At 71.3% G+C, this 47,590-nt stretch carries 41 protein-coding genes; 18 read left to right on the plus strand and 23 right to left on the minus strand.

Annotation, left to right across the window (positions count from 1 at the left end; genetic code table 11):
* Positions 1-421: 421 nt before the first annotated feature.
* From ABZS66_RS21985 to ABZS66_RS21995, 3 genes are all read right to left on the minus strand, one after another.
* Positions 422-1,387 carry an MHYT domain-containing protein gene (locus ABZS66_RS21985; protein ID WP_354760392.1) on the minus strand — a complete coding sequence of 322 codons (966 nt, stop codon included), beginning with the start codon at positions 1,385-1,387 and terminating at the stop codon, positions 422-424.
* 113 nt (positions 1,388-1,500) lie between these two features.
* Positions 1,501-4,266 carry a DEAD/DEAH box helicase gene (locus ABZS66_RS21990; protein ID WP_354760394.1) on the minus strand — a complete coding sequence of 922 codons (2,766 nt, stop codon included), beginning with the start codon at positions 4,264-4,266 and terminating at the stop codon, positions 1,501-1,503.
* A 21-nt stretch (positions 4,267-4,287) separates the two neighbouring features.
* Positions 4,288-6,309, minus strand: a complete 2,022-nt coding sequence (locus tag ABZS66_RS21995; RefSeq protein WP_354760396.1) for a hypothetical protein — start codon at positions 6,307-6,309, stop codon at positions 4,288-4,290.
* Positions 6,310-6,427: 118 nt separating this feature from the next.
* Between ABZS66_RS21995 and ABZS66_RS22000 the strand changes: the two genes are divergently transcribed.
* Together ABZS66_RS22000 and ABZS66_RS22005 are read left to right on the plus strand one after the other, a co-directional pair.
* A complete protein-coding gene (locus ABZS66_RS22000) occupies positions 6,428-7,135 on the plus strand; it encodes an HAD-IA family hydrolase (RefSeq protein WP_354760398.1) in 708 nt (235 codons plus the stop codon).
* Positions 7,136-7,268: 133 nt separating this feature from the next.
* Positions 7,269-7,643: an Hsp20 family protein gene (locus ABZS66_RS22005; protein WP_354760400.1), complete on the plus strand. Its 375-nt coding sequence runs from the start codon at positions 7,269-7,271 to the stop codon at positions 7,641-7,643.
* A 92-nt stretch (positions 7,644-7,735) separates the two neighbouring features.
* On the opposite strand, the gene ABZS66_RS22010 is transcribed toward ABZS66_RS22005, so the two are convergent.
* From ABZS66_RS22010 to ABZS66_RS22035, 6 genes are all read right to left on the minus strand, one after another.
* Entirely contained in the window at positions 7,736-8,626 is an 891-nt protein-coding gene (locus ABZS66_RS22010; protein ID WP_354760402.1) for a diacylglycerol kinase family protein, read from the minus strand.
* Positions 8,627-8,696: 70 nt separating this feature from the next.
* Complete coding sequence (tatC, locus tag ABZS66_RS22015) at positions 8,697-9,599, minus strand: twin-arginine translocase subunit TatC (protein ID WP_354760464.1); 903 nt, start codon at positions 9,597-9,599, stop codon at positions 8,697-8,699.
* Between the two features lie 83 nt (positions 9,600-9,682).
* Positions 9,683-9,949, minus strand: a complete 267-nt coding sequence (tatA, locus tag ABZS66_RS22020) for a Sec-independent protein translocase subunit TatA (protein WP_354760404.1) — start codon at positions 9,947-9,949, stop codon at positions 9,683-9,685.
* A gap of 191 nt (positions 9,950-10,140) precedes the next feature.
* Entirely contained in the window at positions 10,141-10,455 is a 315-nt protein-coding gene (locus tag ABZS66_RS22025) for a hypothetical protein (protein WP_354760405.1), read from the minus strand.
* A gap of 47 nt (positions 10,456-10,502) precedes the next feature.
* Entirely contained in the window at positions 10,503-11,456 is a 954-nt protein-coding gene (locus ABZS66_RS22030; protein WP_354760406.1) for a WYL domain-containing protein, read from the minus strand.
* Positions 11,453-12,448 carry a WYL domain-containing protein gene (locus tag ABZS66_RS22035; protein WP_354760407.1) on the minus strand — a complete coding sequence of 332 codons (996 nt, stop codon included), beginning with the start codon at positions 12,446-12,448 and terminating at the stop codon, positions 11,453-11,455. The genes ABZS66_RS22030 and ABZS66_RS22035 overlap by 4 nt, the downstream gene beginning before the upstream one ends.
* 115 nt (positions 12,449-12,563) lie before the next feature.
* Here ABZS66_RS22035 and ABZS66_RS22040 point away from each other — a divergent pair, with 115 nt between their 5' ends.
* Positions 12,564-13,643 (plus strand): DUF3866 family protein, encoded by a 1,080-nt coding sequence (locus ABZS66_RS22040; protein ID WP_354760408.1) that lies wholly within the window; start codon positions 12,564-12,566, stop codon positions 13,641-13,643.
* Here ABZS66_RS22040 and ABZS66_RS22045 read toward each other — a convergent pair.
* The 6 genes from ABZS66_RS22045 to rfbA form a co-directional block, all read right to left on the minus strand.
* Positions 13,629-14,231, minus strand: coding sequence for a hypothetical protein (locus tag ABZS66_RS22045; RefSeq protein WP_354760409.1), 603 nt, complete (start codon positions 14,229-14,231; stop codon positions 13,629-13,631). The genes ABZS66_RS22040 and ABZS66_RS22045 overlap by 15 nt on opposite strands.
* Positions 14,228-14,452 carry a hypothetical protein gene (locus ABZS66_RS22050; protein WP_354760410.1) on the minus strand — a complete coding sequence of 75 codons (225 nt, stop codon included), beginning with the start codon at positions 14,450-14,452 and terminating at the stop codon, positions 14,228-14,230. The genes ABZS66_RS22045 and ABZS66_RS22050 overlap by 4 nt, the downstream gene beginning before the upstream one ends.
* A gap of 92 nt (positions 14,453-14,544) precedes the next feature.
* Positions 14,545-15,903 carry a Pup--protein ligase gene (gene pafA / locus ABZS66_RS22055; RefSeq protein ID WP_354760412.1) on the minus strand — a complete coding sequence of 453 codons (1,359 nt, stop codon included), beginning with the start codon at positions 15,901-15,903 and terminating at the stop codon, positions 14,545-14,547.
* Positions 15,904-15,938: 35 nt separating this feature from the next.
* On the minus strand, positions 15,939-16,538 hold the full coding sequence (rfbC, locus tag ABZS66_RS22060; protein ID WP_354760414.1) for a dTDP-4-dehydrorhamnose 3,5-epimerase: 600 nt from the start codon (positions 16,536-16,538) through the stop codon (positions 15,939-15,941).
* A complete protein-coding gene (locus tag ABZS66_RS22065) occupies positions 16,535-17,149 on the minus strand; it encodes a class I SAM-dependent methyltransferase (RefSeq protein ID WP_354760416.1) in 615 nt (204 codons plus the stop codon). Before ABZS66_RS22065 ends, rfbC begins: the two co-directional genes overlap by 4 nt.
* Positions 17,150-17,276: 127 nt before the next feature.
* The gene (gene rfbA, locus ABZS66_RS22070; RefSeq protein ID WP_354760418.1) at positions 17,277-18,146 is read right to left on the minus strand and encodes a glucose-1-phosphate thymidylyltransferase RfbA; all 870 of its coding nucleotides are present in this window, start codon (positions 18,144-18,146) and stop codon (positions 17,277-17,279) included.
* A gap of 79 nt (positions 18,147-18,225) precedes the next feature.
* On the opposite strand from rfbA, the gene rfbB reads away from it, so the two are divergent.
* The 7 genes from rfbB (at position 18,226) to ABZS66_RS22105 (ending at position 27,802) form a co-directional block, all read left to right on the plus strand.
* The gene (gene rfbB, locus ABZS66_RS22075) at positions 18,226-19,218 is read left to right on the plus strand and encodes a dTDP-glucose 4,6-dehydratase (RefSeq protein WP_354760420.1); all 993 of its coding nucleotides are present in this window, start codon (positions 18,226-18,228) and stop codon (positions 19,216-19,218) included.
* An 82-nt stretch (positions 19,219-19,300) separates the two neighbouring features.
* Positions 19,301-20,197, plus strand: a complete 897-nt coding sequence (gene rfbD, locus ABZS66_RS22080; RefSeq protein WP_354760422.1) for a dTDP-4-dehydrorhamnose reductase — start codon at positions 19,301-19,303, stop codon at positions 20,195-20,197.
* Positions 20,194-20,550 (plus strand): DUF2304 domain-containing protein, encoded by a 357-nt coding sequence (locus tag ABZS66_RS22085; RefSeq protein ID WP_354760424.1) that lies wholly within the window; start codon positions 20,194-20,196, stop codon positions 20,548-20,550. The genes rfbD and ABZS66_RS22085 overlap by 4 nt, the downstream gene beginning before the upstream one ends.
* The gene (locus tag ABZS66_RS22090; RefSeq protein ID WP_354760426.1) at positions 20,537-21,238 is read left to right on the plus strand and encodes a glycosyltransferase family 2 protein; all 702 of its coding nucleotides are present in this window, start codon (positions 20,537-20,539) and stop codon (positions 21,236-21,238) included. Before ABZS66_RS22085 ends, ABZS66_RS22090 begins: the two co-directional genes overlap by 14 nt.
* 21 nt (positions 21,239-21,259) lie before the next feature.
* Positions 21,260-23,266 (plus strand): hypothetical protein, encoded by a 2,007-nt coding sequence (locus tag ABZS66_RS22095; protein WP_354760428.1) that lies wholly within the window; start codon positions 21,260-21,262, stop codon positions 23,264-23,266.
* Between the two features lie 510 nt (positions 23,267-23,776).
* Positions 23,777-25,582, plus strand: a complete 1,806-nt coding sequence (locus ABZS66_RS22100; protein WP_354760430.1) for a hypothetical protein — start codon at positions 23,777-23,779, stop codon at positions 25,580-25,582.
* A 324-nt stretch (positions 25,583-25,906) separates the two neighbouring features.
* Complete coding sequence (locus ABZS66_RS22105) at positions 25,907-27,802, plus strand: hypothetical protein (RefSeq protein ID WP_354760432.1); 1,896 nt, start codon at positions 25,907-25,909, stop codon at positions 27,800-27,802.
* A 72-nt stretch (positions 27,803-27,874) separates the two neighbouring features.
* On the opposite strand, the gene prcA is transcribed toward ABZS66_RS22105, so the two are convergent.
* From prcA to arc, 5 genes are all read right to left on the minus strand, one after another.
* Positions 27,875-28,729 carry a proteasome subunit alpha gene (gene prcA, locus ABZS66_RS22110; RefSeq protein ID WP_354760434.1) on the minus strand — a complete coding sequence of 285 codons (855 nt, stop codon included), beginning with the start codon at positions 28,727-28,729 and terminating at the stop codon, positions 27,875-27,877.
* Between the two features lie 37 nt (positions 28,730-28,766).
* Positions 28,767-29,606 carry a proteasome subunit beta gene (gene prcB / locus ABZS66_RS22115; protein WP_354760436.1) on the minus strand — a complete coding sequence of 280 codons (840 nt, stop codon included), beginning with the start codon at positions 29,604-29,606 and terminating at the stop codon, positions 28,767-28,769.
* Between the two features lie 163 nt (positions 29,607-29,769).
* A complete protein-coding gene (locus ABZS66_RS22120) occupies positions 29,770-29,985 on the minus strand; it encodes a ubiquitin-like protein Pup (RefSeq protein ID WP_238013337.1) in 216 nt (71 codons plus the stop codon).
* Between the two features lie 48 nt (positions 29,986-30,033).
* The gene (gene dop, locus ABZS66_RS22125; RefSeq protein ID WP_354760438.1) at positions 30,034-31,551 is read right to left on the minus strand and encodes a depupylase/deamidase Dop; all 1,518 of its coding nucleotides are present in this window, start codon (positions 31,549-31,551) and stop codon (positions 30,034-30,036) included.
* 126 nt (positions 31,552-31,677) lie between these two features.
* On the minus strand, positions 31,678-33,444 hold the full coding sequence (arc, locus tag ABZS66_RS22130; RefSeq protein ID WP_354760440.1) for a proteasome ATPase: 1,767 nt from the start codon (positions 33,442-33,444) through the stop codon (positions 31,678-31,680).
* Between the two features lie 203 nt (positions 33,445-33,647).
* Here arc and ABZS66_RS22135 point away from each other — a divergent pair, with 203 nt between their 5' ends.
* Entirely contained in the window at positions 33,648-33,947 is a 300-nt protein-coding gene (locus ABZS66_RS22135; RefSeq protein ID WP_354760442.1) for a ferredoxin, read from the plus strand.
* Between the two features lie 15 nt (positions 33,948-33,962).
* Here the strand turns inward: ABZS66_RS22135 and ABZS66_RS22140 are convergent, their stop codons facing one another.
* From ABZS66_RS22140 to ABZS66_RS22150, 3 genes are read right to left on the minus strand one after another with little or no spacing between them, the layout of a single operon-like run.
* Positions 33,963-34,532, minus strand: coding sequence for a hypothetical protein (locus tag ABZS66_RS22140; protein ID WP_354760444.1), 570 nt, complete (start codon positions 34,530-34,532; stop codon positions 33,963-33,965).
* A complete protein-coding gene (locus tag ABZS66_RS22145) occupies positions 34,510-35,472 on the minus strand; it encodes a tRNA (adenine-N1)-methyltransferase (RefSeq protein WP_354760446.1) in 963 nt (320 codons plus the stop codon). The genes ABZS66_RS22140 and ABZS66_RS22145 overlap by 23 nt, the downstream gene beginning before the upstream one ends.
* Complete coding sequence (locus ABZS66_RS22150) at positions 35,469-36,668, minus strand: site-2 protease family protein (RefSeq protein ID WP_354760448.1); 1,200 nt, start codon at positions 36,666-36,668, stop codon at positions 35,469-35,471. Before ABZS66_RS22150 ends, ABZS66_RS22145 begins: the two co-directional genes overlap by 4 nt.
* A gap of 80 nt (positions 36,669-36,748) precedes the next feature.
* Between ABZS66_RS22150 and ABZS66_RS22155 the strand changes: the two genes are divergently transcribed.
* From ABZS66_RS22155 to ABZS66_RS22185, 7 genes are all read left to right on the plus strand, one after another.
* On the plus strand, positions 36,749-37,609 hold the full coding sequence (locus ABZS66_RS22155) for a PD-(D/E)XK nuclease family protein (protein WP_354760450.1): 861 nt from the start codon (positions 36,749-36,751) through the stop codon (positions 37,607-37,609).
* 933 nt (positions 37,610-38,542) lie between these two features.
* The gene (locus ABZS66_RS22160) at positions 38,543-39,751 is read left to right on the plus strand and encodes a sensor histidine kinase (RefSeq protein WP_354760452.1); all 1,209 of its coding nucleotides are present in this window, start codon (positions 38,543-38,545) and stop codon (positions 39,749-39,751) included.
* The gene (locus tag ABZS66_RS22165; protein ID WP_354760454.1) at positions 39,748-40,422 is read left to right on the plus strand and encodes a response regulator transcription factor; all 675 of its coding nucleotides are present in this window, start codon (positions 39,748-39,750) and stop codon (positions 40,420-40,422) included. Before ABZS66_RS22160 ends, ABZS66_RS22165 begins: the two co-directional genes overlap by 4 nt.
* Positions 40,423-40,572: 150 nt before the next feature.
* Entirely contained in the window at positions 40,573-41,331 is a 759-nt protein-coding gene (locus ABZS66_RS22170) for an ABC transporter ATP-binding protein (RefSeq protein WP_354760456.1), read from the plus strand.
* A gap of 3 nt (positions 41,332-41,334) precedes the next feature.
* Entirely contained in the window at positions 41,335-43,893 is a 2,559-nt protein-coding gene (locus ABZS66_RS22175; RefSeq protein WP_354760458.1) for an FtsX-like permease family protein, read from the plus strand.
* A gap of 249 nt (positions 43,894-44,142) precedes the next feature.
* Positions 44,143-44,901: an ABC transporter ATP-binding protein gene (locus ABZS66_RS22180; protein ID WP_354760460.1), complete on the plus strand. Its 759-nt coding sequence runs from the start codon at positions 44,143-44,145 to the stop codon at positions 44,899-44,901.
* Between the two features lie 3 nt (positions 44,902-44,904).
* Positions 44,905-47,454 (plus strand): FtsX-like permease family protein, encoded by a 2,550-nt coding sequence (locus tag ABZS66_RS22185; RefSeq protein WP_354760462.1) that lies wholly within the window; start codon positions 44,905-44,907, stop codon positions 47,452-47,454.
* Positions 47,455-47,590 lie beyond the last annotated feature (136 nt).

Consider the following 47,590-nt stretch of genomic DNA (forward strand, 5'->3'; position numbering starts at 1 on the left):
CGCCGCACGAAAGCCACGCCGCACGAAAGCCACGCCGCACGAAAGCCACGCCGCACGAAAGCCACGCCGCATAAGAACCACGCCGCATAAGAACCACGTCCACAGGAGCCACGCCCGCGGGGGGAGTCCGTTGGGCGACCTCAGCCGGACACATCCGAAATATCGCCCGGATTCCCAGTGGCAGGCGGGTGCGGTCCGTGATCGATGGAGAGTTCTGGCTGTCATGGCAACCAGAACTCGCCATCGATCATGGAGTCGGCCGGATGTCGCCCGCCGGGGCCGACCTGAACGCCACAAACCCGCCAGTAGCGGAGAACGGAGCCCAGGCCGCCGCGTCGACGTGGGCGAGCCCGACACGCAAGCGCCGCCGTCGGCCCCAGGTGACGCGGGCCCGCCGGCGGCGGTTGGAGGAGGCTCTGGGTTAGCGGCCGCGTTGGCGGCGGGCGTCGGCGATGCCGTTCGCGGCGCGGGCGGCGAAGGCCTGGGCGGCCTTGCCGCCGCCGTTCGGGTACGTCGGGGCCGAGCCGGAGCCGACGGCCGGGGACGGGGTCGGGGTGCTAGCCGACGTCGTGGAGCCGCCGAAGACCGGGCCGGCCGCGGCGTTGCGCATGGCCTGGCCGGACGCGATCTTGTCGTGGACCGCCTTCGCCTCGGCCTGCTCGCGCTCCGACGGGACGGCCATCACGGCGCTCGCCAGGGCGATGACCACGACCAGGACGAACAGGACGATCGGGGCCAGGAACCAGTTCACGTCCACGCCCGGCACCGGCTCGACCGCCTGGTCCAGGTGGACGTGCATCGCGGCCATGCCCGTGTAGTGCATGCCGCAGACGGCGACGCCCATGACCGCGGCGGCGGCGAGCGTGGCCGGGATGCCGCGGACCACGACCGTGAACCACAGCGCGACCGTCGCGGCGACCACGGCGATGGCGTAGGAGGCCAGGTAGAGGTTGTTCTGGTACTCGAACGTGCCGTTGATCTGCATCGCCGCCATGCCCGTGTAGTGCATGAAGGCGACGGACACGCCGGTGATCGGGCCGCCGAGCAGGACCTTCCACAGCTTCGGCTTGCCCAGGCCCACGATGAACAGGCCGATGCCGACCGTCACGACGGCGATGAAGAAGCTCGCCACCGTGATCGGCACGTCGTAGCGCAGCGGCGAGCCGGTCACGCTGAAGCCGACCATGGCCATGAAGTGCATGACCCAGATGCCGGTGCCGCCGATCGACCACGCGGCCAGCACGAGCAGCCAGGCCCGCCGGCGGGTGTCGGTCGCGGCGCGGGCGCGGGCCGTGCTCACCAGGCCGAGGAGGCAGCCGAGGAAGGACATGGCGTAGGCGAAGATCGGGGTGATCGCGCCATACGTGAAGTGGTGCAGTTGACCCACGGATAACCCTCCCGCGCCGAGCGGCTGTGCACGACCGGCACAAACCGGCGTGTGCATCATTGCGGATTCGAACGGCTTTTCCTAATCACAAGAGGTGAAACTTCGCTCCGTGATCAACCCATGACGCTGTACGCCAGAACGCCACGTGTCACCGCCGTCATCGCCTGCCGCGCGGTGCGGCGGACGCCCTCCGGCGCCCCGGTCGCGTCGGCGAGCTGGCCCAACAGGTCGAGCACCTGCCGGGACCAGCGCACGAAGTCGCCGGCGGGCATGTCGCCGTCGAGACCGTGCACACTGCCGAGCACCTTGGTCAGCGACTCCCCGCGCGCCCAGCGGTACATCGGCCACACGAATCCGAGGTCGAGCTCCCGGGTCAGCTGCAGGCCCCGTGAGTCCTCGTCCTCGCGCAGCTCGGCCCACAGCGAGAGGGTCTCGTCGACGGCTTCGGTGACCCCGCCCCGCGGGACCGACGCGCGGTCCTCGGCCTCCCGCCGAGCCTCGTAGACCAGGACGCTCGCAGCGGCGGCGAGCTCGGCCGGGTCGAGCTTGTCCCACACGCCCCGGCGCAGGCACTCGGCGACGAGCAGGTCGGTCTCGGACCAGATCCGGGCGAGCGTGCGCCCGGCGTCGGTGACGCTACCCTCGGTGGTGAGGTACCCCCGGTCGGTGAGCAGCCCGCACACCCGGTCGAAGGTGCGCGCGAGCGACCCGGTCCGGCTGGCCACCTTGCCCCGCAGCGCCTCGGTGTCGCGCTCGAGGCGGTGCCGCCGCTCCGCCCAGCGGGCGTGCTCCTCCCGGTCCGGGCAGCGGTGGCACGGGTGCCGGCGCATGGAGGCCCGCAGCGAGTCCAGCTCGGCGTCGTCGGCAGCCGGGGTGTTGCGGGACCGGCCGTGCCGCCGGTCGGCGGGGTCGAGGTCGAGGCGGTGCAGGGCCGCGGCCAGGTCCCGGCGGTCCTGGGCGGAGCGGTAGTTGAACTGCTTCGGCACCCGGACCCGGCCGAGCGGCTCGACGGCGCTGGTGAAGTCGGCGCCGGAGATCCGCCCGGCCCAGCGGTCCTCGGTGAGCACGAGCGGGCGCGGCTCGCCGAACCCGCGGCCGCCGACGCCCGGGTCGATGACGATGGCGAGGCCGGAGCGCCGGCCGGTGGGCACCCGGATGACGTCACCGGGGCGCAGCCGCTCCAGGGACTCCAGCGCCGCGGCCCGCCGCTGCTGGGCGCCCTGGCGCGCGATCGCCCGTTCCCGGTCCGCGATGGCCACGCGGATCCCGAAGTACTGCGAGAAATCCCCGAGATGGCAGGCCATCTCCCGCTCGTAGGTCGCCATCGTGTCGGCGTTGCGCTGCACCTGGCGGGCCAGCCCGACGACCGAGCGGTCGGCCTGGAACTGCGCGAACGAGCTTTCGAGCAGCTCGCGGGCGGCTGCCGACCCGACGCTGCCGACGAGGTTGACCGCCATGTTGTACGAGGGCCGGAAGCTCGACTTCAGCGGATAGGTGCGCGTGGAGGCCAGCCCGGCCACGTGCCGCGGGTCGACCTCGGGTGCCCAGACGACCACGGCGTGCCCCTCGACGTCGATGCCGCGGCGGCCGGCCCGGCCGGTGAGCTGCGTGTACTCCCCCGGCGTCAGGTCGACGTGCGCCTCGCCGTTGAACTTGACCAGCCGCTCCAGCACCACGCACCGGGCCGGCATGTTGATGCCCAGCGCGAGGGTCTCCGTGGCGAACACCGCCTTGACCAGGCCACGGACGAACAGCTCCTCGACGACCTCCTTGAACGCCGGCAGCATGCCGGCGTGGTGCGCCGCGAGGCCCCGCTCGAGGCCGTCGAGCCACTCCCAGTACCCCAGCACCTGCAGGTCGTCGGCCGGGATGTGCTTGGTGCGGGTCTCGACGATCGCGCGGATCTCGGCCCGCTCGTCCGGCCCGGTCAGGCGCAGCCCGGCCCCGAGGCACTGCTGGACGGCGGCGTCGCAGCCGGCGCGGCTGAAGATGAACAGGATGGCCGGGAGCAGCCCCTCGTTGTCGAGCCGCTCCACGATCTCCGGGCGGTGCGGCCCGGTCCACCGCCGCCCGCGCCCGCGCCGCATGTCGCCGGCGAGCTCGACGCGTCGCAGCATCTCCCGGTGGTACCGCAGCAGCTCCGGATGCACGTCGTGCTTCTGCGCGGCCTCGGCGTCGTGGAAGAGGTCGAACATCCGCTTCCCCACGAGCATGTGCTGCCACAGCGGGACCGGCCGGTGCTCGCTGACCACGACGGTGGTCTCCCCGCGCACGGTGACCAGCCAGTCGGCGAACTCCTCCGCGTTGGACACGGTGGCCGACAACGACACCAGCGTCACCGACTCGGGCAGGTGGATGATCACCTCTTCCCACACGGCGCCGCGGAACCGGTCGGCGAGGTAGTGCACCTCGTCCATGACGACGTACGACAGCCCCTGCAGCGTCCCCGACCCCGCGTACAGCATGTTGCGCAGCACCTCGGTGGTCATGACCACCACGGGCGCGTCGCCGTTGATCGCGTTGTCGCCGGTGAGCAGCCCGACCCGGTCGGAGCCGTAGCGCTGCACGAGGTCGTTGTACTTCTGGTTCGACAGCGCCTTGATGGGCGTCGTGTAGAAGCACTTACGCCCCTGTCGCAGCGCCAGGTGGACGGCGAACTCCCCGACGACGGTCTTGCCGGCCCCGGTGGGCGCGCAGACCAGCACGCCCGTGCCGCGCTCCAGCGCCTCGCAGGACTCCGCCTGGAACGGGTCGAGCGCGAACTCGAGCTCTTCGGTGAACTCGGCCAGCGCCGGGTGCCGCGCCACGTCCTCGGCCCGCAGGCGGGCCGCCTGGTACCGGTCGGCTGGGCTCAGATCCACGTCCTCGGTACCACTCACAGGACCAAGGCTAAGGCCTGTTCATAATTCCGGCGAAAGTGCCGGGCTATGTCGCAGTCCGGGGTGTGCGCCCCGTCGTTCCGGCGTGGCCGCCGACGTTGCCGCCTGCGCCTCATCCGGGGTGGTCGGGGGCACCGGCCGAAGGTGTCGGCTCGTACCGGTACTTCGCCGAGCACGCCGGCCGTCGCCACCCGATCGGGGTCGCTGGGGCTGCGCTGCGGCCGCCGAGGTCGCGCACCGGGACGGCGCGCTCCGGGACGGTGGGGTTCCGCATGACTCGGACAGGGCTCCTTGTAGCCCTTTGTTGATGGCCTCGACGCCGAAGGCGGCGAGGGAGACGCGGGCGGCAGACCAGTCAACGTGGGCCGAGCCGGGCTCGGTCGGTGCGGCGAGGACGGTGTGCGCGCCGATGAGCGCCGCGACGAGGTCACGATCGCCCTCCAGGCCGCAGGCCGTGCAGCGATGGTGGCGGCGGCGCAGGTCCTTGGCGACACGAGCGCCGCACAGGCAGTGCTGACTCCAAGCGGTTCGCCGCGTACCGGCCCGCAACAGTTGCATGCCGGGCGCTACCGCAGCGATCTCGTTGCGCAGCGCGGCCAGGAGTGTTCCTGGGCTGAACGCGTGCAACGCGCGTCCCCACCGCCGGGCCCACAGGCGCAGATCCGTGTCCTCTACGACGAGGTCGGTGCCGTGGACCGCAACGATGTCGGCGGCGGCCTGCCGTGCGCGGCTCCTGCGAGCCCGGGTCCGGGCCGCGCCGTCGGCCGCCGCCCGCGCGCGCAGGCGCTGATAGCCGGCGCTCAGCACGTCGCGCCGGAACGCCTGCACCGGGACGCCGGCGGTGTTGGCCCGTCGTGCGCCGCCCGGAGTCTCCACCTGTATCGGTGCCAGCCCGGCGGCGCGTCGGCGTTCAGCGCGGGCCTGCTGGCGGCTGGAGAGCTGGTACTGCGCCGGGTTCGCCGCGCGGCGGGAGCGCTGCAGCGCCCGGTCACGGCGCCGCCGCCGCAACCGCTCGGCCGCCAGACGCACGTCGTCGGCGCCGGTCCGCGCCACGCGGTTCGCCCGCAGGCCGCCGTCCGGGACCCGGACGTCCTCCCGGGCAGCCGGAATCGACACGACCGCGATGTTGGAGACGTTGACGTCCACGCCGCCCCGGCGGTGCAGCGCCGCAGCGGCCTGGCGGGCCGCCGCGACCTGAGGGGACACGTGACCAGGGCCGAGGATCATCAAATGGGCCTCGTAGCGCCAGCCGCCGGCCGCGCCCGGGTCCCGGTGCCGGACCAGGTCGACCTTGTGCCAGCGCTCCGGTTCCCCCAGGTAGTGCTCGACGACCGCGGCACGGCCCAGGCCTTGCGGCAGCCGCACCGGGAGCACCAGATCCCGGTCGGCGGTCCCGGTCAGCACCACCGCGAACGCGCCGTCGTGGTCCCACCACGACCGCACTCGCCGTCCGGACGCCGCCGGCAGCACCCGCGGCATGCGCCTCGGCTGCCGCAGCAGGCCACCGCGATCGAACGCCACCCGGTGCCCGGCGAGCGTCCCGACAAGCCGGAACGTCTCCCATTTCTGTGACCGGGTGTGCGACCGGGCCCGCCCAGCCACCCTCGAGAATTCCCACCAGTTTCCGACCCTGGGCCGTCCGTACCGCCGTCTGCTGGCATCCGCGAACAGGTGCCGATTGACGGTCTCCCACACCCCGTCCGCGAGGTGCATGGCCAGCGCCTTCGTCAGGTGGCACCGCAGCTGTGGCGCGCCGTCCACGTGCCGATACGACGCCCGCTCCAGTCCCGCCCGCGTCAGTCCGAGTCGCGTGCGCACCCTCGCGGGACCCACCCGGCGCCGCTCGCGTTCCGCGGCCCAGAACGCGTTCACGCGCGACCGCGCGTCGCGCTGGACGGCCCGGCGCACCGCGAACGCCGCAGCGAACACCCGCTCGACATGCCGGCGGACGCGCGGATCATGCACGTCCAACGGCAGCCGCAAGACCGACACGGGGCCGTCCCAGTGCCACGGCACCGCCGTATTGGGTCCCCGCTGCCCCATAGCAGTGAACCTAGCCGAACCACCCACACTGTCCCAAACTGCCGAATCGCCACCAAGCGCTTCCGGTTTCGGCCTTGGGCGACGAATGCCCGGATCCGCCTCTCGGTATCGTGCTCGCGTGCCGGAAAGCGAAGAACCTCGTCCGTCCCCGCGACCGATCGAGGCGGTGCTGCTGGACTTCCACGGGACACTCGCACAGGTGGAGGACCCCGTCCGGTGGGTCACCAGGGCGGCCGGCAGCGTCGGCGTCACGCTCGACCGGGGGCGGGCCACCGTCCTCGCCGACCGGCTCACCACGGCGGGGCGGGCCGGCGGGCCGAAGCCGCACCGGGTGCCGCCGCACCTGGCCGAGGTCTGGGCCGACCGGGACCTCTCCGAGCACGCGCACCGGGCCAGCTACGAGGGCCTGGCCGCGACCGTCGACGCCGACCTGGCCCAGGCGCTGTACGACCGGCTGCTGGTCGCCGACGGCTGGCAGCTGTACGCCGACACGCTGCCCACCCTGCACGCGCTGCGGGCCGCCGGGGTGCCGGTGGCGGTGGTCAGCAACATCGGGTTCGACCTGCGCAAGCTCGCCGACGAGCTGGGCTTCGCCGGCCTGGTCGACGAGTTCGTGCTGTCCTACGAGGTGGGTCGGATCAAGCCGGATCCGGCGATCTTCTTCAAGGCCTGCGCGGCGCTGCGGGTCGACCCGGAGCGGGCGCTGATGGTCGGCGACTCGCCCGCCGACGCGGGCGCGGCGGCGGCCGGCTGCAGCGTGCTTGTCCTCCCGGAGAGTGAACCGGGGCGGGTTCACGGCCTCGGGGGCATCCTGCGACTGCTGTGACGGCTGCGACGGCAGGTGTGGAAACGCCGCCCGCCGGGAATCACTGTCGCAACACCGCCTGTGCGCTTGTCGGCTCCGTGTCGCGGCGCGACAGTGCAGGGGCCATCACTTTCGCAACTCCGGAGGGTTCGTCATGCCTTTGAGCCGTTGGGATCCCGCCAGCGCCCTGGCCCGCATCGAGAACGACGTCGCCGGTGCCGCCCAGCACGCCCACTCCACCACCGTGCAGACCACGACCGACGGCGACGACCTGGTCATCACCGTCGACGGGATCGACCCGTCGAACGTCGACGTGCAGGTCTCCGGCGGCCGGCTGACCGTGCGCGGCCAGGGCGGCAGCAGCTCGTCGGACAGCCGTGACGAGGGCGGCGCCCATTTCCAGTCGTTCTCGTCGAGCTCCAGCTCCTTCGCCCGCAGCTTCTCCCTGCCGGAGGGCGTGGACGCCGACGACGTGGTCACGGAGCCGTCGGGCAACGGCGTCAAGATCCGCATCAAGAACGCCGCCTGACCCGCCACGAACCCCGCGATCTTGGGGTTGTGGTCCCGGATTTGTCCCCTATGTCGGACAAATGAGGGACCACAACTCCAAGATCGACGTCGTTAGTGGGCGAGTAGCGTCAGGGCGCCCGGGACGCACGTGATCGTCACCGGGAGGGGGCAGATGCGCTCGCCGTCCGCGTAGGCGGTCACGCCCTCGGCGGCCAGCTCGATGACCCGGGCGCGGAAGGTCGAGACGCGGGGGTCGCGGACGTGCGCGCCGATCTTGACCTTGGGGCGCAGCCGCATCAGGGTGAGCCGCCCCAGCGGCTCGGCCACGACCACGTCGAGCAGGCCGTCGGCCGGGTCGGCGTCCGGCACGATCCGGAACCCGCCGCCGTAGCTCTCCGTGTTGCCGACCGCGACGAGGACGGACGCGAACTCCCGCTCGTCGCCGTCGAGGCTCATGCGGTACCGCCGAGCCTGCAACGCCAGCAGTTCCTCCACGATCGCGCGGTTGTACCGCTGCGGCCCGCGGGGCCACCGGATGCGGTTGGCCCGCTCGTTGACGAACGCGTCGAACCCGGCCGCGAGCACCGCCCCGAACCAGGCCGTCGTCCCGTCCGCCCCGGCGACCCGCGCGAGGTCGACGGCCCGGGTGGTGGCGTCGCGCAGCGCGAGGGCGATCCCGCGCGCCGCGTCGAGCGGGTCGGCGGGCAGCCCGAGCCGGGCCGCGAAGTCGTTGCCCGTGCCGGCCGGCACGATCCCGAACGGCACGCCGGTCCCAGCCACGGCCTGGAGCCCGAGGTGCACGGTCCCGTCGCCGCCCATGGCCACGACGGCCGACCCGTCCTCGACAGCGGCCCGCGCGCCGGAGGCCATTTCGGCCACGGTACCGCCGGTGACGACGCGGACGACGGCCCCTTCGGCCGCGAGCCGCTCCACGACCACGGGCAGCAGCGCCGCCCGCCGGCCCTTGCCGGCGGTGGGGTTGGCGAGCAACGCAATGTTCACGGCGCAGATGCTAAACGTTCGAACGCCCCCGGCCGAGAGTCCGGCCGGGGGCGTTCGCGATGCGCTTGCGTTACGTGACGTCGTCGTAGCGGCGGTCCAGGGACCGTGGCCGCTCGACCGGCGCCGGGCCGTCGACCGGAGTCACCGGGTCGATCGGGTCGTACCCGCCGACGGAGCTGGCCGCGCCGACCGGCTCGACCTCGTAGTCGTCGAGCGTGGACGTCTCGTCGTCGCCGATGTCCGCGTAGGCCGGGCGGTTGCGGCCCTTGCGGCGGTCGTTGATCAGGGCGACGGCGACGGCGCCGAAGTAGAGCAGCGACATGGCGAGGGCGAGGCCGGTCATCGTGAACGGGTCCGGCGTCGGGGTGGCGACGGCCGCGAACGCGAAGAAGATGAAGACCACGAACCGCCACCAGCCCAGCAGCTTGCGGCCGCTGAGCACGCCGGCGAAGTTGAGCATCATCGCGACGAGCGGGAACTCGAACGCGACACCGAAGACCAGCATGCCGGTGGTGATGAAGTCGACGTACCGCGTGATGTCGAGCGACGTCGTCACGACGTCCTCGGGCGGCAGCAGGAACTGCAGGCCGTGCCCGAGGGCGAACCAGGCGAGGTACGCGCCGAGCGCGAAGAGCGGCGCCGCGATCGTCACGAAGATGTACGCGTACTTGCGCTCGTTGCGGTGCAGGCCCGGCGCGATGAACGCCCACAGCTGATACATCCACCAGGGCGCGGTGATGAGCAGGCCCAGCCAGAGGCCGACCTTCAGCTGGAGCAGGAAGAAGTCCGCAACGCCGAGCTGGACGAAGTTGCACTCACCGGTCCGCGGCTCGAGGACCTTGCAGACCGGATCCTTGACGAGCGAGATCGCCCGGCCCGACAGCCAGTAGCCGATGCCGAACCCGACCACGACCCCCAGGGACGCCTTGAACAGGCGGTTGCGGAGCTCGCGCAGGTGCTCCATGAGGGACATGGAGCCGTCCGAGGCACGCTGGAACTGCGACGGCGCCTTGGTCCGGCGCCGTCCCGGCAGGATGCTCACGACGCTGTGGCGCCTCAGCGCTCGCGCACGCGGTCGACCGGGTCGACCGTCGGCGCCGGCGAGGGCTTGTTGTCGTCGATCGTGCCGCTGAGCGGCGCACGGCCGGACTGCGCCTCGGCCTTGGCGTCGACGTCGTCGTCAGCGAGGCCCTTCGTCTCCGCCTTGATGATCCGGAGCGAGCGACCCAGCGAACGCGCGGCGTCGGGAAGACGCTTCGCGCCGAACAGCAGGATCAGCACCACCACCAGCACGAGGATGTGCCACGGCTTGAGTGCACCCATGTGAAGCCACCTCACTGTATTTGAGCTGCCCGACCCATGGTACTGACCACTTGGGGGTGAGGGCAGAGGCCGGGGTTAGCGGGTAAGGGTCCGGCCGCTGAAGTCTTGACGAGTGTTGACGCTGGAGCGCCGGATCGTCAACCATCCGTCCGGACAAACAACCAATTTGCCCGGTTGATCCGACAGGTTTCTTAACTGTAAGTGGACCCGGGTGATCCGAGCGCGGCGGCCGGGTGGGACGTCGCCTGAATATCTTCAGCACCGCGGCGAGCCTGCAGCACGAGCGCCTGGTCCTGCATCGACTCCAGGCGGGGCTGGAGCGCCTCGACGGTCGCCTGCAGCCGCACGAGGTGCGGCTCCACGCGCTGCTGACCGTCGAGCAGGCGCCGCTGCAGCGACTGGGCGACGATGCCGAACCGGCGCAGGGTCGCACCGACCTTGGCGGCGACGACCACCAAGACCACGAGCGCCAGGAGTACCACAGCGGCAGCGATCAGCCAGAGCACGAGGTCGACCTTAGTGCACCGCGCCCGGTCCGGCCCGGCAGGACGCCTCAGGCGGGCGTGGCGTAGGCGTCGAGTGCGCTGCGGGCCTCGGCGCCGACCGCCTGGGCGAGCGCCTGCGGGGCGACGACCGTCACCTCGGCGCCGAGCCCGAGCACCATCCGGCGGGCCCAGTCGAGATCGGAGGCGCGCAGCGAGACCGTCCAGTGCTCGCCCGGCCCGCGGACGACCTCCTCGCAGGGATACTGCTCGGTGATCCACCGGGCGCCCCGGCCGACCCGCAGGGTGATCAGCGGCAGGTCCGGCGTCGGCGTGAACAGCGTCCCGGTGCGGGTGTCGGTCGGCTGGGCCTGGCGGGGCACCTGGGCCGGCTCGTCGAGCTCGGTGGAGGCGTCGATGCGGTCGACCCGGAACAGCCGGACCGCCTGCGCGCGGCGGCACCAGGCCTCCAGGTAGGACCAGCGGCCGACGACGAGCACGCGCATCGGGTCGACGACCCGGTCGGTGGTCTCGTCGCGGGCGGCCGTGTAGTAGGTGATCCGCAGGGCGTGCCGGCGCTCCACCGCCCCGCGCAGCTCCTCCAGGCGGTCGGCGTTGCCCGGCAGCCGGACGGCGACCGCGGCGTCGGCCAGGTCGCCGGCCGCCTGCTCGATCTTGGCCAGGGCCCGGTGGACGCCGTCACGCTGAGCCACGCCGGGGGTCTCGGCGAGCATCCGCAGGGCGACGATGAGCGCGAGGGCCTCGTCGGGCGTCAGCCGCAGCGGCCGGTCGATCCCGGCGTCGTAGGTGAGGGTCACGCTGTCGCCGGCGAAGGCCATGTCGATGAGCTCGCCCGGCCCGTACCCGGGCAGGCCGCACATCCACAGCAGCTCCAGGTCGTCACGCAGCTGCCGCTCGGTGATCCCCTGGTCGTGGGCGGCCTCGGCGAGGGTGATCCCGGGCCTGGCCTGCAGATACGGCACGAGGTTGAGCAGCCGCCCGAGCCGCTCCGCTCCCCCGCTCATGCCAGCACCTCGAGCTCGGCGGGGTCGTAGGCGGCGGCGATGGCCTTGAGGCGCTGGATGACCGCGTCGCGGATCTCCGGCGGGTCGAGGACCACGACGTCGGCCCCGTAGCCGACCAGCCAGCCGGCGAAGAAGTCCACGTCGGCATACGCCAGCGTGAGCACGTCGCCGTCGGGCCCGGGCACGCAGGAGTCGGCCCAGCGCCGCACGCCCGCCGCCCGGCCCGGCCGGACCCGGACGGTGGCGCGGCCGGTGCGCTCGACCGGGCCGCTGGAGCGCGCCACGTAGCCGATCAGGTCGACGCCGGGCGGTGGCTCGTAGGCGCCGCGGCGGCCGGCCCGGCGCACGCCGCTGACGATCCGGGACAGCCGGAAGCAGCGCTCGGCGCCGCGGTCGAGGTCGTGCCCCACCACATACCACCGGCCGCGCCAGCACACCACGCCCCACGGCTGGAGCCGGCGGGTGTGGGCGGCGTCGCGCTCGGGCACGTGGTAGTCGAACGTGACCGCCTGCCGGTCGCGGACCGCGGCGGTGAGCGGCTCGAACGCCGAGTCGACGGTGACCACGGCCTCGACGCCGAGGGTGGCGTGCGGGTCGACGTCGATACCACCGGCGCGCAGCTTGGCCAGGCCGCTGGAGGCCGCGGCGGCCAGGCCGCTCTGCTGCCACAGCCGGGCGGCGATGCCGACCGCGGCCGCCTCGTCGGGTGCGAGGGGGATGTCGGGCAGCGCATACTCCCGGCGGGCGATGCGGTAGCCGGGCTCGTTGTCGAAGATGCTCGCCGTGCCGATCTCCAGCGGGACGCCCAGCTCCCGCAGCTCGGCCTTGTCCCGCTCGAACTTGCGCTGGAACGCCTCGTGGTCGCGCTCGTCCGACGGGTCGTGCTCGTAGCCGGGGACGATGGTGGCGATCTGGTCGGCGGTCAGGAAGCGGCGCGTAGCGAGCAGGCAGATCACCAGATTGACCAGGCGCTCGGTTCGGGTACGCGACACTCAGTGAACCTACCAGCCCGAACGCCTGTTCGGCGTCGCCCACACGCGCACGGAACGTGCCGTCTCGGACCGTCACCGCGCGTGAGCGGACCGTCGTTGCACTACCGTGGGCGCCGTGATCCGCTGGCGTTGGGGAACGGTGGGGGCGGTGCGCCGCGAGTGGCGGGGCAGCCGCGAGGTGGACGTGACGGTGGAGGCCCGCCGTCCGGAGGATCCGGCGACGGTACGGGCGCTGGCGTACCCGGCGCTGGTCGGCACGCCGGAGCCCGGGGACCGGGTGCTGCTCAACCTCAACGCCCTGGCCCTGGGGCTGGGCACGGGCGGGTACGCGCTGGTCGTCGCGGTACCGGACCGGCTGCCCGAGGACGTGGACGTGCCCGGGCACGTGGTCAAGGCGCGGTACACGCCGCTGCAGGCGGTCGTGCTGGCGGCCGACGAGGAGGCCTCGCCGCTGCGCGGCGACCTGGCCGGCGCCGCCGACCTCGGCGGGATGCCGGTGGTCGTCGCCGACCTGCACTCGGCGCTGCCCGCGGTCGTCGCGGGCGCCCTCGCGGCGGCCCCCGGCGCGCGGATCGCCTACGTGATGACCGACGGCGGTGCGCTGCCGGCCTGGTTCTCCCGCACGCTCGACGGGCTCGGCCCGCTGCTGGCCGGCACGGTCACCACCGGGCAGGCCTTCGGCGGCGACCTGGAGTCGACGAACGTGCACAGCGGGCTGCTCGCCGCGCGGCACGGCCTGCGGGCCGACCTGGCCGTGGTCACCCAGGGGCCGGGCAACCTCGGCACCGGCACGTCGTGGGGCTTCTCCGGGGTCGCGGCCGGCGAGGCGGTCAACGCGGTCGCCGCGCTCGGCGGCCGGCCGGTGGCGGCGCCGCGCATCTCCGACGCCGACCCGCGCCCGCGGCACCGCGGGGTGTCGCACCACAGCCTGACCGCGTTCGGCCGGGTGGCCCTCGCGCCGGCCGACCTCGTCATGCCGTCCGATTTGCCGCCCGGCCTGGCCGGGCCGGTGCGCGACGCGCTCGCGCCGCTGTGCCCGCCGCACACGCTGGTCGAGGTGCCGTCGGCGGACCTCGCCGACGCGTTGGGCGCGCTGCCGGTCAAGCTGTCGACCATGGGCCGCGGGTTCGCCGAGGACCGGGCCTACTTCCTCGCGGCGGCCGCGGCCGGCCGGTACGCGTCAGGCCTTCGTTAGGGCGGCGTTGGCGACCGACTGCAGCTGCGGCAGGTGGTTGGCGTCCGGGTTCGCCCCGGCGAGCAGGTAGACCGCGACGACCGCCTTGCCGCGCTTGGCGAGGAGGGTCTTCGACCTGTCGCTGAGCGCCGCCTCGCCGACCCCGCCGACCGCCTCCAGCTTCGCGATCGTCGTCCACAGCTGCTGCGCCTGGGCGGCGTCGGCGAAGGTGAGCGCGACGACGGTGACCTGGTCGCCCCCGGCGTTGCCGAACGGGCACATCCGGGCGCGGGCGTTGAGCCCGAGGCTCTGGACGGCCTGACCGTACTGTGCGACGGCCGCCGCGCCGTCGCCGGCGCTCGGCTCGACGGCCAGCCCGGTCGACTTCTGCACCTGGGCGGCGGTGATGAGGCCCTGACAGCCGTCGGTGTTCACGGCCGGCGGCAGGCTCGCCGAGGGCAGCGGCATCGAGGCGCCGGCCGCGGGCGGTGCTGCGCTGGCGGGCAGCGGCTGGCGCCGCTCACCGTCGTCGGTGCAGCCCGCGGTGAACGCGACCAGCGCGACCAGGCCGGCGGTCAGGGCGGCCGCCGGCGCCATCGCGCTCCTCATGCCCACACCAGGATGGCGGCGAAGCCGCCGACGATGACGGCGAGCACGAGAGCGAGGATCCAGGTCGGGATGGCCGGGCCCTCGGTGCGGTTGCGCTCGACCTCCTCGCGGATGCGCTGCAACCGGCGGCCGTGCCGGGTGCGGGCCGGCTGGTCGGGGTTGAAGTCGGCGGTCGGGAAGGAGCGGGGCCGCTGCTCGGGCGGATTGGGCTCGTCATACATGGTGACGGCCAGCCTAACCCGAGGCGGCCCCGCTTTCTCAACTCGCCGGTAACAAAACGGGTCCGGCGCCGACCGAAGCGCTCGGCAGGGCGTCACATGCTCGCGATCAGCCGGTCGACCCGCTCGTCGTAGGCCCGGAACGGGTCCTTGCACAGCACGGTGCGCTGCGCCTGGTCGTTGAGCTTCAGGTGCACCCAGTCGACGGTGAAGTCGCGGCGGCGCTCCTGGGCGTGCCGGATGAACTCGCCGCGCAGCCGGGCCCGGGTGGTCTGTGGCGGGGTCTCCTTCGCCTCGAAGATCTCCAGGTCGGTGGCGACCCGGTCGACCGTCCCGCGCTTCTCCAGCAGCCCGTAGAGGCCCCGGCCGCGGCGCAGGTCGTGGTAGGCCAGGTCCATCTGGGCGACCCGCGGGTGCGACAGCGGCAGGTCGTGCTTGGCCTGGTAGCGCTCGATGAGGCCGAGCTTCGTCACCCAGTCGATCTCGCGCTCGACGCTCTTGAGGTTGTCGGTCTCGACGGCCAGGAGCACCCGGCCCCACAGGTCCATGACCCGCTTCGTCGCCGCGTCGGCGCCGCGCCGGTCGAGGAACTCGGTCGCCTTGTCGAAGTACTCCTGCTGGATCTCGAGGGCCGAGATCTCCTTGCCGCTGGCCAGGCGCACCCGGCGGCGGCCGGTGATGTCGTGCGACACCTCCCGGATCGCGCGGATCGGGTTCTCCAGGGACAGGTCGCGCATCGCCACGCCGGCCTCGATCATCCGCAGGACGATGTCCGCCGTGCCCACCTTGAGCAGCGTGGTGACCTCGTTCATGTTGGAGTCGCCGACGATCACGTGGAGCCGTCGGTACCGCTCGGCGTCCGCGTGCGGCTCGTCCCGCGTGTTGATGATCGGGCGGGACCGGGTGGTCGCCGACGAGACGCCCTCCCAGATGTGCTCGGCCCGCTGCGAGAGGCAGTACACGGCGCCGCGGGGCGTCTGCAGCACCTTGCCGGCGCCGCAGATCAGTTGGCGGGTGACCAGGAACGGGATGAGGATGTCGGCCAGGCGGCCGAACTCCCCGTGCCGGCTGACCAGGTAGTTCTCGTGGCAGCCGTAGGAGTTGCCGGCGGAGTCGGTGTTGTTCTTGAACAGGTAGATCTCGCCCGCGATCCCCTCGTCGTGCAGCCGGCGCTCGGCGTCGACCAGCAGGCCTTCGAGGATCCGCTCGCCGGCCCGGTCGTGGACGACCAGGTCGGGCACCGAGTCGCACTCGGGCGTCGCGTATTCCGGGTGGGAGCCGACATCCAGGTAGAGGCGCGCGCCGTTGCGCAGGAAGACGTTGCTGGAACGACCCCACGACACGACACGCCGGAACAGGTACCGGGCGACCTCGTCCGGGGACAGGCGGCGCTGTCCCCGATAGGTGCAGGTGACCCCGTACTCGGTCTCAAGGCCGAAAATTCGCCGGTCCATGTACAGACATTAGCCGCCTGGCGGCGGATCCGGCGCTATTGCTGCCGCAGACTTTGCGTGTAGGCCTCGCAGGCGCCGTAGTCCGGCAGGCGGCCGGCGGCGAGCATCTCGGCGAGCGAGGGCGCCGCGGCGTCCCGCGCCGACAGTTGCGGCGCCTCGGCCGGCCACTCGATGGCCAGGTCGGGGTCCAGCGGGTGCACGCCGTGCTCGCCGGCCGGGTTGTAGACCTCCGAGCACGCGTAGGTGAGCGTGGCGTCGTCGGTGAGCGCGCAGAACCCGTGGCCGAGGCCCTCGCCGATGTACACCGCGCGGCGGTCGACGTCGTCGAGCAGGACACCCTCCGACCGGCCGAACGTCGGCGAGCCGACCCGCAGGTCGACGATCACGTCGAGGACCGCGCCGCGCGTGCACGTCACGTACTTCGCCTGACCGGGTGGCACATCGGCGAAGTGGATGCCGCGGACGACATCCTTCGCCGAGACCGACAGGTTGCCCTGGGCGAGCCGGAGCGGGTGACCGATCTCGGCCGCGAGCCGGTCGAAGCGGTACCACTCAGTGAACAAGCCTCGTGGGTCGCCGTGCAGCACGGGAGTGACCTCCCAGGCGCCGGCGACCGACAGCTGGCGGAATTTCATGGTTTACGGGCCACCGTCACGAACTCGTTGTAGGTGAAGACCTTGCCGGTCGGGCGCGGGAACGGGAACGAGTACTGCCGGTCCAGCGTAAGCCCGAGGTCGGTGCAGATCTTGCCGACTTCGTCGAAGCCGGAGAACCTGATGTGGGTGGCGTCGCTGGCGAAGCCGCGCTCCTGCGGCGTGATGAACACGGCACGCCCGCCCGAGCGCAGGAACGGCAGGTAGGAGCCGATGATCTCCTTGGCCTGCTCCTCCTCGACGTGCTCGATCAGATGCGCGCCGAGGATCGCGTCGAAGCGCCCCGGGGTGGCGTATTCGGACTTGAAGAAGTCCTCGATGGTGAACGCGGTGAGGCCGGCGGCCCGGCAGACCTCGATCGAGGTCGCGTTGTGGTCGACGCCCACGCCGTTGCCGTCGAGGTGCGAGAGATTGCGGCCGATGCCGCAGCCGACGTCGAGCGTGAAGCCGAGCTCAAGACGGCGAATGTTCCACCGGTAGGGGGCCTGCACGTTCAGTGCCCGTTTCCAACCGGCGCCACCGAGGCGCTGCAGACGGTCGGTGTAGTCAACGCCTTCGGTCGCGCCGCCGGAGGCCTTCAGGGTCTCACTCACCGGCACACCCTTTCAGACCGGTTCACCCGGAGCAAGTACCCCATCTCACCCATCGCACACCCAACGGCTCACCCGCCGACTCACCCGCCGGCCGGTTCGCCGGATCGAGCGGGGTGAAACGCTTGGCTCAGGAGGTCCAGTCGAGGAGCTGGACGAGGTAGTCCCCGTAACCGCTCTTGCGCAGCGGCTCGGCGAGCGAGCGCAGGTGGGCGTCGTCGATGAAGCCGGCGCGCCAGGCGGCCTCCTCCACGCAACCGATCTTGAGGCCCTGCCGCTCCTCGATCACCCGCACGAACTCGGAGGCCTGCACCAGCGAGGCGAACGTGCCGGTGTCCAGCCAGGCGGTGCCGCGGTCGAGCACGATCACGTGCAGTTCGTCGCGCTCGAGGTACGTCGCGTTGACCGCGGTGATCTCGAGCTCGCCACGGTCGCTGGGCTTGAGCCGGCGGGCGATGTCGACCACCTGGTTGTCGTAGAAGTACAGGCCGGGCACCGCGTAGCGGGACTTCGGCTGCTTCGGCTTCTCCTCGATCGACAGCACCCGGCCGGTCGGGTCGAACTCGACCACGCCGTAGTCCTCCGGGTTGGCCACCGGGTAGGCGAAGACCCGGCCGCCGACGAGGTCGGCGTTGTCGGCCAGCCGCTGGCCGAGCTGCGCGCCGTGGAAGAGGTTGTCGCCGAGCACCAGCGCGACGGACTGCCCGCCGATGAACTCCTCGCCGATGATGAACGCCTGGGCGAGGCCCTCCGGTCGCGGCTGCACCGCGTAGGAGAGAGAGAGGCCCCACTGGCTGCCGTCGCCGAGCAGGCGCTGGAACTGCGACTGGTCCTCGGGCGTGGTGATGACCAGGATCTCGCGCACACCGGCCATCACGAGCGTGGTGAGCGGGTAATATATCATGGGTTTGTCGAAGACTGGCATGAGCTGCTTGGAGACAGCCTTCGTCAGTGGCCAGAGTCGCGAGCCGGTCCCGCCGGCGAGGATTATGCCACGCACGCCAGACACCTTAGCGGGCAACCGAAGAGTCCGGTCGACCCGGCATGGGGTCGTGTGCGTGCACTACACTCCCCACCTCGTGAGAATCCTTGTCACCGGCGGTGCCGGATTCATCGGCTCCCATTACGTCAGGACCCTGCTGCAAGGCGGATATTCCGCCTATGCCGGGGCCCAGGTCACCGTGCTGGACAAGCTGACCTACTCCGGCAATCTGGACAATCTTCTCCCGGTCGCGAGCGACCCCTCCTACACGTTCGTGCAGGGCGACATCTGTGACGCCGACCTGGTCGCCCAGGTGCTGCCCGGGCACGACGCGGTGGTCCACTTCGCCGCCGAGTCGCACGTCGACCGCTCGATCCTCGGCGCCGGCCCGTTCGTCACCACCAATGTGCTCGGCACCCAGGTGCTGCTCGACGCCGCGCTGCGCGCCGGCGTCGGTCGCTTCCTGCACGTGTCCACCGACGAGGTCTACGGATCGATCGCCGAGGGCTCCTGGACCGAGGACTGGCCGCTGGCGCCGAACTCGCCGTACTCGGCCTCGAAGGCCGGCTCCGACCTGCTCGCCCTGGCGTACCACCGCACCCACGGGATGGACCTCGTGGTGACCCGGTGCTCGAACAACTACGGGCAGTACCAGTTCCCGGAGAAGGTCATCCCGCTGTTCGTCACCAACCTGCTGGACGGCAAGAAGGTCCCGCTGTACGGCGACGGCGGCAACATCCGCGACTGGCTGCACGTGTCCGACCACTGCGCCGGGATCCAGCTGGCCCTGGAGAAGGGCCGCTCCGGCGAGGTGTACCACATCGGCGGTGGCGAGGAGCTGACCAACCGTGAGCTCACCGAACAGCTGCTGGCCGCCTGCGGCCGGGACTGGGACACCAGCGTCGAGTACGTCGAGGACCGCAAGGCGCACGACCGGCGCTACTCGCTGAGCATCGAGAAGATCCAGAACGAGCTCGGGTACGTCCCGGCCGTCAGCTTCAACCGCGGCATCGCCGACACCGTCGCGTGGTACCGGGACAACCGCTCGTGGTGGGAGCCGCTCAAGAACCGGGCGGCCCTGGGAGCATGAGCGGTTCCGGAGCGCAGCGGAGGAGGCCGCTCATCATCGGCGCAGGGTGGAGCTCGTGCGGCCGGAGCGGAGCGGAGGGCGCGTGAGCAGCTGGTTGTTGACCGGCGCCGGGGGGATGCTGGGCCAGGACGTGCTGCACGTGCTGGCCGGCCGCGTCAGCGCGCAGGGGCACACGGTCACCGCCGTGAAGCGGGCCGACCTGGACATCACCGACGCGGCGGCGGTCCGCGCGGTGGTCGACGGCCACGACGTGGTGATCAACGCCGCCGCCTGGACCGATGTCGACGCCGCCGAGTCCGACGAGGCGGCCGCCACCGCGGTCAACGGCACCGGCGTCGCCCACCTGGCATCGGCGTGCGCCGCGACCGGCGCGCGTCTGCTGCATGTCTCGACCGACTACGTCTTCCCCGGCAACGCCAGCGAGCCGTATGCCGAGGACGCGCCGACCGCGCCGCTGAACGCCTACGGCCGCAGCAAGCTCGTGGGCGAGCAGGCGGTCCTGGGCACCCTGCCGGCGCACGGGTATGTGGTCCGCACCGCCTGGCTGTACGGCACGCATGGGCGCAACTTCGTGACCACCATGCTCCGGCTGGCCGGTGAGCGGGACTTCCTCGACGTGGTCGACGACCAGATCGGCCAGCCCACCTGGTCCGCCGACCTGGCCGCGCAGCTCGTCGCCCTTGGCGACGCGGCACTGGCCGGCAGCGCGCCGGCCGGCGTCTACCACGGCACTTCGTCCGGCCGGACCAGCTGGTTCGGCCTGGCCCAGGCCGTCTTCGCCGAGGCGGGGTTCGACCCGGCTCGGATCCGACCCACGACCAGTGAGCGCTTCGCGCGACCCGCGCCCAGGCCCGCGTTCAGCGTGCTCGGGCACGACCGGTGGCAGGCGGCCGGGGTTCCCCCGATGCGCGAATGGCGTGGGATGCTGACCGCAGCGCTGTCGAATCGGCCATCCGGCCTCGGGAAGGGACCGGCATGAAACTCACCATCGTCACCGGGTTGACCGCGCTGGCGGCACTCGGCTTCATGATCGAACTGTTGCGCAGGCGACAGCTCCAGGAGAAGTACGCGATTCTCTGGCTCGGCGTCAGCCTCGTGGTGCTGCCGCTCGGCTTCTTTCCGACGCTCGCCGACACGGTGGCGAAGTCCATCGGCATCGCGTCCGGCGTCAGCCTGGTGCTCTTCCTCGGCATCGTCTTCCTGCTGCTCGTGTGCGTGCACCTGAGCTGGGAAGTCAGCCGCCTCGAGGAAGAGACCCGGACCCTCGCGGAAGACGTTGCACTGATTCGCGCCGAGCGTGCCGAGCGGGAGCGCCTGAATGATCAACGGTAAGCGCGTCCTCATCATCATCCCGGCGTGGAACGAGTCGGGCTCGATCGCGGATGTCGTCGCGGAGGTCAAGGGCGAGCTGCCCGGGGTGTCGGTGATCGTGGTCGACGACGGCTCCTCCGACGACACCTCGGCGCGTGCCGCGTCGGCCGGCGCGATCGTCGCGCGGCTGCCGTACAACCTGGGCGTGGGTGGCGCCATGCGGACCGGCTACCGGTATGCCCGGGACCACGGCTTCGACGTGGCCATCCAGGTGGACGCCGACGGTCAGCACGACCCGCGGTACATCCCGAAGCTCGTGGACGCGCTCGACGATCACGATCTCGTGATCGGCGCCCGGTTCGCCGGCGAGGGCGGATACACGGTCAAGGGCCCCCGGAAGTGGGCGATGCGGCTGCTGTCGCGAGTGATCTCCCGGCTGGCCCGCACCAAGCTCACCGACACCACATCGGGGCACCGCGCGTGCAACCGCCGGCTCATCGAGCTGTTCGCCGAGTGGTATCCGGCCGAGTACCTCGGCGACACCATCGAGGTCCTGGTGCGGACGGCCCGGATGAAGTTCAAGATCACTCAGATCCCGGTAGCCATGCGGCCACGCATGGCGGGCACCCCGAGCAACTCACCCGTCAAGGCATCGATCTACCTCGGCCGCGCCGGCATGGTGCTGCTCCTTGCGTTGATCCGCGCCTGACCCCCTCAAGGAGCCCCTCCCTTGACCACCGTCACCTCCGGTAGCACCAACATGACGGTAAGCGCGGCACCGACCCGACGTTCGCGGGCGCCCCTCGGCTGGGCGGCCGCGTTCGCGCTGGCCTGGCTGCTGCCGCTGGCAACCCATCTGATCCGTGCCGACTTCCTGCTGCCCGTCCTGGTCGTGGCGGGTCTGGCCAGCCTGCAGCGGGGCACGGCCGGATGGTTCGACCGGCTGGTGGTCAGCCTGGCCCAGCTGTTCCCGGCGCTGTGCGTGGCCGGGCTGCTCTTCTCGGTCTGGCCCTGGCACCTGCATCCGGTGGCCGTCGGTGGGTTCGCCCTGACGGTCCTGGTGCTGGTGTCACTGCTGACCGGCCGGCGGCCGGCGCGGCCCGGTCGATGGCGCACGCGCGACTGGGTGCTGGCCGTCGGTTTCGGCGGTGGGACGGCGCTGACCCTGGAGCCGTTCGTGCTGCGCGACCTGGGCGGCCGGTTGGGCGTGCTGATCCCCGGCGAGGACCTGTCCCGGCACTTCCTGCTGTTCGACATGATCGGCCAGGTCGGCGGCTACGCCTTCCTCAACCCGCAGGAGTCCCTGCGGTATGCGCCGGCAGACCTCGCCGAGGGCATCCGGAACTATCCGCAGGGCACCCATTTCTCCTTCGCCGTGCTGGACCATTTCATCCGCTCGTCGGACACGGCGGCGGTCGACGGCACGGTCTCGATGAACGTGATGGTCTGGCTCTGCGTGGCCGCCTTCGTGTTCCTCATCCTGTCCGTGCTGTGGGGTGCGCGCCGGATCGCCGGAGCCGGCGCGAGCCCGGTCCGGCTGCTCGCCACGCTCGGGCTGATCGCCGCCTGGCTGTACTTCGGCGACCCCGTGTCGGTGCTCACCCGCGGCTACCCGAACGAGCTGGTGGGCCTCGCCCTCGCGGCGCTGCTGACCGCGCTGGTCGCCCGCCCGCTGGCCAGCTTCGGCGAGCAACTCGCCACGATCGCGCTCCTGCTGGTCGGCGTCTCGTTCAGCTACCACCTCTTCCTGCCGTACTCGGTGGTCATGGCCGGCATCTGGGCATGGCGCGAACGGCTCTGGCGACGCCCGGTGGCCTGGCTGGTCGCGGTGCTCATCGTGCCGCCGATGCTGGTGACCCCGCTGCTCAACGCGAAGGCGGCCAGCGGCTACCAGCTCACGCTGCCCGGCACCGCCCAGACCACCGACCGGGTGGCGACGCTGGTGCTCATCGCGCTGACGCTGTTCTGCCTGGTCCGGCGGGGCGGCCTGCGGGCGCCGGGAAACCGCAACGCGGCCCTGGGGGTCGTGGTCGCGGGTGGCATGTCGGCGGCCGTCGCCGTCTACCAGCTCATCGCCATCGGCCGCACCATCTACTACTTCGAGAAGACCCTGCACCTGGTCATCATCGTGACGCTGGTCGGTCTCGGCGGGCTGGCCCGCGCGCTGCCGCGCCGCACGGTGCCCGCGTTCGCCGTCGTGCTGCCGCTGGTGGTCGCGATGGTCGCGGCGGGCGGCCGCTGGCACGACCGGCCCGCCAGCAACGGGCTGCGGCTGGCGGCGGCGCTCGAGCGGGGCTCACCCGACGGCGCACGTGATGCCATTCTGATGACTCGGATGTATCCGGACGGCGGCGGCATGATGAATGTCGACCTCATGAGTTCGCCGTATCGAAACTGGTATGCGTCGACCTACGCATCCGTGATGCAGCGCAACTACCGGTACGCGCAAGTCTGGTACCTGTGGCAGGACCCGCTGGCGAAGCCGAAGACGCTGGAGACGCTGGAAACCCTGGTGCGCGACAGCCCGGTACCGATTCGATTCTTCGTTTTCGATCCCCAGGCCAGCTTCCTCGTCCTGGATCCGCAGCACCCGGTCCGTGCGTCGGCACAGCCTGGCGTCTCCCGATCGTCGTACGGTGATCCCCAGGCCAAATCGAACATTGATGCGGCCGAGTATCTGGCGACCAAGTACCCCGACAAGGTGCAGGTCGTGCACGCCGTGCCTCCCAACCGGTGACCTGAACTCGACGTGGACTTCCGTCCCTGACGGACGTCCGGCACCGGCTCCTGGCGCAGGTTCTCGCTGTTTCGACCGGGGTGTGGGCCGCGGCGTCCGCACCGAATGCGTCACCGTTCGCCGCACACAAATGCACCACCGGTACCCCGGCAAACACCGGCGCGGCAGCGACCGTGGCCGCTCCCGACGGGAGCGGCTGCGGCCTTCCGTATTCGTGTCCGGGCGCACCGTAGACATCACCGCCACCCGCTGTGTCGGCACCGCCGAGAAGGCGCCGACGGGAACATCACGTGCAGAAACGGGTTGGGACACGCTCATTCTCATTGTGGTAGCGTCGGCGCGGTCTGAGCGGTGCTCGCTTCGTCGGTGGCGAGCCACAATCCGCGATACCTCGAGGGGACGATGGTAGGTCAGCACGCTGACGCCGCTGTGGCGAAGCCTTCGCAGCAGGACCCAGCCCGGGTGATCGTGAGCCCGCCGGACGGGGCCACATCAACGGCAATACGATCCGTGCAGGACCCCAGTTCCGAGCAGCCGACCGGCACTGCGCCGGCGGCCGCGGCCGCGACCACTGGCCGGCACCTCAGCGCGCGGTGGGTCGTCATCGCCGTCATCGTGGGCTACCTCGTGCAGGTCGGCTGGCGGATCTGGTTGTCGCGGAACCTCTACGTGCCGGCCGCCCACGCGGACGAGGACGGCTACCTGGTCGCCGCCCGCGCGCTGGCCGGTGGCGCCGGTGGTGAGACCACCGACAACGAGACGTTCCGGCGCATGGGCTATCCGATGCTCATCTCGCCGGTGTACTGGTTCACCCAGGACACCTTCACCGTGTACCGCAGCGTGCTCGTCATCAACGCGGTGCTCAACGCGCTGGTCTTCCCCCTGCTGTATCTCTACGCCCGGCGGACCCTCGTGCTGTCGCCGCGCACGGCGCTGGGCGCGGCGTTCGTCGCCGCGGCGATGCCGGCGGTGGTGTTCTACTCGCAGTTCGCGCTGACCGACTCCGTGCTCGGCACGATGGTCATCGCCTGGCTGGTGCTGGCCCACACCTGGCTGGCCGGCGTCACGGCCCGCGCGCGGGTGCTCGGCGCGCTGGGTTCCGGTGCGGTGGCCGGTCTGCTGTTCGTCACCCACATCCGCGGCACCATGGTGGTGCTGGTGCACGTCCTGCTGGTGGTCACCGTGCTGCTGCTGCGGCGCAGCCACTGGGCGAACGGCCTCGTCGCGATCGCCGGTGCCGGCGTGGTGATGACGCTCGACCCGATCCTGAAAGCCGCCAGCGCCAACGCGATCGACAGCGCCGGCAACAGCCCGAAGAGCACCACCATCGACGCGATCACCACGTTGAGCGGCCTGGGCCGGATGCTGGGCACCGCCGACGGCCAGCTCTGGTATCTGTGCGTCGGCACGTTCGGCCTCGGCGCGATCGGCGTCATCACGGCGCTGCTGCCGCTGACCCGCCTGCGGGCGCTGCGCAGTGAGCTGACCGATACGGCCGCGGCGGCCCGCCGGATCATCGTGACCGCGACGCTCTTCACCACCTTCCTCATCGCGCTGTCCAGCTCGGCCGCGCTGCCGCCCGGCGACAACCGGATCAACTACTACGCCTACCCGCGCTACATCCACATGCTGTTCCCGCTCTGGCTGCTCATCGGCCTGGCCGGGCTGCTGGCGGCCAGGACCCGCCGCCAGGCCCTGATGCTCGGCGGCTACGCCGCGGGGCTCACCCTGCTCACCGGTGCGGTCGTGTCGATCCGGACGCGCCTGCACGGCTGGGGCCGGTTCCTCAACTTCGACTCGCCGGAGCTGTCCTTCATGGGCTGGCGATGGGACGGCATCGGGGTCACCCGGCCCACCATCGTCGCGCTGGTCCTGCTGGCCGGGATCGTCCTGTTCATCCACCGGCCGCGCTGGGGCCTGCCGCTGACGCTGGCCGGCATCGGGCTGGTGGTCGCGGCCAACATGGTGGTCGCGACGGAGAAGATCAGCGTGCCGATGGAGGTCAACCAGTACCGTCCCGGCACGCCGCTCATCGTCCGCGAAGGGTACGTCCACGAAGGCGACCGGGTCGCGTTCGCGAAGGAGCAGGTCGTCTGGTTCGTCCAGTACAACCACATGCGCGAGATCTACTGGACTCCGCTGCTCATCTGGGACCAGACGGAGGACCCGACCCCGCCGAGCGATGCGAACGTGGTCATCGCGCCGTACGACCCGCCGGAGAACGTGGACCTGGAGACGTGGGACGGGTCGAAGTACGGCTTCCGGCTGGTGGTGACCGATCCGAACCAACGATGGGCCGTCTGGCGCAAGAGTTAACGTTTCTTGAACAGATCGCTCTTCCGTGGGGGGTCGACGAGTCGTAGGCTCTGCCGGGCCTCGTCGATCCGGCGTACCGCCTATCCCCGCAGGCGACGGTGTCCGCCCCAGACCGTCCGCTAGTCCGAAGAAACAGGAGCAGTCCCCTATGGACACGTTCATCGCGTTGTGTGGGGGAGCGCTCCGGTGACCGCGCCGGTATTCGAGGGGGGCAGGCAAGCGTCTTCCGAACCTCCCGGCCACGACGGCCGGCGCGGCACGCGCCGGGCGTCGGACCCGGATCAGACCGGTCGAGGGCCGGCCGGTGACGGCTGGCCCCGGCGGGTGGTGATCGGGCTCATCGGCGTCGTCGCCGCGTGGGCCGTCCCGGTCGCGACCCATCTGGTCGGGCTCGACGTGGTGCTGCCGGTGCTGGTCTGGGTCGGCACGGCGTCGCTGCTGCGCGCCGGCCGGACCCTGGTCGACCGGCTGGTGATCGCCTTCGCCGTGCTCAGCGGCGGGGTCAGCCTCGGCGCGCTGCTGTTCTCGGTCTGGCCGTGGGGTCTCGAGCCGGTGCCGGTGGCCGGGACCGCGCTCACCGCGTTGGTCCTGTTCTCGGCGATCACGGGGCGCCGGCCCAGCCTGCCGGGCCGGATCGACCCGTCCGACGTGGTCCTGGCCGGTTCTTCGATCCTCGCGGCGGTGCTGCTCCTGCGGCCGCTCGCGTCGAGCCCGACCGCCGCATTGAAGGTGCTCGCGATCGGCGAGGACGCCGCCCGGCACTTCGGCATCTACGACAACATCTACCGCACCGGCGGCCTGCTGGCCTTCCACCAGTCGGAGATGGCGGTGCCGCTGCAGTCGGGCTTCGCCACCTATCCGCAGGGTGCGCACGTGACGTTCGCGCTCCTCAACAACTTCGTCCACTCCAGCTCCAGCTACGGCACGCCGCTCAGCCGCCTGCACAACTTCGCGCTGCTGTACGCGCTGAGCCTGGCGCTGAGCATCGCCTGCGTCATGTGGGCCGCCCGGTGGGTGGGCGGGCAGCGGCTCCGCGGCTGGGCCTTCCTGCCCGTGGCCGTCATCGTCACCGGGTTCCTGTTCTTCGGCGACGGCATCCCCATCCTCACCCACGGTTTCGTCAGCGAGGTTGCCGTCTTCGGGCCGTTCGCCCTGCTCATCGCGGTGCTGACCCGTCCGTTGCGCGATCCGCGGGAGCAGATCGTGACGGCTGCGGCACTGCTGTGCGCCGTGTCCATGACCTACTACCTGTTCCTGCTCAGCACGTCGGTGGTCGTGGTGATCTGGGCCGTCGGCTACCGCCGCCAGCTGCTGCGGCACTGGCGCTGGACGCTCGGCGCGCTCCTCGTCGGCGGCCCGGTCGCGCTGTTCGCGCCGCTGGTCAACCTGCGCCAGGCCGGCTCGGCCGAGCAGCTGACCCGCGACGGCGGCATCGAGGCGATGAACGTCCCGCTGCTGGCGGGGCTGCTGGTCGCCGTCCTGCTCGGGCTGGTCGTCCGCCGCAGCGCCCGGCGCAGCCCGGCCTGGCGGATGATGCTGGTCTGGATGGTGACGAGCCTGACGTACGCCGCGGTGCTCTTCGTGGCCACCATCGGCAACCCCACCCGGTACTACTACGAGAAGTCGCTGCACGAGCTGCTGGTGGTGCTGCTGGTCGGCGCGGGCGCAGCGGTGGTCCTGGTGGCGGGGGCGATCCGGGTGCCGCAGCGGCCGCGCCGGCGCTGGCTGACCGGGCTCGCGCCGTCCGCGGTTGCCGCGACGGTCCTGCTGGTCGGCGCGGTCTTCTTCGCCGGGCCGGCGGCCAGCAAAGGGTTCCGGCATCCGCCCAACGGCCGCAGCTGGGGCGAGGCCTACGCCCGCGATCTGAACAACTTCGCCGAGCCGGCAAAGGCCATCGTCACCACATTCCAGCAGCTGCCGCACAGCGACGGCTACGTGACGGTGCTGTACGTCAACGGCCGCTACGACGCGATGACCACCTACAACGGGTCGCTGTGGCTGTCGGTGCTGTACAACAACCACGGACGGGCGTGGCGGGACACGCTCTGGGTGCTGCCGAAGCCGACCAAGAGCGAGGCGGAGCTGGAGCAGTTCATCCGGGACAGCCCCGACCCGGTGCGGTTCGTCACCAACGTACCGGCGGTGTCCCAGGCGGTCGAACACGTGCGGCAGACCGACCCGAACATCCGGGTCGAGGTCGTGCCGATCAAGTATCCGTAGCCGTCCCGGCACGAAAAAAGAGCGGCGGTGGGTGCTCCCACCGCCGCTCTGTCGTCGTCCGTCGACGCGTGACTACTCGGCCGGCTCGCCGTCGTCCGACGGGGCCGGGCCCGACGCGTTGTCGGCCGGGGTGCTCGGCGACGCCGGCGGCTCGGGCTTGTCCTCCAGGCCCGCCTCCGGCTCGGCCTCCGGCTCGGCCTCCGGCTCGGCCTCGGTGGCCGGCTTGGTGCCGTCCTCGAGGATCGCCGTCAGGGCGAGGCCGGTGAGGCGGCGGAACGTGCGGCCCGGGCGGTTGCGGTCGAGGACCGCCACCTCCAGCTGGTTGGCCGCCAGCTTGCGCGGCTGGCCGTTTTCGCCCCCGACGCTGCCCAGACCCTCCACCGCCAGCTTCAACGCCTCAGCGAGCGTCTGGTCGGCCCGGAAGCGGGTCTTCACGGCGCCCGAGATGGCGTCGGACTGGCCGCCCATCGTCACCAGGCCGGGCTCGTCCTGGACGGAGCCGTCGTAGGTGATCCGGTACAGCTCGTCGTCCTCGGCCGTGGTGCCCACCTCGGCGACGCAGATCTCGACCTCGAACGGCTTCTGCTGCTCGGTGAAGATCGCGCCGAGGGTGCGGGCGTAGGCGTTGGCGATCTGGCGGCCGGTCACGTCGCGGCGCCCGTACGAGTAGCCGTGCAGGTCGGCCAGGCGGACGCCGGCCGAGCGCAGGTTCTCGAACTCCGGGTAGCGCCCGACGGCCGCGAACCCGATGCGGTCGTAGATCTCGCTGACCTTGTGCAGCGCCGTCGAGAGGTTCTCCGCGACGAAGAGCACGCCGCCCTCGTAGCTGAGCACCACGACACTGCGGCCACGCGCGATGCCCTTGCGGGCGTATTCCGAGCGGTCCCGCATGATCTGCTCGGGCGAGGCGTAGAACTGCATGGCCACGGTGGCGAGTTCTCCTTCGGTCGGATGGGCGGTGGGGTCAGACGCCGGGGTTCTCGGTGCGCTCGGCGATGATCTGCTCGGCGACGGCCTTGGTCTCCTCGTCGGTGTACCGCCGGGTGCCCTCCGCGGTCGCCGCCATGATCACCGGGAAGATGCCGCGCAGCAGGTCGGGGCCGCCGGTCGCCGTGTCGTCGTCGGCCGCGTCGTAGAGCGCCTCGATCGCCAGCTTGGCCGCCTCGTCGGTGGTGACGCCCGAGCGGTACCGCTTCTTGAGGGAGGACTTGGCGAACAGCGAGCCGGAGCCGATCGAGTCGTAGCCGCGCTCCTCGTAGACGCCGCCGGCGACGTCGAAGCTGAAGATGCGCCCGGCCTGGTCGACGGACTTGGCGTCGAGGTCGAAGCCGGCGAACAGCGGCACGACGGCGAGGCCCTGCATGGCGGCGCCGAGGTTGTTGCGGACCATGCTGGCCAGCCGGTTGGCCTTGCCCTCGAGCGAGAGCATGCTGCTCTCGATCTTCTCGTAGTGCTCCAGCTCGACCTGGAACAGCCGCATCATCTCCAGGCCGAAGCCGGCGGTGCCGGCCATGCCGACGAGCGAGTAGGCGTCGGCGGCGAAGACCTTCTCGATGTCGCGCTGCGCGATGAGGTTGCCCATCGTGGCGCGCCGGTCGCCGCCCATCAGGACGCCGTCGGCGCAGGCGATCGCGACGATCGTGGTGGCGTGGGCGCTCACGTCGGCCGCCATCCCCGGCGGCAGCGGCCGCCGGCCCGGGAGCATCTCGGGGGCCACCTGACCCAGGAACTCGCTGAACGACGAAGACCCGGCGGCGTGGAACGCGGCAGGCAGGCGCCCGGAGTGGTCAAGACCCGTCGGCAACGCGAGCTCCCTTCGAAACGACATCGGTGATCGACTGTGTGCCAACAATACGCTGCGGAGGGTCGAGCGCCGCGGCGCGCCGCCACGCTGTGGGCGAAACTACCGCGCGACACCGCGGCCCGCCCGCCCGGACGACCGGACGGGCGGGCCGGGGCAGGGACGGCTACTCGCCGCCCTTCTGCACGTATCCGCGGACGAACTCTTCGGCGTTCTCCTCGAGCACGGAGTCGATCTCGTCGAGCAGGTCGTCGACGTCCTCACCCAGCTGCTCGACCCGCTCGGCTGTCTCCGGGTTGACCTCGGGTGCGACGACGTCCTCTTCCTCGCCGCGCCGCGACTTCCCGGATTGGGACTGCCCGCCCGTATCCCTCGTAGCCATACCCTCATCCTCCTCGGGGGGACCACCAAACCAACCGCTGCATCGAACTTACCCGGAAGTGATCGCTTCGAGCAGATCCTTCGCACTCGGGCATTTGTCGAACAGCGCACCGACGTGCTTCTTGGTGCCTCGTTCGGGCTCCATCATCGGCACCCGCACCAGGGACTCCCGGCCCACGTCGAAGATGACCGAGTCCCAGCTCGCGGCCACCACCTCAGCGGGGTACTTCGCGAGGCAGCGGCCCCGGAAGTAGGCCCGGGTGTCGTCCGGCGGCTCGACGATCGCGCGCTGGACCTCCTCCTCGGAGAACAGCGTCGCCATCGAGCCGCGCGCGACGAGGCGCTGGTAGAGGCCCTTCTCGGGGCGGACGTCGGAGTACTGCAGGTCGACGAGCTGCAGCTTGTGGGACGACCAGCCGAGCGACTCGCGCTCCCGGTAGCCCTCCAGCAGGCGCAGCTTGGCGACCCAGTCGAGCTCGCCGGCGCACAGCATCGGGTCGCGCCCGAGCCGGTCGAGCACGCTCTCCCAACGGTCGAGCACGTCGAGGGTGATCTCGTCGACGTCGTCGCCCTGGCGCTGCTCGACGAAGGCGCGGGCCCGCTCGTAGAAGGCCCACTGGATGTCGAGCGCGGTGAGGCGGCGGCCGTCGCGCATGCGGATGAGGTGCTTGAGCGTGGGGTCGTGGCTGACGTGCTTGAGCTCGGTGACCGGGTCGGCGATGCCGAGGTCGCCCGAGAGGACCTTCTCCTCGATCATCGCCAGGACGAGCGAGGAGGTGCCGGTCTTGAGGTACGTCGAGATCTCCGACAGGTTGGCGTCGCCGATGATCACGTGGAGTCGGCGGTACTTGTCGGCGTCGGCGTGCGGCTCGTCGCGCGTGTTGATGATGGGGCGCTTGAGCGTGGTCTCGAGGCCGACCTCGACCTCGAAGAAGTCGGCGCGCTGCGAGAGCTGGAAGCCGGGGCCGGAGCCGTCCTGCCCGATGCCGACCCGCCCCGCCCCGCACACGATCTGCCGGGTGACGAAGAACGGGGTGAGGTGCATGACGATGTCGGCGAACGGCGTCTGCCGGCGCATCAGGTAGTTCTCGTGGGCGCCGTACGACGCGCCCTTATTGTCGGTGTTGTTCTTGTACAGGTGGATCGGCAGCGTGCCGGGGATCGTCGCCGCCCGCCGGGCCGCCTCCGCCATCACCCGCTCGCCGGCCTTGTCCCAGAGCACGACGTCACGCGGGTTGGTCACCTCGGGCGTGGAGTACTCCGGGTGGGCGTGGTCGACGTAGAGGCGGGCACCGTTGGTCAGTATCACGTTGGCCAGGCCCAGGTCCTCGTCGGCCAGGGCCTCCGCCGGGTCGTAGAGGGCACCCGAGTAGGTGAACCCGCGTGCGTCGCGCAGCGGGGACTCCTCCTCGTAGTCCCACCGGGCCCGGCCGCCCTTGGTGAGCTCGGGCCGCGCCCCGTAGGCGTTGACCACTTGGGAGGAGGTCACCATCGGGTTGGCCCCCGGCTGGCCGGGCACCGACACGCCGTACTCGACCTCGGTGCCCATCACGCGCCGCACACTCATGTCACAACCCTAGTCGCACTGACTGGCACTCACCCCACACCGGGCGGGCCAGTTTGCCGAAGGACCGCTGGAACGGGCGGCGGGCGGTGACCGGATCGGTCCCGCCCGCCGTCGATGAGCTGGGTGTTACAGGTACTGGCCGGTGTTCGTGGCCGTCTCTATCGACCGGCCGGCCTCGGCGCCCTTGCCGCCGGAGACGAGCGTGCGGATGTACACGATCCGCTCGCCCTTCTTGCCGGAGATGCGCGCCCAGTCGTCCGGGTTGGTGGTGTTCGGCAGGTCCTCGTTCTCGCGGAACTCGTCGACGCAGGAGTCGAGCAGGTGCTGGAGGCGCATGCCCTTCTGCCCGTTGCCGAGGAAGTCCTTGATCGCCATCTTCTTGGCCCGGTCCACGATGTTCTGGATCATCGCGCCGGAGTTGAAGTCCTTGAAGTACAGGACCTCCTTGTCACCGTTGGCGTAGGTGACCTCCAGGAACCGGTTCTCCTCGGTCTCGGAGTACATCCGCAGGACGACGGCGTCGATCATGGCGAGGACCGTCGCCTCGGACGATCCGCCGTGCTCGGCGAGGTCGTCCTTGTGCAGCGGCACGGTCTCCAGGATGTACTTCGAGAAGATGTCCTTGGCCGCCTCGGCGTCCGGACGCTCGATCTTGATCTTCACGTCCAACCGGCCCGGGCGCAGGATCGCCGGGTCGATCATGTCCTCGCGGTTCGAGGCGCCGATGACGATGACGTTCTCCAGCCCCTCGACGCCGTCGATCTCGCTCAGCAGCTGCGGCACGATCGTGTTCTCGACGTCGGAGGAGACCCCCGAGCCACGCGTCCGGAACACCGAGTCCATCTCGTCGAAGAACACGATGACCGGCGTGCCCTCGCTGGCCTTCTCGCGGGCCCGCTGGAAGATGAGCCGGATGTGCCGCTCGGTCTCGCCGACGTACTTGTTGAGCAGCTCCGGACCCTTGATGTTGAGGAAGTAGCTGGTCTGGCGCTCCTCGCCGCGCTTCTCGGCGATCTTCTTGGCCAGCGAGTTGGCCACCGCCTTGGCGATGAGCGTCTTGCCACACCCGGGCGGGCCGTAGAGCAGGACGCCCTTCGGCGGCCGGAGCAGGTGCTCCCGGAAGAGTTCGGCGTGCAGGAAGGGCAGCTCCACGGCGTCGCGGATCTGCTCGATCTGCCGGGTGAGGCCACCGATGTCGTGGTAGTCGACGTCGGGCACCTCCTCCAGGACGAGTTCCTCGACCTCGCTCTTCGGGATCCGCTCGTAGGCATACGCCGAGCGGGGCTCGATCATGAGCGAGTCGCCGGCGCGCAACGGCGCGTCGGCGAGGATGTCCGCCAGGTGGACGATCCGTTCCTCGTCTGCGTGCGAGATGACGAGTGCCCGGTCGCCGCCTTCCAGGACCTCCTTCAACATGACGACCTCACCGACCCGCTCGAACCCGAGCGCGTCGACGATGTTGAGGGCGTCGTTGAGCAGGACCTCCTGGCCTCGGCGCAGCTCCTCGGTCTCGATCGCCGGGGAGACTGCCACGCGCAGCTTGCGCCCGCCTGTGAACACGTCGACGGTGCCGTCGTCGTGGCGGGCGAGGAAGACGCCGTAACCGCTTGGCGGCTGTGCCAGGCGGTCCACCTCTTCCTTCAGCGTCACGATCTGGGCTCGGGCCTCCTTGAGGGTGGCCACGAGCCGCTCGTTGTTTTCGGTCAGCCGGGCAATCTGCGCCTGCGCTGCGGCGAGCCGCTCCTCGAGCTGTCGCACGTGTCGAGGCGTCTCCGTCAGCTTGCGCCGCACCAGGGCGAGTTCCTCTTGAAGAAACGCGACCTGCGTGGAGAGATCGTGGGCGTCCTTCTCCCATCGTGCGGCGCGCGTCTCCGCGTCGTCGCTGCGTGCCACGTCCCACCTCCCCGGGGGCTTTGAACGTTGTGCTCTAACACTAACTGCTGATCGCCGGTTCGGGCCCCTTCGAACACGTGCGCCACAGGGTGTTTACAAATCCTGCGTGCTCAACGGCCCTATGCGGGACCCTTTTCCGACCCTCTGCGGTCTGCGTCACCGGCCCCTGCGCGCGTTGCGGGGTGTCGGGTAGCGTCGTACCCGTGAGTACCGAGACCGCCGAGCAGACTGCGCTCGAAGTGTGGGTTGACCAGGACCTGTGCACCGGCGACGGCCTGTGCGTGCAGTATGCCCCGGAGGTCTTCGAGTTCGACGTCGACGGGCTGGCCTACGTGAAGGGGCCCGACGGCGAGCTGCTCCTGGCACCCGGCAGTCGGGTCGACGTGCCCGTCCACCTGCGGCTCGAGGTCATCGACGCCGCGAAGGAGTGCCCCGGCGATTGTATCCACGTCCGCCGCGCGGACGACGACACGCCGGTCGCCGGCCCCGGCGCGGACGGCTAGGCCCCGCACTAGTGGCTACAACATCGGCTTGCCCACGAGTGAGCTGACCAGCCGGGCGAACTCCTCGAGGCGGGCGATCTGGCCCGCCCCGCCGTCGTCCAGGGTCTTGCCGAAGCGCAGCGCGTCGTGCCGGATGACCGAGCCGGCCTCCTCGGCCGCCACGTTCGCCTCGTCGAGCGAGGTCAGCAGCAGGTAGACGTCGACGCTGTCGACCCGGGCCGTGCCGTTGGGGTTGCGGGTGATCCGGCGGCGGCAGCCGACCTCGGTGACCGCCGACAGGGCCACGACCCGCAGCGACGACGTCATCGAGCCCGGCGGGGCCTCCTCCGGCGGGATGTCCTCGCCGTGCCAGAGGATGAGCCGGGTGCCGTCGCAGACGACGACCTCCTGCCACACCCCGTTGACGTCGTTGACGAACCGTTCGAGCGTGAAGCCCAGGACGCTCTGACCCCGCAGTACACCCGCCATCGCATCCAGCGCGATGTCCGGGTCACGCAGGTATGCCCGCGCGGCCGACTCGAGGTCGGGGTAGGGGGACCAGTCGGGGAAGACGGCGGGCAGATCACTGAAGCTCGGCCGGCCCATGCTGGCTCGCCTCCTCGTCCTCCCGGGCGGCCGCGGCGGCCGCCAGCCGCCGTGCCGCATACGCCTCGGCACCCTTGCTCGGCTTGCGCCGGCGGGGCGGCGCGGTCACCCCGGGCGCCAGCTTGCGCGCGCTCACCAGGAACGCCGTGTGCGCGATCATCCGGTGGTCGGGCCGCACCGCCAGGCCCTCGGCGTGCCAGTCGCGCACCAGGCTCTCCCACGCACGAGGCTCGGTGTACCCACCATCCTCGCGCAACGCCTCCACCAATTCCGACAATTGCGGAGTGGTCGCCACGTAACCGATGAACACCCCGCCGGGCACCAGCGCCCGCGACACCAGCGGCAGCATCTCCCACGGCGTCAGCATGTCAAGGATTATCCGATCAAACCCGGCATCCTCACAGCCCGCCACGTCACCGACCCGCAGCGTCCACCCGGGGACCGGCCCGCCGAAGAACGCCTCGACGTTCTTGCGGGCGATCTGGGCGAAATCGTCGCGGATCTCGTACGACGTGACGCTGCCCGACGCGCCGACCGCACGCAGCAGCGAGCAGGTCAGGGCGCCCGAGCCGGCCCCGGCCTCAAGCACCCGGGCGCCGGGGAAGACGTCGCCCATGGCGACGATCTGCGCGGCGTCCTTCGGGTAGATCACCTGGGCGCCGCGGGGCATCGACAGGACGTAGTCGGACAGCAGCGGGCGCAGGGCGAGGTACTGCGTGCCGCCGCTGGACGTCACCACGCTGCCGTCGGGCGCGCCGATCAGGGCGTCGTGCTCGACGATCCCGCGGTGGGTGTGGAAGCCCTTGCCCGGTTCGAGCACGATCGTGTGCATCCGCCCCTTCGGGTCGGTGAGCTGCACACGGTCGCCGGGGCGGAACGGCCCGCGGCGGGCCTGCGCGGCCGAGGGTGCGTCGATCGTCAGTGGGCTGTCCAGGGTCACGTGTTGTTCTTCTTCCGGGCGGTGGGCCGGCGCGGCTCCACGAGCGAAACGAGCTCGGCGCCCCGCAGGACGCCGTGCACATCCTCGCCCGACACCACCAGGTAGTCACCGGCCGGGTCGTCCCGGATGGCCTGGAGCAGGTCAGTGCCCCGCAGATCGCCCTGGAGCACGTGCTGGGGGTCGATCCGGCGGGTGACGTCGCCCACCGGCACCCAAGGCCGCCGCTCGGCCGGCACCGCCCGGGCCGACGCGCCGTGCACGAACCCGATCAGCCCGCCGGCGCCGTCGACGACCGCGACAACCGGCTGCCGCTCCTCGCTCATCGCCGCCAGGCGGGCCGCCTCCGCCAGGGGCGTGGTGGCCGACACGGCGACGATCGGGCGGGCCAGCTCGCGGGCGCTGAACGGCGGCAGGCTGGCCGCCACCTTGCCGTGGCGGATGGCCTGGCCGGCGCCGACCCACAGGGTCACCGCGACGAGGAGCGTGAAGATGACGCCGAAGTACCCATCGAGGATCCCGCGCTCGAACAGGATCAGGACCGTCGCGGCGGTGGCCAGGGCGACCACGCGGCCGGCCCAGCCCGCGACCCGCCGGCCGAGGTTGGCGTCGCCGCTGAGCTTCCAGACCACGGCCTGCAGCGCGCGGCCGCCGTCGAGCGGCAGCCCGGGCAGGGCGTTGAACACGGCGACGACGATGTTGGACAGCGCCAGCTGGAACGCGAACGTCTCGGCGACGCCGCCCGGCGGCAGCACGACCGCCGCCGCCGCGGCCAGCAGGCCGATCGCGAGCGACACCGCCGGGCCGGCCAGCGAGATGTACAGCTCGACGCCGGGGCGCGGCGCCTCCCGCTCCATCTCGGTGTACCCACCGAGCATCTCCAGCGTGATCCCGCGCACACCGATGCCGCTGCGCCGGCTCGTCACGGCGTGGCCGAGCTCGTGCAGCAGCACCGAGACCAGCAGGCACACCACGAACCCGAACCCGACCGCGAACCCGGTGCTCAGCGGCAGCTCCCGCCGAACCGTCAGGATCTGGCCATACGTGAGTGTGATCAGCGCCGCCAGCAGCAGCCACGACGGTGCGAGGTAGACGGGGACGCCAACGATCCGCCCCAGTGGTATCCCGGCGCCACGCTCCCGCGGCGCAGGGCGGGCGGCCGGAGGTGCCGGAGTGGGTCCTGAGCGGTGTGCGTCCATCGCCAACGATGCTACGGGTTGCTCGGCACCGGGCGCTGCGCCGAGCGTTTTCGTCGTACCCCTCGCTTAACCTCTTGGGCATGACGGTGCCTGTCAGTACCTCGTTGCCCACCTTGTCGCCGTCGCGTGCCGCCGACTTCAAGACCTGCCCCCTGCTGTACCGGTTCCGCAGCATCGACCGGCTGCCCGAGCGCCCGACCCCCGACCAGGCCCGCGGCACCCTGGTCCACGCGGTGCTGGAGACCCTCTTCGACGCCCCGGCCGGCGAGCGCACCCCCGCCCGCGCGGCCGAGCTGGTCGAGCCCCAGTGGCAGCGCCTGCTCGCCGAGCAGGAGGACCTCGCCGAGCTGTTCGACGGCACGCCGATGACCACGGAGGAGTTCCTGTCCGGTGCCCGGGAGCTGCTCGGCGGCTACTTCGCGGTCGAGGACCCCAACCGCCTGGAGCCGGCCGAGCGGGAGGCGTATGTCCAGGCGGAGGTCGACGGCCGCCTGGTCATCCGCGGCTACATCGACCGCCTCGACGTCTCCCCCGCCGGCGACCTGCGCGTCGTGGACTACAAGACCGGCGGGGCGCCGCGCGAGGCGTTCGAGGCCCGCGCGATGTTCCAACTGAAGTTCTACGCCCTGGTCCTGTGGCGCACCCGCGGCGTCGTGCCCCGGGTGCTGCGCCTGATGTATCTGCGCGACCGCGAGGTCTGCGACTTCTCCCCGGACGCCGACGAGCTGGCCCGCTTCGAGCGCACCCTCCTGGCGCTCTGGCAGGCCATCGACCGCGCCACGACGGACCGCGACTTCCGCGCGCAGCCGAGCCGGCTGTGCTCGTGGTGCGCCCACCAGGCGCTGTGCCCGGCGTACGGCGGCACTCCCCCGCCGTTCCCGGAGGCCCCGGCCCTGCCTGCGGACGCGGAGGACGAGCCCCCAGCCGGCCGCGACGAGTAGCGCCCCGCCCGGGGCACGCCCCAGGCTGGGCACGGCTCGGGCAGGGCTCGGCTCGGGCTGGGCTCGGCTCGGGCTACGGCCTGCACGGCGCAGCTCGGGCGGCCCAGCGCCTCAGGCCCCGAGCGGCCAGGACCGGCTGGGCACGACTCGGCTGGGCACCGCTCGGGGCGGAGCGCGGCTCAAACGGCCGGGCAGGGCTGGGCACGGGCAGGGCTGGGCACGGGCAGGGCTGGGCACGGCTCGGGCAGCCCTGCATGGCGCGGCACGGGCGGCTCGGGGCACCCAGCGGCTCAGGCCCCAAGCGGGCACGGCTCGGCGCGGAGCGCGGCTCAAGCGGCCCGGCAGGGTTCGTCTCGTGCAGGGCTCGGCTTGGGTAGGCCCTGCACGGCGCGGCTCGGCGCGACCCGGGCGGAGCGCGACCCGGGCGGCCCAGCGGCTCAGGCCCCAAGCGGGCACGGGCTCGGCTCGGCACGGCTCGTGGTCGCGGCCGTCCGGGCCGAATGCCGCGCGCCCGACCATCGGTGGGCTCGACCCAGGCCGGCGGCCGGCGGCCACCCGCGCCGGCTCCGCCTACCTGGCCCGCCCCGCGCGAGCAGCCCCTGTGTGCGCTCGGCGTCGGCGGGCGGCCCGCCGCGAGTCCGGCCTCCGTGATCGTCGCCTCCTTCACCTGGACGACGATCAGTCCGCTGGAGCGGCTGTCACAAAGAGTGCGAAACCGGCAAATGTTCGCAACCGGGGATGCGCCGCGGCCGCCGTGCCCGGGCCGCTCCATGATCGAGGGAAACTTCTGGTCGCTCTGGCAGCCAGATGTTTCCCTTGATCATGGACGCCGTCGTGGGCGCCGTGCGGTGGAGGGGTCTCATCCTTGAGCACGAGGTCGATGTCCCGCTCGGCGATGAAACCGGGCCGTTCCGTAGCGGATACCGTCAGTGTGTGCAGGTGCTGGAGCGAGTCCGTCTGTCGCGGCGGGAGCCGTTCGTGCAGGACGTGCTGCTCGCCCTGCTGCTGATCGTCGTCAGTGACGGGCTCACCACGGTCGCCACGACGGCGTTCGGGACCAAGGATCTCAAGCTTCAGCTCATCTTCGACACGATCGGGCTGGCCGTCGTCGCGCTGCGGCGCAGGCGGCTCTGGGTCGCCGTCTGGGTCACCGCCGTGCACTCCGTCGTGCCGCTGGTCAGCGGGATGCCGCTGGTGAGCGGCGGGCTCGGGATCATCGTCATGACGTACACCGTCGCCGCCCACCTGCCGCTGCGCGCGGCCCTGGGTGCCTCGGCGCTCATGTGGGTGCCGGGGACCGGGCTGGCGGCGGTGCTGGGGCGGGCCGACGACACGCCGTTCGTGCCGGAGACCCGCATCTTCCTCATCTTCAACGCCATGAGCGCCCTGGTGTGCTTCACGGTCGGGCGGTCGGTCGCGACCCGCCGGGCGTACATCGCCGCGCTCGAGGACCGGGCCAGCACGGCCGAGACCAGCCAGCGGGCGCTCACCGACAAGGCCGTCGCCGAGGAGCGCCGGCGCATCGCGCGGGAGCTGCACGACGTCGTCGCGCACCACGTGAGCGTCATGGGGGTGCTGGCGACCGGGTCGCGGCGGATGCTGTCGCGGGACCCGGCGGCGGCGGACGAGGCCCTGGCGACCATCGAGGAGACGGGGCGCACGGCGCTGCGTGAGATGCGGCGGCTGCTGAGCGTCCTGCGCACCGAGACCGAGCCGGCCGGCGAGCTGGAGCCGCAGCCGGGGCTGGCCGGGGTGGAGGGCCTGGTGGAGCAGATCCGCGAGGCGGGGCTGCCGGCGGTGCTGCGGGTCGAGGGCGACCCGGAGCCGATGGACCCGGGCGTGTCGCTGACGGTGTACCGGATCGTGCAGGAGGCGCTGACGAACGCGCTGAAGCACGCGGGGGCGGCGAGCGTCGAGGTGCGGCTGGTGTTCAGCCGCGCCGACGTGGTGGTCGAGATCTGCGACACGGGGCGCGGTCCGCAGCTCGGCACCGCGGCCATCGGCCACGGCCTGCTCGGGATGCGGGAGCGGGTCATGTTGTACGGCGGGACGCTGCGCACCGGGCCCCGCCCGGGCGGCGGCTACCGTGTCCACGCGAGGATTCCCCTCGAGAGCGCGTCCGAGAGGCAGTTGGCGAGTTGACCCAGGCACGTCCCATCCGGCTGTTGCTCGCCGACGACCAGCCGCTGCTGCGCACCGGCTTCCGCATGGTCCTCGGCGGCGAGCCCGACCTCGACATCGTGGCCGAGGCCGGTGACGGCGTCGAGGCGGTCGAGCTGGCCCGTCGGCTGCTGCCCGACGTGGTGCTCATGGACATCCGGATGCCCCGGATGGACGGCGTGGCCGCGACGCGGACCATCGTCGAGGCGAAGCTGCCGGTACGGGTGCTGATCCTGACGACGTTCGACCTGGACGAGTACGTGGTGGGGGCGCTGCGGGCCGGGGCCAGCGGGTTCCTGGCCAAGGACGTGCCGGCCGACGACCTGGTGACGGCGATCCGCACGGTGGCGGCCGGTGAGGCCGTGGTGGCGCCCCGCATCCTCAAGCGGCTGCTGGACAAGTTCGCCGACGCGCTGCCCGACCCCGACGCTCCCCCGCCGCGGGACCTGCGGGTGCTCACCGACCGGGAGCGTGAGGTACTGGTGCAGCTCGCCCGGGGCCTGTCCAACGCCGAGATCGCCAAGGCGCTGTCGGTGAGTGAGACGACGGTCAAGACGCACGTCGGGCATGTGCTGACCAAGCTGGGGCTGCGCGACCGGGTGCAGGCGGTGGTCCTCGCCTATGAGACGGGTCTGGTCCGTCCCGGGTCGTAGTTGCCTCCTCCCCACGGAGGAGCACCACCTAGGGATGGGGGTCCTCCACAGGGAGTAGCCCGGTTTAGCGCCCACGAACGACGGCCGGGGTGCGCCGACCCCGTAGCGTGAGGTGGTCATATGGACCACTTTCCGAGGGGGACAAAGAGCGTGACCACGACAGTCACGACCGGGCAGGCGGTCGCCGCCCGCGCGGTGGACGTGTGGAAGGTGTACGGCAGCGGGGAGGCGCAGGTCATCGCGCTGAACGGGGTGAGCGTCGAGCTTGAGCGCGGGCACTTCACCGCGATCATGGGCCCGTCGGGCTCCGGCAAGTCGACGTTGATGCACACGCTCGCGGGGCTGGACTCGGTCACCCGCGGTGACGTCTACATCGGCGACACCAAGCTCACCGGGATGTCGGACGGTGACCTGACCAACCTGCGGCGCACGAAGGTCGGGTTCATCTTCCAGCAGTTCAACCTGCTGCCGACGCTGACGGCCGAGGAGAACATCCTGCTCCCGCTGTCGATCGCGGGGCGCAAGGTGGACAAGGCGTGGTACGACACCGTGATCACCACGGTCGGGCTGCGCGACCGGCTCGGGCACCGGCCGAGCCAGCTCTCCGGCGGCCAGCAGCAGCGGGTCGCGTGCGCGCGGGCCCTGGTCTCGCGGCCGGAGGTCATCTTCGCCGACGAGCCGACGGGCAACCTCGACTCGCGCTCCGGCGCGGAGGTCCTGTCGTTCCTGCGCAACTCGGTGCGGGAGTTCGGCCAGACGATCGTCATGGTGACCCACGACCCCAACGCCGCGTCGTATGCGGACCGGGTCATCTTCCTGGCCGACGGCAAGATCGTGGACGAGCTGCTGGAGCCCACCGCCGACGCGGTGCTCGACAAGCTCAAGGGTCTGGACAAGGCGGGCGAGTAGACGATGCTGCGCGCGACCCTGAAGAGCCTGCTGGCGCGCAAGCTGCGGCTGCTCCTCTCCACGCTCGCCGTCGTGCTGTCGGTGATGTTCGTGTCCGGATCGCTGGTGCTCACGGACACGCTGGGCCGCACGTTCGACAACCTGTTCGCCAACATCTACACCTACACCGACGTCCAGGTCTCGGCGAAGTCGCAGGTGGCGCCGCAGGGCGGGGACACCGGCGGTGGGGGCACCAACGCGTTCCCGGCCGTGGTCGTCGACGAGGTCGCCAAGGTCGACGGCGTGTCGAAGGCCACCGGCCAGGTGTTCCTCAACGGCGCGATCCCGGTCGGCCGCAACGGCAAGGTGGTGGCCAACCAGACCGGGCAGCAGTTCGGCGCCAACTGGACCGGCGAGGACGAGCTGGTGACGCTGGCCGAGGGCCGGGCGCCGGCGGCCGACGACGAGATCGTGATCAACCAGGGCCTGGCGACGACCGCGCGGTACAAGGTCGGCGACTCGATGGACGTCATCACGCGCGACAAGGAGCGCAAGACGTACGAGATCGTCGGCCTCATGCAGTACGCCGGCGGCCGCGCGTCGATGGCGGGCGAGAGCGCGATCTTCTTCACCACCAAGCAGGCCCAGATCTCGATGCTCGGCGCCGCCGAGCAGTACAACATCATCGACGTCAAGGCCAAGGACGGGTTCACCGACGAGCAGGTGCGCGACAACGTCGCCAAGGATCTCGGCGGCGGGTTCGTGGTGCAGACCGGCAAGCAGCTGTCGGAGGAGTCGAGCAAGGCGATCAAGCAGATCCTCGACTACTTCAACTACGTCCTGCTGGGCTTCGGCGCGGTGGCGCTGCTGGTCGGCGTGTTCCTGATCCTCAACACCTTCTCGATCATCGTCGCGCAGCGCACGCAGGAGCTGGCGCTGCTGCGGGCGATGGGCGCGAGCCGCGGGCAGGTGCTGCGCGGGGTGCTGCTGGAGGCGGTGCTGATCGGCGTCGTCGGGTCGCTGTTCGGCTTCCTGGTCGGCCTCGGCCTGGGTGCCCTCGGTGCGTACGCGTTCGTGGGCCTGGCCGACGGCGCGAAGGTGGCCTCGCTCGGCTTCCCGGTCTCGGCGGTCGTCGTGTCGTTCGCGATCGGCATCCTGGTCACCATGGTCGCCGCGGTCATGCCGGCGCTCAAGGCGGCCCGGGTCGCCCCGATCGCGGCGATGCGGGAGTCGGCGACACCGGACCGGCCGCTGACCAAGCTCACGATCTTCGGCGCGGTGGTGACCGCGCTGGCGATCGGTTCCCTGACGTGGGGCCTGACGGGGGCCGGCGACGGGACGCTGTGGCTGGTCTTCGGCGGCGTGCTCGCGCTGCTCGTCGGCGTCGCGCTGCTCACTCCGGTGATCAGCCGGCCGCTGGTGGCCGCGCTGGGGGCGCTGTTCTCCTGGACGGTGCCGGGCCGGCTGGGCAAGCGCAACTCGTCCCGCAACCCGCGGCGCACGGCGATCACGGCCGGCGCGGTCATGATCGGCATCGCGATCGTCACGGCGATCAGCACGCTGTTCACGTCGCTGTCGACGGCGCTCGGCGACGAGCTGGAGAAGGACCTCCAGGCCGACCTGGTGGTGCTGGGCCAGCAGACGAGCGAGATCCCGCCGACCCTCACGTCCGACCAGGTCGACCAGATCAAGAAGCTGCCGGGCGCGGCGACGGTGGCGACGTTCACCGCCGACGCGGCGACGGTCAACGGGCAGCAGACGTTCGTCGCCGCGTACGAGGACCCGGCGGCGGTCGTCACGGTGCTCAAGCTCAAGACCGACCAGGGCCGCATCGACCAGATCAGCAGCGGCGAGTTCACGACGGACAAGAAGACCGCCGAGGACCGCAAGTGGAAGCTGGGCGACACGATCACGGTGGCGTTCACCAAGACCGGTGAGAAGACCCTGAAGCTGACCGGCATCACCGGTGAGACGGCGGTCGGCGCCGGGATCGTGGTGTCGTACGACGACGCGCGCACCGGCTTCGCGTTCCCGCAGCCGTGGCAGGCGTTCATCAGCGTCAAGGACGGTGCCTCGGTCGACGAGACGAAGGCCGCCGTCGACACCATCATCAAGGACAACCCCGAGGTCAGCGTCTACACCAAGGACGAGTACGTCGAGAACAACCAGGCGCAGTTCACCGCGATCCTCGCGATCGTCCAGGTGCTGCTGCTCATCGCCCTGGCGATCTCGGTCCTCGGCGTCATCAACACGCTGCTGCTGTCGGTCATCGAGCGCACCCGGGAGCTGGGCATGCTCCGCGCGGTCGGGCTCCGGCGCCGGCAGACGTGGCTGATGGTGACCACCGAGTCGGTGGTGATCACGGTGTTCGGCACGGTGCTCGGCCTCGTCGTCGGGGCCGGGCTGGGCGCGGCGATCGTGACCGCGCTCAAGGACGTCATCGGGTTCGGTGCGGTGACCCTGCCGTGGACGTTGATGGCGGTGTACTTCGTCGCCTCGCTCTTCGTCGGCGCCATCGCCGGGTTCATCCCGTCGATCCGCGCCGTGCGGCTCAACGTGCTCAACGCGATCGCGTACGAATAGCCGACGGATAGCCGCACCGGGTAGCACACCGGCGCAACAAGAATGGCCGGTCGGGGTCTCCCCGACCGGCCATTCGCCTTTTCAGGCCCCATTCTGAGAATGCTGAGACGCGCGCCATAAGGGTTGACCCTGAGTCGGCATCCGGGACGGTCCCCCAGCGGAAAACCCGTGGTCGGCTACCCCTGCGGAGGGAGGAGAACGGCCGCCGCCGGCCCCAAGCTGAATGCACATCATTCACCAGGGGGAATCATGACTGCATCGGTTGCGACGCGCACCGAGGTGGCCGCGCGGGCGGTCGACGTCTGGAAGGTCTACGGCACCGGCGAGGCGCGGGTGAATGCGCTCGGCGGCGTCTCGGTGGAGCTGGAGAAGGGGCGCTTCACCGCGATCATGGGCCCGTCCGGCTCGGGCAAGTCGACGCTCATGCACTGCCTCGCGGGCCTCGACGCCGTGAGCCGCGGCAAGGTGTACATCGGCGACACCCAGATCACCGAACTGTCCGACCGCGGCCTGACCAACCTGCGCCGCTCGAAGGTCGGGTTCATCTTCCAGCAGTTCAACCTGCTGCCGACGCTGACGGCCGAGGAGAACATCCTGCTCCCGCTGTCGATCGCGGGCCGCAAGCCGGACAAGGCGTGGTACGACACCGTCATCGACACCGTCGGCCTGCGCGACCGGCTCGGGCACCGGCCCAGCCAGCTCTCCGGCGGCCAGCAGCAGCGCGTGGCGTGCGCCCGGGCGCTCGTCGCCCGGCCGGAGGTCATCTTCGCCGACGAGCCGACGGGCAACCTCGACTCGCGCTCCGGCGCCGAGGTCCTGTCGTTCCTGCGCAACTCGGTCCGCGACTTCGGCCAGACCATCGTGATGGTCACGCACGACCCGAACGCCGCCTCGTACGCCGACCGCGTGGTGTTCCTCGCCGACGGCCACATCGTCGACGAGCTCTACGCGCCGACCGCCGACGCGGTGCTCGACCGGCTCAAGCGGCTCGACAAGGCCGAGGCCTGAGCCATGCTGAGTGCCACGATCAAGAGCCTGCTGTCGCGCAAGCTGCGGCTCACCCTGTCCGCGCTCGCCGTCGTGCTGGGCGTGATGTTCGTGTCCGGCGCGTTCGTGCTCACGGACACGCTGGGCCGCTCCTTCGACAGCCTCTTCAAGTCCGTCTTCGAGGACACCGGCGTCCAGGTGACGGCGAAGCCCAAGGTCGAGACCGGCGAGTTCGACGGCCCGGAGGCCCTGTCGGTCATCCCGGCCGCGACGCTCGACAAGGTCAAGGCCGTGCCCGGCGTGGCCAGCGCGACCGGCGTGGCCGCGGCCGACGGCGCGCGGGTCGTCGGCGCGAACGGCAAGGTCGTCACCACGTTCGGCCCGCCGCGCATCGGGCAGAACTGGACCGGCACCTCCGACCTGCTCCAGCTGCGCGAGGGCCGCGGCCCGACGGCCGACGACGAGATCGCGGTCAACGCCACCACGGCGAAGGCGGCGGGCATCAAGGTCGGCGACGAGGTCAGCGTCCTGACGCTCCAGCCGGGGACGAAGAAGTTCAAGCTGGTCGGCATCTTCGGGTACAGCGGGGACCGGGACTCGCTCGGGGGAGCCCTGGAGGTCTCGTTCACCACGCCGGTGGCCCAGGAGCTGATGCTCGGCCAGAAGGGCGTCTACAGCAGCATCGACGTCAAGGCCGCGCCGGGCGTCACCAACGAGCAGCTGCGCGACGACATCAAGACCGCGCTCGGCGACGGTTTCGTCGCCAAGACCGGCAAGCAGCTGCAGGCCGAGACCGTCGACGGCTTCAAGGAGGGCCTCGGCTTCTTCAACAACATCCTCATCGGCTTCGCCGGTGTGGCGCTGTTCGTCGGCACGTTCCTCATCCTCAACACGTTCTCGATCATCGTCGCCCAGCGCACCCGCGAGCTGGCACTCATGCGGGCCCTCGGCGGCAGCCGCGGGCAGACGCTCGGCTCGGTGCTCATCGAGGCGGTCGCGATCGGGCTCATCGCGTCGGTCCTCGGCCTGGCCGCCGGCATCGGCGTCGGCGTCCTGCTGGCGTGGGTGTTCGGCAACGTGAGCGGCGTGGCCCTGGCCGGCGTCGGCGTGCCGGCGACGGCGGTGATCAGCGCGTTCGTGGTGGGTCTGCTGGTGACGGTGGTGGCGGCGGTACTGCCGGCGCTGCGGGCCAGCCGCATCCCCCCGATCGCGGCGCTGCAGGAGGTGTCGACGCCGGACCGGCCGCTCACCAAGCTCACGGTCAGCGGCGCGCTCGTCGGCGCGGCCGGCGGCACGCTGCTCGGCATCGGCCTGTCCGGCAACGGCGGCGACAACACGCTCTGGCTGATCCTCGGCGGCGTGCTGGTGTCGTTCATCGGCGTCGCGCTGCTCACGCCGCTGCTGGCCCGCCCGGTGGTGTCGCTGCTCGGCCGGCTGTTCTCCTGGTCGGTGCCGGGCAAGCTGGGCCGGCTCAACTCGGGCCGCAACCCGCGGCGCACCGCGATCACCGCGGCGGCGCTCATGGTCGGCCTGGCCCTCATCACCGGCGTCAACGTCATCCTCAACTCGGCGAAGTCCAGCCTCAGCCAGCAGGCCGACAAGCAGGTCACGGTCGACCTGATCATCTCCGGCGACGGCGACAACACCGGCCCGGCCCGCTTCGACCCGAAGGTGATGGAGGAGGCGGCCAAGCTCCCCGGCGTGGCCAGCGTGGCCAGCGAGTACTGGGAGTACGGCACGGTCAACGGCGAGAACCGGGGCGTCTCGGCGTCGCCCGACATCGCGGCGTACGCCGGGATGTTCAAGCTGACGGCGGCGTCCGGCGAGCTGCGCTGGACCGGCCCGAACCAGGCGGTCATCGACGTCGACAGCGCCAAGGACCGCAACCTCAAGCTCGGCGACACCGTGGACATGCAGTTCACCCGCGGTGACGTCCACAAGGTGACGATCGTCGGCGTGTACAACAAGAGCGACGTCGCCGGCGGCATGCTCGTCTCCGGCGACGTGGTGCAGGACTTCCGCACCCCGCAGCCCTCCTGGGGCTACGTGCGGGCCGCCGCGGGCGCGTCGGTCGCCGACATCCAGCGCGAGGTCGACCGCCTGCTGGCGGACAACCCGGAGGTCTCGGTGGCCAACCGCGCCGAGTTCGTGGCGGCCCAGTCGGCCCAGTTCGACCAGCTGCTCACGATGATCCAGGTCCTGCTGGCCCTGGCGATCCTCATCGCGGTCCTGGGCATCGTCAACACCCTGGCCCTGTCGGTGCTGGAGCGGACCCGCGAGCTGGGCCTGCTGCGGGCGATCGGCATGCGCCGGGCCCAGACGATGCGCATGGTCACGGTCGAGGCGGTGGTCATCTCGGTCTTCGGCGCGCTGCTGGGCCTGGGCGTGGGCACCGGCCTGGGCGCCGCGGTGGTCCGGGCCCTGCGCGACGAGGGCTTCAGCAGGCTGGCCTTCCCGTGGACCCAGATGGCGACGTACCTGGTGCTCGCCGCCCTGGTCGGCGTGATCGCCGCGGTCCTGCCGTCGATCCGCGCCGCGCGGGTCAACGTCCTGCAGGCCATCGCGCACGACTGACCCTCCCCCTGGGGTCGACGGCCCCCCGACCAGTGCGGCGGTCGGGGGGCCGCTCGGCGTCCGGGTTCAGTCCCGGCCGCGCCCGCCGGACGAGCGGCGGTTCATGACCGAGATCCCGCTCGCCGCGTCCGGACCG

The sequence above is a fragment of the Dactylosporangium sp. NPDC005572 genome (assembly GCF_040605515.1).
Classification (GTDB): domain Bacteria; phylum Actinomycetota; class Actinomycetes; order Mycobacteriales; family Micromonosporaceae; genus Dactylosporangium.

Bases quoted from the DNA above. Each gene is read 5' to 3' on its own strand.
- ABZS66_RS21995 (WP_354760396.1), bottom strand. From the start codon at position 6,309: ATGGGGCAGCGGGGACCCAATACGGCGGTGCCGTGGCACTGGGACGGC.
- ABZS66_RS22005 (WP_354760400.1), top strand. From the start codon at position 7,269: ATGCCTTTGAGCCGTTGGGATCCCGCCAGCGCCCTGGCCCGCATCGAG.
- tatC (WP_354760464.1), bottom strand. From the start codon at position 9,599: ATGTCCCTCATGGAGCACCTGCGCGAGCTCCGCAACCGCCTGTTCAAG.
- tatA (WP_354760404.1), bottom strand. From the start codon at position 9,949: ATGGGTGCACTCAAGCCGTGGCACATCCTCGTGCTGGTGGTGGTGCTG.
- ABZS66_RS22030 (WP_354760406.1), bottom strand. From the start codon at position 11,456: ATGAGCGGGGGAGCGGAGCGGCTCGGGCGGCTGCTCAACCTCGTGCCG.
- ABZS66_RS22045 (WP_354760409.1), bottom strand. From the start codon at position 14,231: ATGAGGAGCGCGATGGCGCCGGCGGCCGCCCTGACCGCCGGCCTGGTC.
- ABZS66_RS22050 (WP_354760410.1), bottom strand. From the start codon at position 14,452: ATGTATGACGAGCCCAATCCGCCCGAGCAGCGGCCCCGCTCCTTCCCG.
- pafA (WP_354760412.1), bottom strand. From the start codon at position 15,903: ATGGACCGGCGAATTTTCGGCCTTGAGACCGAGTACGGGGTCACCTGC.
- rfbC (WP_354760414.1), bottom strand. From the start codon at position 16,538: ATGAAATTCCGCCAGCTGTCGGTCGCCGGCGCCTGGGAGGTCACTCCC.
- ABZS66_RS22085 (WP_354760424.1), top strand. From the start codon at position 20,194: ATGAAACTCACCATCGTCACCGGGTTGACCGCGCTGGCGGCACTCGGC.
- ABZS66_RS22090 (WP_354760426.1), top strand. From the start codon at position 20,537: ATGATCAACGGTAAGCGCGTCCTCATCATCATCCCGGCGTGGAACGAG.
- ABZS66_RS22120 (WP_238013337.1), bottom strand. From the start codon at position 29,985: ATGGCTACGAGGGATACGGGCGGGCAGTCCCAATCCGGGAAGTCGCGG.
- dop (WP_354760438.1), bottom strand. From the start codon at position 31,551: ATGAGTGTGCGGCGCGTGATGGGCACCGAGGTCGAGTACGGCGTGTCG.
- ABZS66_RS22140 (WP_354760444.1), bottom strand. From the start codon at position 34,532: ATGGGCCGGCCGAGCTTCAGTGATCTGCCCGCCGTCTTCCCCGACTGG.
- ABZS66_RS22150 (WP_354760448.1), bottom strand. From the start codon at position 36,668: ATGGACGCACACCGCTCAGGACCCACTCCGGCACCTCCGGCCGCCCGC.
- ABZS66_RS22155 (WP_354760450.1), top strand. From the start codon at position 36,749: ATGACGGTGCCTGTCAGTACCTCGTTGCCCACCTTGTCGCCGTCGCGT.
- ABZS66_RS22175 (WP_354760458.1), top strand. From the start codon at position 41,335: ATGCTGCGCGCGACCCTGAAGAGCCTGCTGGCGCGCAAGCTGCGGCTG.
- ABZS66_RS22180 (WP_354760460.1), top strand. From the start codon at position 44,143: ATGACTGCATCGGTTGCGACGCGCACCGAGGTGGCCGCGCGGGCGGTC.
- ABZS66_RS22185 (WP_354760462.1), top strand. From the start codon at position 44,905: ATGCTGAGTGCCACGATCAAGAGCCTGCTGTCGCGCAAGCTGCGGCTC.